Below are 57,671 nucleotides of genomic sequence, written 5' to 3' on the forward strand. Positions count from 1 at the left end.
CTAGATCATCGGGATGAACAATTCTCCTAAAAGCATCCAGATCTGACTTAATTTCTTTCGGTTCATAACCTAACATTCGATTGAAGGAATCTGAATAGATTACCTCATCACTAACGATATCCCAGTCCCAAAAGCCGACACCGACAGTTTCCATTGTTACTTTCCAAGCATTTTCCTTTTGCCGAGTTAATAAATCGAATTTTACCTTTTCAGTTATATCCTGTGCCGTTCCCGAAACTGCGATTGACTTGCCATTGGCATCTAACTCTACTTCGCCGATGCCTAAAATTGTTTTTATGCTACCATCTTTGCAAATAATTCGATGCTGAAATTCAAAGCCAGTTCCTTTTTCAATCGCCAAATTGACGACACGATCCAACTCAATCAGATCTTCTGGATGAATTTTAGATCGATATGCATTGTAAAGTTCTTCCTTCGGAGTTTCTACTAATTCGAAAATACGGTAGTGTTCTAGTGACCAATTCAAATCAAAGTTTTGAAGATTGAAATACCAGCTACCTATCTTCGAGATTCTCTGGGCTGCGTTTAATTTTTTCTCATTCTCTAGGCGATTTTTTTCATACTCCCTGCTTTCTGTGAGATCATGAATGGTTCCTATCATCCGGAGCGGAATTCCATCATCGGAGCGCTCGACTACTTTTCCACGATCCAGGACCCATTTATAAGTTCCATCCTTACACTTAATTCTATGCGTCACAGAGTAGGTGTTTTTGACTCCGTCGAGATGAGACTGCAACTCTCTAAAAACCTGGTCAACATCCTCTGGGTGGATTAAAGATTTCCAATCATTGAATTCCGCCCCAAAATCAAGATTCTCATAACCTAACATAAGCAACCAGCGATCCGAATGAAATACCTTAGAGGACCTGATATCCCAATCCCATAGACCATCTCCAGAATTTTCTATAGCAAACTCCCAACGTTTACCACTGATTCTTTTTTCTTCTTCTTTTCTTAGCTGTTCGGTGACGTCACGATTGATCGCGATAAAATATTCTAGCTTTCCATTGTCATCATATATGGGCGAAATATTGATAGTGGTCCAATATTCCTTTTTCGATTTCGTATAGTTAAGCAATTTTACTTCGATTTCTTTTCTTTCTTGGCATGCCTGTCGGATCAATGAGACCGTCGCCTGGTTCGTCTTTTCTCCTTGGAGGAGAGCACCAGGTTTTTTACCTACTACCTCATGAAAGGTATACTCTGTAATTTTTTCGAATGCTCGATTCACCCAAATGATCTCGCCATGGGTATTTGTGATTACGATGCTATCTGTTGTTTTTGAAATGATTTTGGAAATAAAATCATGTTCCTTTATTTTTGCAATTCCATCTCGGACTTGCTTTTCATCTGTGATTTCCTTGAAAGTACAGGTAACGCCAGTTATTTTCCGATCTAAGGCTGAGAAGAGTGGCACACTATTGATACTAATCCACGTAAGTTGATTGTCTGGCTTATATACTCCCATAATCACATTTGAGTAAGACTTTCCTGTCCTCAATGTTTCCATAGCAGGGTGAGTCTCCCCTGGAAAATCACTTCCATCCTCATGAATGCTTTTCCAAGAGGGATCAATGGATCGTTTGCCGATCATTTGTTCGTAAGTCAGCCCCAATATCTCTTCTGCACTCTGATTGCATTGGATGATCTTACCCGTTATGTCTTGTTCTACAAGACCTTCTTGAAGACCGGAAAAAACAGCTTCCAATCTTGCTTTTTGACCCTCAAGTTCCAGTTTACTTTTACGTAATACAAGTAAGGAAATTACCTGATCCGCTAACAGGCGCAACGAGTCGAGCTGGTCTTCGGTTAGGACTCTTGATTTTTGATCGATGACACAAAGTGTACCCAAACGAAATCCATCTGGGTCCGTCAAGGGAACACCTGCATAGAAGCGAATCGCGAGATTTCCTGTCACAAGTGGGTTTTTCGCAAAGACAGGATCTTCCAGAGCATTGGGAACAACAAAGGGAATCTCATCGAGTATGGCATGTTGGCAGAAAGAGATATCCCGAGAGGTTTCTGCGGTTTCTAGGCCTTCTTTTGATTTGAACCACTGCCGATTTTCGTCGAGTAGACTGATGAGGGCAATCGGAGTGCCACAAATACGAGATGCAAGCCTCGTGATGGCATCATACTCTTCCTCAGATAAGGTATCCATAATGTGGTAACTCTCCAAGGCCTGAAGTCGTTCCTTCTCATTCTGGGGAATCGGAGCATTTCGTTCCATACGGATAGAATCAGACGAGCAAAACGGATCTTACTTGTAAGAAACATCAAAAAATCCATTTTTTTGTCACAATCCTTGGAGCTCGTTGTCAAAATGTGAAATAGGAGATTGAATATGAAATTAGCAGCGTTAATACTTACAGGATTTGTGGCAGTCGAACATGTCCTCATCTTGATCTTGGAAATGTTTCTCTGGCAAACAGAGATGGGAATGCGGGTCTTTAAACTCACCCCTGAGACAGCTGCCATCACTGCGACGCTTGCAAAAAACCAAGGGCTTTATAACGGCTTTCTTGCAGCTGGTCTTTTTTGGGCTCTCTTTTTTATCAAAGATGCTTCTCAGAAATACCAGACCATCTTATTTTTCTTAATTTGCATTGTCATCGCCGCTATCTTTGGTTCGGCGACAGCAAAATTTTCAATTATCTTTACGCAAGGAAGTCCTGCTATCCTCGCACTCCTCATTACGTTAATTGCCAATAAAAAGTAAATGGAAGATCCGCAATTACCTTTACTCGAAGGATGTCTCAAGGGGAATCGAAAGTCTTTCGAGGACTTGGTAACATTTTTCCAGCCAAAGGTTTTTGCTCTCGCATTAAAATTCTTATGGAATCCTGAGGACGCAGAAGATGGCACTCAGGAAATTTTAATTAAGGTCATTTCGAATTTAGGAAGTTTTCGCAAAGAAAGCAAACTCGCGACTTGGGTCTTTCGAATCGCAACGAATCATTTGATCAATACGAAAAAGAGCTCCTCCGAAAAACGAAATGTAAATTTTCGCAAAGTAGAAATTGAATTATCAAAAGCAAATGTAGAAAATACTGACAGTTCAGAAATTACAAAAAATCTCGCCATACACGTGCAGGCTGCCTGTACACATGCCATCTTACTTTGTTTAAAAAGAAGCTATCGAATCGCCTTTATTCTAGGAGAGGTCTTTCATGTTTCTAGTTCAGATGGGGCATGGATTATGGAAATTTCCGAGGCAAACTTTAGAAAAAAACTCTCTCGTGCACGCCTCCAAATGGATGAATTCTTGGGGAATCATTGTGGTATTTCTTCTGCCAAAAATCCTTGCCGATGCAAAAATCGGATCGCCTACTCACAAAAATCAAAACGCATCAATGCTTATCTAGAGCTTTCAGAGAATATGAAAGCGAAAGGAACCTGGAAAATGAAACCGCTTCTTTCTGAATCGAATCAAGTTAGAAAAGCCGCAGAAGTTTACCATTCAGGAGCAGATTTTGAAACTCGACATGATATATTGAAGAAAATAAAACAAAAAATAGAATCGAACCAGTGGAGTCTCCTCAACTAAGTAGTGTTTAACTTACTTTTTTCCATTCCTTTGCTGGTGAGGTACCATAGATTCTTTTATAGGCTTTTGAAAACGCGAATGCAGAAGAATAACCCACTGCTAGTGCCACCTCTTCCAAGGTAGTATTTTCTTTTAAAAACATCTCTCGTGCTTTTTCCATTCGAACTTTTGCCAAATACTCCATCGGTGGAATAAACAATACCTCTTTAAACCTGGCGGCAAGATTGGCACGAGAAATACCTAAATTTTTTGCCAGGCTCTCAATCGTCCAATTCTCTTTCAGATTTCGATGCAGAACCTCTAATGCACGGAGTACGATTGTATCCCGAAAAGCCATAACCCAACCAGGTTCCGAGGCAGGATTTTTTTCGAGCCAGTACCTAATCATATAATACAGCATAATGTCCGTCAGTCTCTGAAGAATCAAATCACTACATAAATCCTGTTCTAATTCTTTGGAGATCATTGTCACAACAGAATGCAAGGAATGGTGCGAAACAATGTCTTCTGCAGGTATAAAAATAAAAGGGGGAAGCTCTGAAAAAAATGGATGCTGTGGACGATTCGGAACTTCGTACCGTACAGAAACAAAAGTGGTAACAGGTGATCCCTCATGAAAGGTCTCATTTTTTTTATCATGGAATCTTTGGATTTCAACAACCTTAGCTTTTTTATCAGACAAAAGTTCATGGGGAATCCCTCGAGTGATAAAAAGTAAATCGCCTCTTTTTAAAAGAAGCTCTTGGTCTAAAAATCTCGCATAACAAGAGCCTTGTGTGATCACATGAAATCCACCACTTCGGACACAGGGAAACCTGTACCCCCAAGATTCAAAAAGCCTATCACGAGCGAGCAAATCGTTTTTCCAGTCCGCGCTTTCCAGTATTTCGGAGAGTAAATCCATTAATAAATCTTACCACTCGATATCCATTTGTCTATTACTTTATACGTTTGGATATTTTTTTAATACTTTTAGCCATAGACAATCCAGATTTCTCGTATAATATAGATTCTATTAGGAGATCGTATGAAAATATTTGTATTTGGGGCAACCGGACTTGTCGGTCAAAATTTAATCAAAGAACTATTGTTATCAGGACACGAAGTTTTCGCAGGTAGCAGACATCCAGAAAAGGGAAAAACTCAAGAGAATCTAAACTGGGTAGCCGCTGATGCCCTGGAGCCAAAACAGGGATTAGAAATTCTCACAAAGGTAGATGCAGCTTTCTTTCTATCACCTCCTGGCTATACCAACCAGTATGAGATCCTCGCACCTTGGATTGAAAAAGCAAAAGAAGTGAAGTTAAAAAAGTTGGTTCTCATGACTGCTATGGGAGTAGAACATGCGCCACCAGAAGCACCCTTCCGCAAAACCGAGCTATTGCTGGAAAGCTCTGGACTCAATTGGAATATCATCCGACCAAATTGGTTCATGCAAAATTTTAATACATTCTGGATCTCTGGGATCTTGAATGATGGCAAAATTTACTTTCCTGGCGGAGATGCCGTAGCAAGTTTCATTGACGGAAGAGACATTGCACGGGTGGCTGCAAAACTTCTAACTACCAACGAATTTAATAACCAGGCTTATGCGCTTACTGGTCCCTCATCGATCAACCATGACGAGGTGGCTAAAATCATTTCGGATACTACGGGTAAATCAATAAGCTATGTAAACATAACTCCTGAAGACTTTAAAAAGGGACTACTCGGTGCTGGTCTTCCCGAAGACTATTCTGATTTTATGAATTACATAGCCTCTGCATTAAAAGATGGTTATGCGGCTCCCGTTACTGATTCCGTGAAAAAGATCACTGGTAAAGCTCCGACGACCTTTGAGGAATACGCAGCAGACCATAAAACTGCCTGGCTAAAATAACCCAATCAATCTGGAGATAGTCGAAGGAATCCGACGGCATCTCCAGGTCCCTCAAAACCATTACGAACTATCACCGAGGAGTAAGGAATCACGAGAGAACCAGCTACATTGACGTTGCCCTTAAAATATTTGGAAGTTGCAATTACCTTCTTTTGTTTGAGAGTGAGGGGATCATATATATGTAGCCCTGAATTGCGAACCCAAACCAATTCATTTTCTTTCCAAAAACCCATTGTGTGCCCATGTGTTCCAAATTTTGCCTTTTGCAATATCTTTCCAGAACTGGAATCCAATACGCGTAATTCTCCCGTCTGACCAGAAGCCAGATAGATTTTTGACCCATCCTTTGAAAACACCGAACCGTAAGATACGACAGGAACCGAAATTTGAAGAAAGGAATTAGTAACTAAATCGAAAATTCTACCTTCAGGTGGAATAGACTCATGAACCTCCGCATAACTTTGGATCAGTATCTTTCCTTTTACAAAATGGGCAATGCTGTTGTATGGAAACCATTTTGATTGGTAGGAATGAACAACTTCTAATTTTCCATCCTGGTATCTAAAAAGTTTGATCGAAACATCATCCGAAGTTTTATCCTTCATATTCTTATCTAAAGCGAAGGTAAAATACGCAGCTTCCTTTTCGTTATCAAACCCTATCGGTAGGACCATCGCATATCCTTCAAAACCTTCCGAAGGATAAGAAGATAATTCCTGAATGAATTCGATTTGATTCTCTTCCATATCCCACACAGCAAAATATGATTTTTTGATAGGCAATTGGTAATTTCGATGCTCGACATAGAATCCCATTTTTTGAATTTTTTCATCATAAAACAAAACATCCGTTATATAAACTGGCAGATGGTCCGATTTGATATCCAATGTTCCTTTAATGAGCAGATCAGGATTTTTGAGGAAATATTCACGGATCGGAGGAGTTAGAAAAATTTGATTTTTAGTTGCTAAATGATAAAAGTATAATCCTTGAACGTCGGCATTCATCGTCATTCCAGTATACAAATGCGCATCTCGATTTACGAGAAAGGGAGAATCGCTTGCGTAAAAGGAAGGGCGTTTGACGAAATCAGTCGTTAAAGAAAAACGATCAAGAACTGATTCTGCGAAAAGAGATTGGATCAGGAAAAAAAACAGGAGAAGAGAATTGATTCTGTTCATAAAGACAGATAGATTAGGTCAAAAAAAAAAATCTGTCTACTTGAAAACTAGGATCTCGGGCAATTATCTTCCATTTTTTTTAGCTCTGCTTTTAGCCAATCCGCGGAAAGAATTTTTTTGCCACTCTTAAAATGAATTTCATAGGGAATGCCGCTGAGAGAAGATTTTGTAGCAAGCTGGTCAATAAATTGAATGGCGGTCCAGTTTTTGCCAGAGGAAAACAAGGATTTTTTTGCATTAGAAAGTTTAAGCCTGAGATGACTTGCCGCCTCAGTTGCGTTATGTTCTTTTTCGTTTCGAATGAATTTACCATCAATCGACGAGACAGCCAAGATCAATCTCTCAATCTTTTGATCTTCAGAAAGTTCTGTTTTGCACTGCGCAGAAATTTCCATAATCTGAACATGCGTCAGAAAGACACAAAGGGCAAGTAGAGACCATTTCCATCGTTTTGTCATAGGGATTAGACGGGTCAGCCTACCTTTCTTCCATCAGATTACGAGATCAAAATTAACAATTAGAACGATTTCTATTTGACTTACGTTCCATTACGATCTAATAATATGACCTATTCGAGTTCAAATGACCCTAAGCAACCGTTTCAAAAATACTGTGGACCCGAGCGTGTTAAAAAATCGAAAAATCGCTTTATACACTCGTTTTTTGGACGACCCTGGGGAAGAAAAACTAGCATACATCATTGGCGCTATACTCGGACACCATCATCAGCTAGAACTCACGGAACTCATTTATACAGCCTGTAAAGAATTCGTTATGAATTCTACCAAGGCAGCCATCAAACGCATCGTTTATGATGAAATGAAACTGGGATCCGATGGCGTAGAGCCAGACCAGGAAGAGTTTATGCGAAATTTTAAGTCTAGTATACTCAGTCAAAAATTTACCTACTTCAAGGAGAAAATGAAGGAGAAAAGGATCCAAACCAAGATCTCTTTTGACTTTAACTCGGATCGTTTGATTGTCAGAGTCTCAAATAATTTTGCTTTGTTGCCAAAAGAAGAATCTCGCATACGTGAAAAATTCCAACTAGCAAGAGGTTACGACAACCTACCTCAATTTTTTTTACATCACGCTGACGAAACCGAAGGCGCAGGCCTCGGAATCACTCTCGTAGGTATTCTCATGTCCCAATATGGTATGGATAGAAGGTTACTCACAATTTACTCAGAACCCAAAACTAATTTTACCGTCGCTCGTTTGGAAATACCATTTGTCGCAAGTTATAAATCAAAACGAGTGTTATTTGAAGAAATTTTAAGTAGGGAAAATCTGACTCGTGAAGATTTGCGTAATAGTTGGAGCTTAGGGGCAGTATAACTTGCCTTAGATTTTCACACCAATCACCAATATATCATCTATCTGATCACATCCGTCCATCCAAGTCCGAATCGTGTCATCCATATGTTTCTTTTGGCTGCTCATAGGCTGATCATGTATTTCAAAAGTTAGGTCTTTAAATCTCTTGGACATAAATTTTTTGTGATCTAGACCACTGAATTGATCCAAGTATCCATCGGTCGTTAAATAAAATGTGGTCGGAACTGAAATATCTAACTCATGTTTCGTGAATATCCTCTGATCTTCTTTTTGACTTCCACCGATTGATCTCCGATCGGCTTTGATTTCAAATTGTTCTTCATTTTGAATGTAATAAAGTGAGTTCATGGCTCCTGCGTATTTTAGGACTTTCCTTTCTAAATGAATCGTACATAAAGAAATGTCCATACCGTCTCGGCTTTCTGTCATTTCCTGGTTTAAAGAATAGCGAACACCTCGATGAAGTAGATTTAGAATTTCATCGGGTTCTGTTACACCTCGAGCATTCACAATATCATTCAATAGGCTGTTACCTATCATAGACATGAATGCGCCAGGTACACCATGACCTGTGCAATCTGCGGCAGCAATGATCACAATCGTCTCTTCTACATTTTCAAAAAGGACAGTTTTGGAGGTGAACCAATAAAAATCTCCACTCACAACATCGCGTGGCTTGAAGAGTATGAAAGAATCTGGTAAAGACCATGATATCAATTCTTGGCTCGGAAGAATGGATTGCTGAATCGTTCGTGCATACCGTATACTTTCCGTTATATGCTGATTCTTTTCCTCTATTTCTTTCTTTTGCTCGGAAATGGCTTTATTGAATTTTTCTAAATCATCATTTTGTTTTTTAATTTCGAGAATGGCTTCAATCAAGTCTTTCGTCTGCTCTTCTACTTGTCGTGTCAGCTCGACTTCCCGCTTTTTTAACGTATCGATCAATTCATTGTTCTGTTCGGCAAGTCTTTCAATGAGAATGCGAATGACTCCTCGCATGAACTCAGAGCTATTACCCATAATTTCATAAAAATCTGCTTGATCGAGACGAAGTAAATGCGTGTCTTCAAGGGCGCTGATGGATGCATTTCTTGGTTCTGAGTTGAGTAGGGAAAATTCACCAAAGGTTTGCCTTGTACCGATCTCTGCCACTTTCTGATCATCAAAGTGAACAAATACTCTTCCAGAGTAAATCACGTACATGCAGGTTCCAGCTTCCCCTTTTTGGATGATACTTTCTCCCGACTTATAATGATCTTCTTTTAGGGATTCTGCGATGGCACGGATAGAATCCTGTGGGATCTCAGCAAAGAGATCCACAGTCCGAAGGATTTCTATCAGTTCCGATATGGGAATCATAGCGATCGTAACTAGTTTGCTATTTACGCTCTTCCTGACTTAAAAAATAATAATGTTTTCTCGCACGCATGATTTGACCGAGGGGTTTATGTTCAACGAGTGCATTCCATGGGTCAAATTTTGCCGCATCGATCTGTAACGCTAGTTTACTTGTGTTTTCCAAATCGACTGTCTGCTTTGGTATGGTGAGTCGACCAACGGTCACAAAAGGACTTTCCGATTCAGGCCATAAAATGCTGGGATTTTCAATGGGAGTCGTTTGGTCATCTACGTAAAATTGCAATTGAAAATCATAAACTAGATCTCCCATGTCAAGATGGCTTTTAAACTCTTCTGCCCAAGGAGACTTTGTTTTGGCTCCCTCAGATTTTTTATGAGGATAAATTCTCACCTTTGCAGCATATTTACCAACGGAAATAGGAGCAGCGGAATGAAAATCTTCCGTCGCAAAACCTGAAAAAGGTTTTCCCATCGTCTTAGCTGTTTCTCCTATTTTTTTCAGACCTCCAAGAAATCCGTACGCATTGACAAGATACATGAGCAGACTGCCCATCCCATTCCCAAGTGCCAAAACCAATTTGATAAACGATTCGAAATCGGGGAGAGAGAAAATGGCATGATTGATGAGAAGGAAGTCTTGGGTCGAAGTTTGGGAACCCAGTGCACCTGCGCCAGTCAAACCTTGGACTTGGATGGCAAAACCTCTGATATCGGGGACAGAATCTGGCTTTTTATCCATTCCCCCATTGGAAAGTCGCACTAATGCATCGTAAACATTTGGTTTGGCGAAAAGACCTACCTTAGTATAGTCGGGAATGTCTTTGAAGATCTCTAATTTTGCGTTCAAACCGAGAAGTTGTTTCCGGTGTAAACCTCTCCCTTTCCCGAAAAGCTGATTCTTTTTCCTTTGTAATTGTTTAAAAGGCTCCATGTATTTCTGGAAGATTTCCTCTTCCTTGGGAGCGATAGTTTCTTTCCAGTCTTTACTAGGTTGTTTCATGTAGGCGTTCTCTCTCGACAATCAATAATGTTATAATTAGGATAGAATTTAGCAGAATTTTTCATCCTTCAATCATTAAATCTATTTCCACTCGATCACTTTCTCAAAAATTCGAGGATTCTCTTTTGCATGGCTGGGTCATTTAACATAACACTATGCTCTTTTTCTGTCCTAATAGTTTCGTAAGTGAGTCCAGGTTGCGGAACGCTGTGTTCCAGTAAGACGCTTCCGTCTCCCTCTTCGCGAGGTACGATATCCATATTCCAACGATTCTCCATTTGCCTGATGGCCTTTCTCGTCGGATTATTTTTCGCATTTAAGAGCATCGTCGGTGGTTGAGCTTTGATCATTTTCGGTGTGATGTCTAAGCTTTCCCTGAAAAGTTTTGCTCGATTTAGTATATTCTGAAATAATAATGGATCTGGAATATCAGACTCTGCACATTTTTGTCCATAAAAACCCAAAAGGTGTTCCTTCCATGAGGACTCTTTAAAAAAATCAACGGACATCTCTACTCCTGATTGGTCCAAAACTAAACCTTGTGAGTCTTTCGTACCAAGCCTTGGGAAAAAACTATACACGCTTTCGTACTTAGCAATCATACAAGGGCCTTGAATTTTTGAATTAAAGCCAGTGGCATTGCCCTGGTATAAATCTTTCATATATCCAATCCCGCCTCGAAATGGCACTCCTACGAGTACGAGCTTGCTTACGATGCTAGGATCCTGATTGACTGTAGAGAAAGAAATCATGCCACCCATAGAATGCCCAATTAACGCTGGTTTAGTTTTATATTTATTAGAAATTTCTTTCAAGAAAGAAACAAGTTGATCTCTGGTATTTAGGTTATCCTTTCTCCAATCATAAGAAAATACATAAAAATCTACTCCCTCTACATCACTCATCTCCTCGAGCCAAGGACCGTATAAATCTACATCAATGAGGCGCGGAATCGCAGTAACTCTTTCGATGGCACCATGCGGAATCAAATCTGCTGACTCACCTGTTAAACGAAGGTCAGAAGTAGAAAATCCAAGGGCTTGCCCAGCTGTGAGCCAACGTGTCGATCCAGTAGTGTCTTTTAAAACAGACCCTTTGATCCCAGGAACAAAAACGACTGGCAAGTGGGACGGATTTAGATCCACTTTTAATTTTCGTTCGAAGAGATGAGAAGGTAGACTCGCATGGCAACTTAACCCAAGCCATACGATAGAAAAAAATGTCGATACTCGAAAAAATCTTCCAATCATCTGTTATGCGATGACCAAGGTGACTTCAATATTATTTCGCGTGGCGTTAGAGTAAGGACAAACTTGGTGCGCTGCTTCGACCAATCCTTGAGCTGCTTCTGTTTCCATACCCGGTAAGGAAACAGTTAAAGTAACTGCCAATCCAAAACCACCACCGCGAATCATCCCGATATCAACGGATGCTGTCACTGATGAATGTTCAATATCTATTTTTTGTTTGGCTGCGACCACCTTCATCGCGCTATGAAAGCATGCCGAATAACCTGCCGCAAATAATAGTTCAGGATTGACACCGTCTCCTCCATCTCCTCTTAATTCCTTGGGCATGGAGAGTGCAAAATCATACTTTCCGTCTGGGGATTTAACGGTTCCTGTCCTTCCCCCACTTGCTGTCATCACTGCGGTATATAGTTTTTTCATAATTTGTATTCCTTAGACGTAAATAGCGAATTGATCTCCTGAGTTAAAGGCATTTGTAAACAGAATGGGCTAGGCGCAAAGTTTTAGGAGGACGGACTCGATAGTCCATTTTATTACAAACATACCCAAAGGAAATTTTTGCTCTCGTATCTGCAAAAGCCAAACATCCGCCCATACCTGGATGACCAAATGTTTCGAAATTAGGCGAGAATAGACCGTCTTCTTCTTTCAAAAATCCTAAACTCCAAGCCATTCTCTTATGAATGACTTCGTCGTATAATAAATCCCTTTTCGCCGTAACGATTTTTAGCATCGAGTTACCAACTAACTTTAATTTCCCTTTTTTTCCACCATGCGCTAGTACATTAAAAAGTGTGGCCAAACTTCGCGCATCCCCAATCCCATTGGCCCAAAGCAATTCTTGTTTGTGTAACAAAGGATCATTAAATGCATTTAGACCTCTTGTTCCCATCGAAGGGTTCAAATATGCTTTGTTCACCTCACTGTTACCAAGGCCAAAAAGGACAGCCCTTCCGGCTCGTCCTTCACTGCCTTCCCCGCGCAGAATCTGCGGCAAAAGTAACATGATTCGTCTGATATTGGAAACTGGATAAATCGTCGCTACCTTCGACTCGAGACCATTTGGTAGACCAAGAAAGAGATTTAATTTTAGTTTCTTTGCCACTTCTCTTTGAAAGAACTTACCCGCGGATTCACCAGCGATCTGCTTAAATAATTCGGCAGCATAAGCTCCCCAGATCTGAGCACCGTATGCTTGTTTTGTGCCGGGTGCCCAGGCTGGTTTTTGATCGATTAAGGCTCCATAAACCTTTGTTGGGTTGTTCCAAAAATCATTGATGGAGAGCGATTTCTTCAAAGCATGAAGTCCAGCGGTATGTTCTAACAACTGTTTTACCGTGATTGATTCTTTTCCATTTTTTCCAAATTCTGGCCAGTAGGTGCTCACTGGATTATCGTATTTTATCTTTTTTCTTTCGGCTAACATTAAGAAGCAGAGGGAAGTGATTCCTTTCGTTACAGAAAAGAAAGGGACGGAAGTATCGGAGTCCCAGACTTCTTTTGCCAGGACATTTTTATAACCTGCCCATAAATCTACTACCTTCACTCCCTTATGAAATATGGAAACGGCTGCGCCGATCTCATCCCCACTCGCAAAGTTTTCAGCAAAAGCATCTTTTACGGGTAAAAATTTTTTATGACAAGATCCGTTAATTTCGACCAAAGAACCACTCCTCTTTTCATAAATCAAGACACAGTCTCATCCAATTCTCAAGTAATGGAAGCTAAAAAAAGTCTAGTCAACTTTTTTGAAGGTATTTGCATTGGTTGCATGTTGCCAGCTCATCCAGTGAAACGAACTCTCTATCGTGCTGTAACTAGCCTACTTTCTACATTTGCTGCGCTACTCCTTAGCATCTACCAATCTACTTTAGAATTCCATGTAGAAGGCGAAAACCACCTAAGAATCCTGCGAACTCTTCAAAAAAATCATATTGTAGCAATCTGGCATACCTTTGTGGATGCAGCTGTATTTTGTTTGCACCATAGAAATTTATGCATCTATTCAGACCATCCTCGCACCCAAGAGTACGAAAATAGCTCCGTTCATTTTTTTCGTGAGATAGGACTCAAAACATTAAAGGCGTTAGGTTTTGATGTTCTTGATGCATCACTTGGAAAACAGTCAGCAGGCATCATCAATTTTATCAAAAAAATTCAAAGTGGCACTCCTGCGCTTGTTGCCCCTGACGGACCTCACGGTCCCATCTACGAAGCAAAACCAGGTGTGATTTATATGGCTGCAAAAGCAAATAGCTGCGTAGTTCCTATTGGAGTTGGATTTTCAAGAAGGATTGTGAGTTCGAATTGGGATGATTTAAGCTTCCCGCTCCCTTTTTCACGAGTGGCACTTGTTGTTGGAGAACCCATTGAACCAAGTGACGATATGAGTGAGGCCTCACTTGCGAGGCAAGCCAAGGCTCTGGAAGAAACGTTGGATCGGCTTTGCTTTCGAGCCAATGAGATTCTTTACGGAAACCATCCCAAAGAAACCACCCTTCCCATCACTAACACCTAGCAACTGATTGTATTTATAAGGGTCTAACCATGAGAAGAGTGACCATGATTAGAGACCCTAAAAATAAAGTTAAGAGAATGGGTATGAATAGTATCCATAGAAACTGTCCGCTGAGGGCGATGGCGGTGATAGCAGCAACTTGACTGAAACAAAACAAAATAGCGAAATATAAATGTATCCTTTTAAAAGGGCGCGGTGGCCTGCCTCGATTGAATAGACCTCTCTTTCCTTGTCGTGAATTGTTTCGGCGATTGGCTGCCTCCACATCCTGAGTCTCATCTGTGAACTCGTCAGGTTGGAGGAAATCAAAGTTAATGTTTCCTTTTCTAAGTGTTTTCTCGATACTCGGAGGAATTTTATCTTCGTTTGGACTATCCATTATTTTTTCCGAAGCGCCTGGGCTAATAAATATTGGTAGTTTTCGATCTCTCCTCTTAGAACTTCAAATCGCATAGAAAGATAACCAGTATAAATACCGACAAGCCAGAAACCGCCTACTTTTAGAATCTCCTTTTGTATGCCCTGGACCTCCATCTCCGGATAGTGCTGAAAGGCCAGAACTCCAATATAGAAAACATTCATTACGATCGTACCAAGGATCGCGATCCGTAACCCGTATCTTAAAGCATTAGAAACAATCACGATATAATTGATCGTGAAAAACATACTCTCATTTCCGCCCGTAGGAATCATGACTAGAGCTACCGCAAAAAAATCGGCGGTCATGGTTAAGTATTTTATAGAAGGACGTATGTGGCCAATTTTTGCGGCATGAAACAGTATGAATGTGACAATCAGATTTACCCCAACCACAAAGCTTGCAACTGTAAGTATATAATACCAATTAAAAATATTTTTTTGCCCAATCTCAACTGATTTTCCCGTATGAAGTAGATAGGAAAGGTAAGGAACGATGATAAAAATGAGCAGCCATCTTACGCCTGCTTTGTTTTTTTCGTTTCGAATTTCCCAGAGAGCTTTTTCTTTATGGTCCATAAAATGTACTACTTAGAAATCCCGAAATCATTGATTCAGTCTACAATTATTTTCATTTTAAAGATATTTACAAAATATGTTAGAGATTTGAAATTATGGATTATGAAAAAATCCCATAAGGTCATACTCTCCCTTCTTCTTGTCCTCCTGATTCTATCTTACATACCTTGGTATTTTTCATCACTGGTTCTCTACCCGTCTGTCAAATGCAACAAAGAACATCACGTATTCTGTGAGACACCCAAGGAGATTGGCCTGGATTTCGAATCAGTAACCATTCGTACGCCTGCGGGTTTGCAACTCGAAAGCTGGTACATGCCAGCCGCAAATTCGAAAAAAGGGATCATCTTTGTTCATGGCCATGGCGGTTCAAAAAATGAAGGGTTACGTTTTGCACCGAGCCTCCACAAGGCCGGATTCAATTTACTTGCGATTTCATTGAGAAGGAACGCAGGCAGTTTTGCGAGTATGGGTTATTATGAGCCAGAAGACGTGTTTGCGAGCATTGATTTTCTGTTAAACGAAAAAAAACTCGAATCAATTGGTCTATTTGGATTTTCGATGGGAGCTGCTACAAGCATCCTGACTATGGAAAAAGACCAAAGAGTAAAAGCAGGATTATTTAGCAGCGGTTATGCCTCTGCCATGGATGTGATGAGCCAATCTGCCAAACGAGATTTTGGTATTCCCTACTATCCTTTAATACCTATCGTTCAGATTGTTTTAAATCTGAGAGGAAATATGAAAATTGAAACAGTGGTACCGGAAGATAAAATTGGCAATATTTCTCCCCGCCCTATTTCGATCTTTCATTGCGATAAGGATGATTATGTTGACGAATCCCACGCAGAGCGCTTGTTTCAAGCGGCCAATGAACCAAAAGAAAAATGGATTCCAGTCTGTAGTCGACATGAACAAATCTGGAACTATAACAAAGAAGAATCAGAAAAGAGGGCGGTATCATTTTTTAAAAAATACCTATAAGATCTGATGAAAACATTTTTACTCAGCCTGTTGCCATGGTCTCGAAAAGAATGGTCAGATTTTTTTGCTGACCTCGCACCCTTGCTTGGCCTCTTTTTTTTTGCAAGTGAACCTCGCAATATCATGCTGCCTTTATACGCTGAAATGTATTTTGTTTTTGGATATGGACTGATACGCCTAACATCAACCGCAATATATGCTTCAATCCAACAAGGCAAAGAAATGGGACTCGGAGATTTGGAGGTTCCCGAACCAATTTTCGGAAAAATATTCTATATCTTTTTTATCGCTCTGTTCGGATCGATTCTAATCCTTTCCATACTTTGTATCATTCTTTTACTGATAGGTTTCAATTTCTTCTTTTACATGCTCATTGAATTATATCTTAGTGTTGCTGTTTCTGGCGGCATGAATGCCAATTTCAGTTTTTTGACAATTTACAATTCCTTAAGTCCGAAAGAGCAATATTACATTTGGGGAATGTTTCTTCTTACCTTGTATCGGTATCTACCGAAGCTCGTTCATTTCTTTCGTGAACGAGAGTTCAAGAATCCAAAAAATTCATGGGCATGGCTTGCACTCGGAACACCGCCCGTACCCGAGCGGAACCAATTTCAATCTATGGTTCAATCGTATCGAAACTGGGTCGGCAGTGAAAGAAACCCATCGGATGAATTTGGATCACTTACGGCTATTTACTTTGGATTTTTATTTGTTTATTTTGGATCCCTGATCCTGATGATCTACCATCCCCTTCTCGGACCTGTTTTCAGTTTAATCCTCAAGGCATTTGCTGAGCTTTACTACTTCCGTCTCTACAAGGAAGTCAAAATTTCGAAGTAGAGTCAAACCTCCCGAACTTCACCTTAGGGTGCTTTTTACCAACCCCCACCACCTCCGCCACCTGAACTGCTAGAACTCGAGGATGAGGATGAAGTACTCGGAGGAGAATATCTTGCAGAGGAAGAAAATGCTTCCATATCTGACCAACTAGCACTCGCTCCACCTCCGCCAAAATTTCCGTTGCTAGAGGAGAAAGAACTGCTTCCCGCATTTGAAACTATAGAAGAAGAAATCCCGGATGAACCTAAAGAACTAAGAGATGTTTGGTTGGGCAGATGCAATTCCATTTGTTTTGAGATATTCTCTGGAAACAAATATTCTGCATCATTTAGATTTAGATTTTCACTTCGATACCTTAGATTAAAAGTCAAATCAAAGGCTGGAATGAAGGGAGCCAATTGAATTGGTATATCGCAAGGTTCGCTAGATGATAGCCTGCTACTTAGAAAATTCTTTAATGAAAGTATTTCCAGTGTCTTTTTAATTTGTTTCGAATGCGAGAGTGGCGACAAACGAATGATATGCTGTGCACTGAGAAAACTGGATGCCAGGAGAATATAAAAATAGATTTCAGATGGTATCTCTAGACTCCAGATATAAAAGGCATTCAAAATGAATAACGGAATTAGAGAGCGAAGGAAACGAGAAACAAAATACCTTTCCCTATATAATTCTACGTCATGGATGCCATAATGAACATCCTCAAAACTTGATACCACAACAGCGGACATGATAGTAAAAGGAATGGATGCGAAAAATCTGCCAAAACCAACGCCTACAGAATTCAAAGGTTCAGAGAGATAAAAATAATAGAATAGGCCAAAAACGATCGCACTCAGTATAAACACAAATGAATTGAAAAACACCTTATCGAAGATAAAGCCAAATGATTTTTCTATCCAGGAGTTTCTGGGTTCAAGGAAAGCTAATCGTTCCATTTCATTCGTATAATGTCGTTCGATATCCGAATTTAAAGAATAGCTCGTTTTTTTGCTTTTATAATACTCTTTGATTTGATTGGAAGAAACCTCCCTGCCCCCATTTACAAAAAGATCTTTCAGAATTTTTTGGTCAGTCTCAGAAAAAGCCTCATCTTCGACCAACTTCCTAAGGATGATATTCGTTTTTTCGGAATAGCTAAGCCGTAACTTACCTTCGTTGGTCAGACGTGTCATCCAAGTTTCTGTCATACCTGATTCAGCTAAGATGGCAACATATTCTGGTTTTGTGTCAGATAGTATCTCATAAAATAATTTCCAAGAATCAATACGGATGGGTTCATCCATAATTCCAATTTTCTTTGCATATATATAGATTAAGAAATTGAGAATACCGAGACCACAGATAATAAGTATCAATTCGATCCCTCTGAAAAAATAGATTCGTAAGGGTGAGGGGCTGAAACTTTTAATCTCAGTGCCCGTGTATCTAAGATCTAATTGAACTATCATTTTTTGGTCAGGACTTAACGGGGAATTCGAAAGAAAGGTAAGTGAATTTTCAAATTTTCCAGGAATTTTCCAATCCTCATGCACTTTAAGATGAATGCTCATCCTGCCAATATCGCCTTTCCGATCACTAAAACCAAAATCATGATCCAAGCGAAATTTATCACCTCCCTCCCTCCTTAAAATATCCATGTATTTCACTTTTATTTTATATACTAATATAGTATTATCAAAAGGCTTATCACTTGGCATTCGAGACCGCCATTTAATTTCATGCCTTAACTGATCATATTGAAATTCATCCGTATAGTATAGAGAACCAGATTTGAGAGAAATCCAAGTTCCGTTCTCCAATTTCCGATCTAAGCTGATAAATTTGATTTTTTCTCCCATTCCCAGATCATACCGGCGATAGGCACCATTCCAATCCCCTGAAAACCGTATCGATTGGGTCTCTGTGATTTCTAGAGAGCCGTCTTTGCCGAGATAGGCATCTACTTCTATTTGCTCCCAGTCTAATGATTTAGTTTGTGACAATAAATAAGAGCAGGGAAAAAGTAAAAATAGTAAATGAAAGACTCTGAGTAAGAGAAAAGTCATGAAAATTTTTTACTCTCCACTTAGCATTCTAGCAATAATTTAATCAGTAATTTTAATAAAAAATGATAAAATCTCTAGCAGTTTTTCAATATGTTGGCAAGGCACTGAGCCTCCTTTGGGCTACCAGCAAGGCTCTTACCATTACACTCTGTTTGGTGACAGTTTCGAATGGGGTGTTTCCGGCAATCATCGCGTACGTGGGAAAGCTAATCGTCGATTTTGTCATATTAGCCTCAAAAACCAGCCTTTCTTCCGATAGAGAGCAGGCCCTATTTTACGTTTTCATAGAAGGCATCGTGATCGTTCTGTTTGCGGCTTCGCAGAAAGTGACCTTTATTTGCCAGTCGTTACTCCGTGTACAACTTGGACAAAAAGTAAACGTAATCATTCTAGAAAAAGCACTTACCTTAGAATTGTACCATTTTGAAGATTCAGAATTTTACGACAAAATGACACAGGCTCGTACGCAAGCTTCTAGTAAACCATTATCACTTGTTATACGTATTTTTACAATTTTACAATCCGCATTAACTCTAATGACATTTACTGGACTTCTCATCCAATTTTCCTTTTGGGCCGTTATCATTCTTGTCGTCGCTACCATACCAGCATTTATCGCGGAGACTCGGTTCTCAGAGCACGCCTTTCGTCTCTTCCGATGGCGCTCTCCCGAAACGAGACAACAAAATTATTTGGAAACGCTGATTGCGCGTGAAGATCATGCAAAGGAGGTAAAGTTATTTCAACTTGGCCCGATGTTGCTTGAAAGGTATAAATCCATCTATAACCGCTTATATACCGAAGATAGAAATCTTACAATTAAAAAGGGTTTTTGGAGTTATCTTTTAGGTTTGATCGGTAGTGCCGCTTTTTATGGAGCTTATGCATGGATGGTTGTGGAGGCAATCGATGGGAGAATTAGCCTCGGCGAGATGACAATGTATCTCATTCTGTTTCGGCAAGGACAAAATACATTTGCGACCGCATTATCTGCCATAGGTGGAATGTACGAAGACAACCTCTACCTAGCTAACCTTTATGAATTTCTTAACATCCAAGTAAAAAGGCATGAAGGAAAAGCAAAGGAAGGGATCAATGCAGAAGGCATTCGCTTTGTCAATGTATACTTTTGTTATCCGGGAAACGACACGCCTGTTCTCAAGAATGTATCCTTTCATATAAAACCAGGAGAAAAGCTTGCTATTGTTGGCGAAAACGGTTCGGGAAAGACGACCTTGATCAAATTGCTCACTCGACTCTATGAACCTACGTCGGGTGATATTTTTCTCGATGGACTCAATTTAAAAGAATGGGAACTCGATACCTTACATAAAAGGATAGGAGTTATCTTTCAAAATTTTGTACAGTACCAATTTACCGTAGGGGAAAATGTTGGAGTCGGAGATGTTGAAAATATACTCGATCAGGTAAAGTGGGATGATGCGTCCGAGAAAGGAATGTCAAAATCTTTCATCAAACAAATGAAAGACGGATTTCAAACCCAGCTTGGAAAATGGTTTAAAGGTGGTCAGGAACTCTCCGGTGGACAATGGCAGAAAATAGCTCTATCGCGAGCATTTATGAGAACAGGAGCCGACATTCTGGTATTAGATGAGCCTACGTCCGCCATGGATGCAGAAGCGGAAATGAATATCTTTAATCACTTCCGAAAATTAACACATAACCAAATGGTGGTTTTGATTTCACACCGTTTTTCGACGGTTAGAATGGCAGATCAGATTATGGTATTATCCAATGGCGAAATTATCGAGCATGGAACTCATGAAGAGCTTTTAACTTTAAATGGAAGGTATGCTCATTTATTTTCATTACAAGCAGAAGGCTATAAATGAAGGAATTTCGCAATCAAGTCATAAGCATCTGCATTGAAAATGAGACCTATGTGAGTTGAATCAATTTCTTGGTTCGTAGCCTTAGGTGAGTAATGGTCAATACATGCTTCCCAACTAACAACATTGTCCTTTTTCGAATAAATTGAAAATACGGGAATCTCAAGCGGAGTCTGAAACCTCTCATCGATTTCCTTTTCTAATTGGTCAATATTGATCCCATGTTGCTTGCTATAGACATCCGCAATCGAAGTATACTTTGGACCTCCGATGATAGGCGAACCTAAGGTAATCACTTTTTCTATGATATCTTGATTGTCTCTGGCACATTCGCGTGCTAGGTATCCTCCCAAACTCCAACCAATCAATATTATTTTTTCTTGTGTTTCTCTGAATATTTCTCTTACTTTTGTATTCATCAAATCAAGTAGGACCGGAACGTCCCCATGGTTGCTTCCTAGACCCCAACCTTCTGGTTTATAGCCGATGTTTTCTAAAAATTTTCGCATCGGAAACGTGAAGATATCGTCCGTCGCAAATCCAGGTAGTACAATGATCCTCTCTCCCTGTCCTTTCTTTGCTTTCATTAAGGAAGGTATCTGCACTAATAAATTGCCTGCTTCAATGATTCCGTAGGCCTCTGCTATCATCTGCCATTTTGTAGGTATATAAAAATTTGATCGATCTATTGAGCTCATGCTTTCCTCATTAGACAGAAATAATTGGCAGATAAAGAAAGCTACATTGAGAAAATGTCCCAAGGATTGAGTTTTAGAAGATGATCAAGGACTTACAGCTCCGAGTGTTACCAGAAGTAGCTGGCCAGGCAGACGAATTGCTCCGCTTCCTTGCAAAATCCTTAAACTTAAATCCTTCTCAAATTCGTCATATCGAGACAGTTCATAGATCTATCGATGCACGTCAAAAAATCATTTATTTTAATCTTACGGTTAGAGTATTTATCGAAGAGGAATTTGTTCCTAGACAAAAGAGAGATTTATCTGCAAGGAACGTAAAAGAAAAAGAAGAAATTCTGATCATTGGTGCTGGTCCCGCAGGTTTGTTTGCGGCAATCGAATTGATAGAGCAAGGTTTTAAACCGATCCTTTTAGAAAGAGGAAAGGATGTTAAGGAAAGAATCCAAGATCTACGTGGGATCAATGTCCACCATATAGTCAATGAAGATTCCAATTACTGCTTTGGTGAAGGTGGTGCAGGCACTTACTCAGATGGGAAATTGTATACACGTTCAAAAAAAAGAGGAAACGTTACCGAAATTCTAGAATTATTGGTAACGTTTGGAGCTTCGGAAGACATTCTAATTGATGCACATCCTCATATTGGTACTAATAAACTTCCCGATATCATTCGTAATATGCGAGAATATATCATTCAATGTGGCGGAGAAGTCAAATTCAACACAAGAGTCACAGATTTATTGTTAAATGGGAATCAGATTTCTGGAATCTTGACGAAAGAAGGCGAAAGGTATCATTGCAACAAAGTAATTCTTGCTACCGGACATTCCGCACGCGATATATTTGAACTTTTAGTATCAAAAAATATAAAAATTGAGCTAAAACCCATTGCCATCGGTGTTCGTGTTGAACACGCTCAAAGTTTAATCGACCGAATCCAATACAAATGTGAGACCAGAGGAAAATTTCTTCCGCCTTCACCCTATAACGTAGTAAAACAAATTGGCGATCGCGGAGTGTATTCGTTTTGCATGTGTCCTGGTGGTGTCATTGCTCCGTGTGCCACAAAGCCTGGCGAAATTGTGACTAATGGTTGGTCTTCCTCTGCAAGGGCAAGACCTACTGCCAATTCAGGAATTGTCGTAGAACTGAAATTAGATGATTTTAAGCCTTTTCAATCCTCAGGTACACTTGCGGCGATGGCATTCCAACAAGCAATTGAAGTGAAGGCTTGGGAAGCCGGTGGGAAAACCCAAACTGCTCCCGCACAACGGTTGCTTGACTTTGTGGAAGGGAAAACTTCACTCGATTTACCAAAAACATCTTATTCGCCAGGGATTGTCTCAGTCAGCTTAAAAGAAATATTGCCGAAATTGATACATGATTCCCTCGTCAAAGGATTCAAAGAATTTAATAAGAACATGAAGGGCTATCTCACCAATGATGCCGTTGTCCATGCACCCGAAACACGTACTTCCTCGCCTGTCAAAATCCCTCGAGATGAAATTACTTTGGAACATGTTCAGATCCGTGGCCTATATCCTAGTGGTGAGGGAGCGGGATATGCTGGTGGAATTATTTCTGCGGCGATGGATGGGATCAAAGTGGCAAGAGCCATCGGCAAAAATTAATATCTCGGCAACTTCTTACACTTCCTTAGACATTTAAAATATGATCTCCTTTTTCCATAAATCATCTCATAAATTTCATAGTATCACCTAACAATAACCCGATCTCTAATCGAAGTTGAATTAAATCATACCGGTTCTGAATCGCGTTTCGGTTTACATCGCGTTGTCTTCTATCAACTGTTTGCAATTCGATGACGGAAGCCGAACCGGTCTTATAAGCTTTCTCCATGATGGAGAAGTTTTCCTCAGCTGTTTTTCTACTTTCTATGGAAATATTGTAAAGCTCGACTAAGTTGTTATGTTGTTGGATTAATTCAAAGAGATATAAAGCAGTATTTTCTTTTAAAAACTCAGATTGTGATTTTGCTAATTTTACATCTATCTTTGACTTATCTAATTCATTTTTTGATAACCATCGATTGAACAATGGGATTCTAAACCCAAAATTGGCCCCTTGTGAGCTAAATGGATCTGGATTATTTGCGTACAAGGAATAGTCGCCGCGCGAAAAATCATACAAATAATTTGGCTGCGAAGTACTTCCGTTGATGCCATATATAGTTTGACGGCTATTATTATTGTATATGTTTACGAAGAAATCTGGCACCCACAATTCATTAAACCTAACCTGTTTTTCTACTTCGAGTATCTTTACCTGATTGATAGATAGAACAATATCAAAATTAAGAGAGCTTAGATTTTTTTCATATGCTGCCATGGTTTCTTCCAAGGGGAGCATATTAAATTCACGTTCAGGGATATCTTTTAAAGAAACATCACGTAATAAAAATTTTCGTCTAAATCGAGACTGGCTTTTTTGTTGGTCTAACTTTGATTTGATAACATTATATCGATAAAACAAAAAGTCAACTTTCGAGTTTTGAGTGACGAGGTAGGATTCGATCCCTTGTTTATATAATTTTTGAATCGTTTGTAGTTGTTTTTCCGCATCGAGATCATTTGAGAAATCATAATCATAAAACGCCAATAACTTCAGAGTCTCAGAATATTGAAACGCTTGGTCAAAAAGTTCTTTTTGAAAGAGTGCCCGATATTCCAGGAGCAATCTTTCATACTCCAATTCCATAATTAGATTTGTTAAAAAAACATTACCTTGTTCTTGAAAATTCCAATTTAAATTTAATGAGGATTGAAATCCTTTTCTATCGAAACCGTCAGATGGTACTTTTTCAAAAAAAGGAGCGTGTTCAAAATTTAACGTCGGCAGGTAACGGATATTACGTGTATCCATATCAACTTTCTTTTTTTGAATTTCAATCTCCTTTAGTTTTAGTTCATAAGATTTTTCACCAACGATTTTCGGTAGCTCAAAAAAATCGACGACGTCTGCCGGAAAAATCGCATCAATCCTAAAAAAAACAACAACGAGAGTAAATATAAAATAATTCCACTTCACCTACTCTATTATCGGATCGCCTCCTGTTTAGAATGAAGTAAATGATAAATTCCTTGCTTACGGACGAGTTCCCTATGGGTTCCGGATTCCTCGAGTTGCCCACTTTCGATTACAAAAATCTTATCGTAATGTCGTATCGTTTCTAATCGATGTGCCACCACAACAATCGTCTTGTCTGCGAAAATGCGGTGCAGGTTGGCTAATATTTTATCTTCACTTTCTCTGTCCATGGAGGCAGTGGGTTCATCTAAAACGAGAAGGCTAGGTTTTTGGAGGAACAATCTTGCGAAAGCAAGCTTTTGTTTCTGTCCGCCTGAGAGCGTGGCACCCTTTTCGCTCAATTCCGTATCGTAACCAAGGGGCAGGTTCAAAATCTGCTCATGTAATAGTGCCAACTTGGCTGCCTCCACAATTTCAGACAGCGTCGAGTCAGGTTTGGATAGGGCAATGTTCTCTCTAACCGTACCAAGCAAAATAGGATTTTCTTGGTAAACAACTCCGATTCTAGACCGATAGGAAGGCATCCAAATTTCATCGAGAAGTATACCATCGACACTGATCTCGCCCTCTGACCTAGCATATAGACCTAAGATGAGTTTTAAGATAGTTGACTTTCCACTTCCACTCCTACCAACAAACGCATATTTTTTTTCTGGCTCCAATTCAAAAGTAAGGTTTTGTAAATGAAACTCTCGTTTACCGATTCTATACTCGAATGATACATTCTTAAATAATAAAGAGCCTTGGATATCTGGTATTTCTACTTGTCGTATGCGTGAGTCAGGCCCAGATTCTGATTCTACATTTTCCCAATCGGAGAGACGTTTCCATGCAATCTTTGCTTTCTGGAACAGAACAGCATCTCTCACAATTGAAACCATGGGCGATCTCACATACCCAATTAAACCTATGATTGCAAATAATGTTCCCAGAGTAATCTGATCGGAAAATATTTGGTACGTACCTAAGAACAGTACAAAAACGTTCGTTAGCATACGAAACGTTAAGGAACTCGACTCGAGAATATTCGTATAGAACATACGATGGCTCTCCGCATTCAATTGAGAAGTTAATCGTTTCTCAAAATCCCACCTTTGTACAGAAACCGCGCCTAAATTTTTTACGGTTTCGTTTCCGTTGATTGTTTCTATAAAATAACTTAGCGTGTCAGCGGTTCGTAGTGACTCCTTTTTAGTTTCACGTTCGATGAGCGGACTAATTTTTGCAATGATCGCAAGTTCTGGTAAAATAAAAAGTAGGATAACAAGAAGTAGAGTGGGAGATAAAAATAAAAAAAGTGTGAAGACCGCCAAACCAAAGAACCAATCTAAGAATCTGATCGTTCCATGTTCCGAAAAAAATTGTGTCACACTCTCAATTTCTTCCCATCGCTGCAGAATCTCTCCTTTCTTATGATTTTCAAAAAAGGAAATGGGTAAGGACAAAAGCTTTTCAAGGAAACGCACGATGATTGTCTGGTTCACTTTGCTCGTGGTAAAAAATAAAACATTATTCCTTAAATAGGAAAATATAATCTGGGAAATACTAAGAACGGCAACTCCAACTAACACGGGAATCATAAATTCTTTACTCTCTCTGAGTAAGACATTATCAATCAAATATAGGTTAATTAGAGGTAAGGAGATTTCCAATACTTTGATCAGAAACGTCGCAAGAATTCCAGAAACTAAAAATGAAAAATTGGGCCGGAAATATTGAAACAAACCTGGGAAATATGAAAATTGGGGAAGGAATGTTGTTTTCGGCTTTAATTTTGGTATAAAAACGATCGCATGCTTTCCCGATTTTGCATCCCATTCATTTTGGCTGATGGATCGAATTCCAAATGCAGGATCGATAATTTTGATCTGACTTTCATCACAAGATAAAACAATAATAAATTTGTTCGTTTCCCATCTTACAATAAATATATGACTCAACAACTCCTTTCGGTATCTGATCTTATCTAAAACGAAAGTTTGACCGATATCTGAAAATGTTTCTTTCCAGGATTTCATCGTCACATCAGCGTCTGAATTTTGAAATTGGCTATCACCAGAATTCAATTTGCTCTCATAGCCCCAATATTTGAGTAACATATTCCTACAGGCCCATGCGGTCTCATCAGCTGATTCTTCCAGGATGATAGGGAAGGAAGAAAACCATCTCTTTTTGGGTTGAAAGGCAATGTTAGGCAAAAAGTGAACGGAATCTTCAAACAAATCATCTTCCGAATGGATCAGGAATTCGTCTTCCTCCGTTTCGATCTGATTTAATTTTCGCGTTTCCAAAACCGATTTTAAGGTCGAATATAAGCTCTCGGATTTTTTAAAGAATGTCTCAGCATCCTTTGCAGATAACTCGAAGACGATGCTATCCTGAATCGCAGTCACGGTCGCATTCCTCACCTTCTTTTCTAAAACGCCCATCTCGCCGAGCACAGATCCCGATTCAACAAACGATGAATAGTCGGAAGCCCAAGCAGACTTCGAAATTTTAAATTTACCTGATTGTATAAAGAATAATGATGAGGATTTTGACCCTTCTTTAATCAATACCCTGCCTTTGGGAATTCTTTCCTTACGAAGCAATTGAGAAAGTTCAATGATCTCTTGTTTACCTAGCTTCCGGAAATAAGGGTGAACACGTAATTCATCTCGAAGGGATATTTCTTGACAAAATTTTTCCCATATTAGAAAGCGCTTCGGATTTTCGGTAAAGAAATCCAAAAATGTTGTTTGTTCTAAAAAGTAAATGCTAGAATTCTCATCAGTCACATAGGAATTTTTGCTTAAAACCTGCAAAGCTAGTTCAGACAATCCATAAAAGTTCCCTTCCGTAAGTGACCTTACGAGAAGATCCGTATCTCCCACTTTTATTTTAACTTGGATTCTCCCATTGCTAACATAAATTAATGGAACCTGACCCTTTGTGTATTCAATGATTGATTGATTGGCAGGAATCGCTCTATTTGTCCAAAGTTTTAAGAATAGTTTCTTATCTGCATCCGTTAAATTACGAATCGGATCGACTTTTAGAATATCCTCGAGTTTGATCTGATCCTGCAACATGAAGTATTTAATTCAGCTCCTGATTTTTCTTAAACAATACTTCAAATAGTCGATTGCGACTTGTTATGATATCAGCTTCTACTTTTAAACCAGGTAAAAGAGAAAACTCTTTCTCATCTTTCGTTAATGTTTGTTTTTTAATCGATAACACGACAGAAAATGTGTCCTTCTCTTTCACATTAGGAACAATTTGTTCTACGACAGCATCAATCACGCCAAAGTCATTTTGATGGAAAGCCCGGATCTTTATGATGGCACTCATTCCAATCGTGATGCCGCCGATATCTTTATTCTTAATTTCCACGAAAGCTTCTAGTGGCTGATGTTCTTCAACGAGTTCTGCGACCGTTTGCCCGCGTGTAATATTTTGACCAATGTTATTGACCATCAGTGCTCCCACATAACCGGAAAAAGGCATTCGCAATATAGCATTGTCCACTCTTTCTTTTTTGAGGCGAGTATCTCCGCGTAAACTTGAAATTATATTCTGTTCTTTTTGTATTTCATCTTTAAGATTTGCATATTCTTCATTAAATTCGAGCAAGCTCTGATCATACAAAAATTTCGCTCCAATCCCATTCTTGAAATCAATGTAAGCTTTCTTTAAAGATACAAACTTATTGAGTAAGGATCCCGATAGCTCCGAACCCGGATTGTTTTCTAAATTTGGCTCTAAGCTTTTTAATATTTTTTCAGCTTCTCTTCGGTTTCCAATCAATCGTTGTAATCTTTTTTCTTCATATTGTAGAGTATTTGAATCTTTCGATAATTCTATCTGTTGTTCTGAAAACTCTAATTCGACTAATGGCTCTCCCTTTTTAAGAAAATCTCCGGGTTTAGCATAGATATTTGTAACAATCCCTGTTTCTAATGCTTCCGTTACAAAATAATTACCCTTTGGCCGGAGGATTCCATTAGCAGGTATGATAACATCTACCTTACCAAAAAAAAGATAAATCAACATACACAGAAAAAAGAAAGTTAAAAGAAATATTCCTTTTTTGTCCCAGTTAGGCGCTGGATGTTTTAACAATTCATCATAGAAGGATGAGGAGTGCATCGACTCCCAATTTGAATCCGATTCTTTAAGTGCCTTAAATTTACGCAGATTCATTGCTGCTTTCCTCGCTAGATGGAAATAAATGATAATAAAATCCTTTTGCATTAATCAATTCAGAATGTGTACCCATTTCCACGATGATTCCCTTATCCATAACTATAATTCTATCGGCACTTACTGTGGAATGCAATCTATGCGATATTTGTATGACTGTCCTATCGACAAACATACTTTCCCATTGGCTTTGGACGTAGGCTTCTGATTCCGCGTCCAGTGCAGATGTCGGTTCATCTAAAAACAAAATACTCGGATTTGTAACAAGCGCACGAGCAATCGCAACCCTTTGTTTTTGGCCACCTGATAGACCTACTCCACCTTCTCCCAATTTCGTTTCATATCCAAAAGGAAAACGGTCTACAAAGCGATCCACTGCTGCAAGCTTTGCACCAGCATACATCGCATCACGAGTCAGAGATGGATTTTTTTTACACAAATTCTCCGCGATGCTTCCTGAAAATAAAACTGGTTGCTGTTCCACGGTTCCAAACTGAATTCTTACTTCCTCAGGATCTAACGTTGATAAATCAAAAGAATCAAACAATACTCGGCCCTCAGTAGGAGAAAGGGTCCCCATGATCAGACGTAAAAGGGTGGATTTTCCACTTCCGCTTCGACCAACAATCGCAACCTTTTCACCTGCCAATATATCTAGATCAATATTTGAAACAATGTTGGGACTGTCTGCGGAATATTTAAAAGATAGATTTTCAATTTTGATTTTACCAGTTAACCTTGGTAACTCTCCGAAAGGTCTTTGGCTACGAATCTCGCCTGGAAGGGAATATATTTCCATCAGTCGTTTTCTGGATTCACCCATTTGCAAAACGTCTTCATAAATTCGACAAATCCTGATGATCGGCTCGATCAGCAAGCTGAATAAAACCTGGAATCCCAGAAAGGTACCTAATGTTATTTTCTCTTCTAACACAGAATTGATTCCAAATCCGATGACAACCAACATGCCCATTTGCTCAAAGAACTTGCCCATAAATTCTAGGAAATTCGTTCTCTTCGCCACACGCAAATCCGTAAGAATGGTTCGGGATATTTCATTCATTCCCTTCTGCAAATAATTCCCTTCCTGTGAGGAGGCTTTGATGATGGAAATGCCACTAACAAGGGATAGGATAAAAGAGACAGTTTTACGTTTTGATTCAAACGTATGTTCCGATAATCTCCTTATCTTTGCAGAGACCCTCACAACAATCAAAGCGTATAATACTAAAAATGTTAAACCTAACAAAGTAAGCTCAAAATCAGCCAACAAGAGTACCGTCAAAAAAATAGGGAGAACGAGCAAGTCTAGAAATAAGGCTACACCAGAACGAGATGCTATTTCTAAAATTTTCTGATTCTCTTTTAATCTCTGAGTATAATCACTTGGTTCAAATCTTCGAAATTCAGGAAGAGATAAACGAAGCACATGTTGAAAGAATCGAACTAAAAAAGTATATTCAAGATTCTGCATCACACCCATCATCAATAGATTCCGGAAAAGCGTGAAAACTCCTTGAAAAACAATCGAAATCCCAACTCCAGCAAATAAGGTGAGGAGAAAGTTACGATCAGAGAAAACGAGTACGCGATCGACAACTTCCCGTAAAAAATAGGGAAAGGATAAAGCCAGAAACGAAGAAAGTAAGGTGGTAGCAACAATCCACCTGATCTCTGATTTGTGAGGGCTGAAAAGTGCTCTAATCTCTTTAACAAAACTAAACAAACCGGAGTCGGCAGTCATTGCAGGAGGAGCTGGCACAAAATTCAAAATCATTCCATCCCAAGAGTGTAAAAAGGCCTTAAGGTCAAGTTCCCTCACACCCTTAATCGGATGTGAAATCAGAACCCCTCTAGTCAATTGGTCAATGGCATAAACAGCACAGGGAATATTTTCCTCATCCGTTACAAAAAATGGAAACGTTACATCTTCTAATTGGCTTGGTTTGATGCGGATTTGTTTTGTTAAAAAACCCATCTTTTCAAGTTCAATTGCTAACTCGAATATTCCCGGAATACGATTTCGACTGAGCTCATTTTTTATTCGAATCTTCCAATTCTTCGGTAGAGGCATTTCATACTTTCGCAAAGCAATTTCTGTACAAACTAATCCTACCAATACGATTTGCTCGGTCGTGACTTGATCAATGGAAATGAGAGAGAGCCCTTGTCTCATTTCATAACGTTTTGATTCAAAGGATTTGACTGCCTCTTCTTCCTTCTCTTTTGTTTTATAGGTTGAGTATCTTAGCAGTCGCGATTGTACAATTTCTTCTAATTTTCCACCTTTATCCTCGCCGATGATTGAGCGCAATGCATCTCCGGGAATTTTATAAACTATCGATGGTTCTGCGGCAAAAGCGCTAGCCAAACGTTTTTGTTTTTTAAAGATAGCAATCTCACCTAAAATTTCTCCTGATTTAAGAATCGAGATTATCTTTTTCGGATTTTCTGTGCGAATATGAATCCGTCCTGATTTTATAATGTAAGCCGCATTACCTTCTTCACCTTCGTGAAACAAATAGTCGTCGCTTTCCACTTCGACCGTTTCAATGCTCTTAAGTAGAGTCCTTACTTCGAGCGGATTCAATTCGGAAAAGAAGCTAAGTTTTCTGACAGAATGAAACTTTTCTTGCTCCGCGTCTCGATGTTTTGCTTTTTCTTCAATATAAGGAAATTTATTGATTATTTTTTTAAAAGAAGCTACAGGAAGTAAGATGATAATTAAGGGTTCTAAGGCATAGTAATCACTGCTCGAAGTCAATCCTGAAAGTGACATCCGCTCACCTATGGATTCCCCTTTTTCTAAGTAACCTATCTGTTCCTGTTTATTATTTTTTCCGTTAATTCCGATACCAATTCTGCCACTCAGTACAAAGTGTACAAATTTTGTCCCCTGGCCTGCTTTGATGATCGTCTGGCCAGTACGATAAAACTTTATATCGAGATCAGGGTATAAATCTTCTAACTCTCCTGGTTGCAAATCAGCAAATAGATAGTTATTTTGAAATACCTTACGAATGTTCTCAGCGTGTCTCGAAATCTCTGGGTTCAACCCTGTTTTACCCCTACCAAAAGCATATTAGTCACCGGAAACGGTATACTAATAAGATCGGCAGATAGGGTTGGAGTATTTGCATCTGAGGAATAAATTTCTGCTTTCGAGACATATCTCTTATTAATAATCCATGGATTGGCATAGGCATGGCTGCCAGACATAATCTGAAAACCAGTCTGTTTCATTATATCTTTCCATTCGGAGAAGGAAAAAAAACAGAAAGACTCGTGCATTTCACTATCCCAGTTGTCCGTATAGTCTTTCTTGGAGAGAAATTCACATGCATCTTTCAAAGTTAGATGTAAATAGTTTCTGCCCTCTATCGAAACAATGGAGTAGTTCAATTGATAGGACTGGTCCTTTCGAAACTCTCTTTGAAATACAAAAAAACGACCATACGTCGAAAGTGAGTCCAGATACTTCTTTTTATCTGCTTTTTGTGCAAACAACTTCGGTTCCAAATCATTTTGACCATCACTATCGTTTAACCAAAGATAGACCATTTGGTCTTTATTCTCAGGACCGACAACATCTCGATTGATCCAAACACCACCAACGACAAGCTCTTCATATCGATTTCTCAAAAATGAAAGCAGACTTTCTCTATCTCCATACGATTCAATCTCGTGCGTTAAAGAAGAAGTATGGATGGTTTTCATTGAGGACTGTGGAAAAACCAAACCTGTTACCGCATTTTTCCGCAAAAAAAATACATTCGTATTCTGAAAATCACCATTCTCTTTTCTTTGGCCGCAGATATCATATAACTTTCGTGCGATCTCAACTCCGTAAAAATCGCTTTCAAATAACGCTGGTTCACTGGTTGCTAGTTTGATCCAAGAACCAACAGCACAACCTATATCTCCAATTCTTCCAGGACGAATGAACTCTTTTGACTCGTTAAATTTTAATTCTGCAATCTCATCCATCTCGCGAACATAGGTATTATAATCTCTCGATTCAGTCAAATCTCCATCATCACCTATCAATTTGTCATTAAAGAGCATTCTAACGCGTGAGAGGATTCCGTATTCCTGCCATAACCGTTTCGATGCTGGATGCACATAATTGGCATAATCATCCATCTCGTTAAACGGTAGATTCGATTTTGCAATGGTTTCTAAAACTTGCCATGGTTGTTTCGTAACAAATTTTTCATTTTCACCCGGCAATCGTTCTATGGGTAATATTCTGTAACCAAGCTCTTGGTAGAGTTTTAATACAGGCGAGGAACATACAATCAGTGTATTTTCAGGTGTTAGTTTTAAACGTCCATCGGATTCCGCTTCGATCTTTTTAATGGTATACTCAGCAAAATTCTCTGAATGACCAATGTCCTCAATGGGAATTACATTCGAAGGAAAGGGAAAGTCGGATGAGAAATCCTGGATCATCATCGCTCGGTGGTAAAGCGGAAGTGGGTTTCTGCGCGTTTGGTGATGATTAGCGGAGGTGACTGCAAAGACAAGGCACTTAATTGATTTTTGAATTTCGAGTGCCTTGCCATTGACATCCATGGCTCCCCAGAGACCCTCACTTCCTAACATACTCAGATATTCATGCTGAAACCGAGTTAGGAGGTGATGCCTTCCGGGAAAAAGTAGATACATATTTTAAGCTTTTGGATTTTCTAGAACGATCGCGATCCCTTGTCCACCACCGATACAAAGTGAGGCGACGCCATATTTGACACCTCTTCTTCTCATTTCATTTGCAAGGGTCAATGTCACACGATTCCCCGAAGCTCCGAGTGGATGACCTATGGCAATCGCTCCACCATTTACATTGGTGATCTCTGGATTTAAGCCTAATTCCTTTTGTACGGCTAGATACTGAGCAGCAAATGCCTCGTTTACTTCAAATAGTCCGATATCCTTAAGTGACAAGCCTGCTTGCTTCAAAGCAATAGGAATGGCGATGGCAGGACCTATCCCCATTTTAGCAGGATCACAACCAGCATGGCCCCACCCTTTAACAATCGCTAAAGGCTCCTTGCCTAATTTTTTCGCCTGACTTTCAGAAGCTACAATCAGCGCAGAGGCGCCATCATTGATTCCTGAAGCATTTCCTGCGGTTACAGTCCCATCTTTCTTGAACGCGGGTTTTAGACCAGCTAACTTAGCAGCACTTGCCTTTCCTTTGATGAATTCGTCTTTATCAAAGACTACTGGTGTTTTTCCTCCGATCGTGATCGGATGAATTTCTTCTTTTAAATTTCCATTCGCAGTCGCTACTTCTGCCCTCTCTTGGGAGATAGCTGCCCATGCATCTTGTTCTTCTCTTGCAATTTTATATTGGTCAGATAAATTTTCCGCGGTCATTCCCATGGGTAATTCTACATAAATATCAGTGAGGCCCTGTGCCAAAGAATCTTCAAATTCCGAATTTCCGTATTTGACTCCGAATCTCGCATTTCGCACGACATAAGGTGCATTGCTCATGGACTCAACCCCGCCAGCAAGAACTGTATGAGATTCTCCTAACATGATTTTTTTTGCGGCCTGGATGACCGATTCCATTCCAGATCCGCATAGTCTATTTAATGTTAGCGCAGGAGATGCTACGGGAAGTCCTGCTTTCAAACCTATGTGTCTTGCTAAATAGATTCCGTCTTTTCCCGTCGGGATGACATTGCCAAAAATGGACTCTTCAAGGATGCTTGGGTCAATACCGACTTTTGCCATAGCGGCTTTCGACACTTCCACACCTAAATCCACGGCACTAAAATCTTTAAGTGAACCACCAAAACTACCAAAAGCGGATCTGAGGCCGCCTAAAATAAATACTTGTTCCATGAAACCAGGAAGGCAGAAATTTGCCCATCTGTCAGCTAAGAATTCAAATTTAACTTGAAACCAGGTGCGTCATCACATACTCTTTTGGGATGAATCGAGCACCCCTTTTTGGCCTAAATGCAGGCTTTCTTTCAAAGCAATCCGCTAATTTCACTCGCCTCTTTTTACAAAAAAAATATAACATTCTACCAGAGAATCCTGTCTCTCTTGGATCGGTCGCCTCTCCACTCTATCCAGGTCTTGGCTTGATTAAAAATGACCTATCCACTCCTGTAGGCAAGGGACTCATCGTGGGTTCCATCAGAATGGGATATGGGCACCATCGAATGGCTCTTTCCGTCTATTCCCATTCCCTCAGCAAACGCATTCCGACCTATTTGCATGACCTCCTCGCGATTGAATCTAATGAATCCAAAGCGATTCAAGACATTGACCAAGGCTACAGTTACTTGAGCCGGCTATCGGCAGAAATGGGTGGGCCCGTAGAATGGGCATGGGGACAACTCATGTCCCAGGGAAACCTAACATCTCTTGAACTCTCCTGTCAATTGGCAGAGTTATATAAAAATCTGATGATTTCTCTTCCGAAAGAAAATCCAGTGATCACGACGTATCCTCTGAATGGACAGATTGCTGTAGCCGCAAATTTCAATCATGTCGTCCACCTAATATGTGATAATTATCCGCAGTATTACTTACTGGTACCAGGTGCCATGAATTTAGTACAAAGTCCTTCTTCTTATACCAAGTTTGTAGAGATGGGTGTCCCAAAGGAAAATTTAGCAGTAGCAGGTCATTGGGTTTCTGAAGATATCGTCAAACACGCAGGTGGTGATAGTGAAAATAGGATCCGACGCTTGGACGAAAGAAAAAAACGTCGTTTTTTAATTCCTATTGGTGGTGCCGGTGCACAACGAAGTTTTGTACAAGATCTCATGTTGCTGGCAAAAAAAGCACTCCTGGATCGAGATTATCATTTTTGGATCAATACCGGCGATCATACAAAAGTATTAAATGGATTCGAAGAATTTTTAAACAAAGAGAAAATTCCTTATAAAACTTTACTCACTTGGGATGAACTGTTAGATTTTTTAGCCGACCATCCACTGAAGGAAGATGAGAGAGATAAGACACCTTCTGTGGTCTTATTTAATTTTCCTTCGCATACTGAAGCATTTTCAGCTACGGATAAATTGATCCGCATCGCTGATATTTTGGTGACCAAGCCTTCCGAACTTGCCTTCTTTCCGATACCGAAATTATTTATCAGAAGAGTGGGAGATCATGAAGCAGCATCCGTGACCAGATCACTTGAACTCGGTGAAGGAACAGTAGAATGCCGTGAAATCAAACATGCTTTTGAATTGGTAGAAATCTTTGGCTACTCTACCGATTTACTTCATCGAATGAACGAACGGGTGATCAAAAATGCGAGCGATGGCATCTATAGCGGAAGTAAGTTTGCTGTGGAGATGGTTGAAAGCCTTGTAAAAAACTAAAAGTGGGCAGTTACATTGATCCTCGTGAAAGCGATTTTTGCCAATCTTAAACCATTCATATTATCACTTCTCTTTCTCTTACACTGCCATGAATATGGCAGCATCGATCATACAGATCCTGGCTTCTCTATTTCGAGAGGACTCATGCTTTATCATGGATCTCCATTCACGGGTAAAATGATTCAAAAGAATCCAACTCTGGATGAAACCTTTATCACAACCTATCGGAATGGATTGGAAGACGGTGAGTATACGGCGAGAAAGGGAAAGGGACAACTATTGGAACAGCGATTTTACCTGGCTGGTGAGAAACATGGCATCCACCGGACTTGGTATGAGAATGGAAATAATCGAAGTTATGCTGAATTTATGAAAGGTAAATACATCAATGAAAGTTGGAGTTGGTATGAGAATGGAAAACCTGCAAAATTGGATAAATATAATGAAAAGGGAGACATTCTTGCGACAAAGGTTTGGAACAGGTTAGGCATTATTTATATGAACCTCTCCTTCAATCCAGATGGCAGTTCTGCTGGACTTCCTGGCAGCAAAATCTGTGAGCCTATCAAAAGTAAAAGGCATTAGTATGTATTTAAAAAGACTCACTTTCTCTCTCATTTTGATAATCCCATTTTTTTGTTCTGAACAAAAACCAAACTTTGATGCCGGTTTAACATTTGCTTCGACGCCCATTGCCGGTGTTCTGCCTTATTATAAAGGAGAAATCATGGATCCTTTTTGGTCGCCAGAGGGTCAAAAGCCAGCCGATCTCAAAAAGATTCCAGAGATAAGTCTAACTTCTCATCTAAATGCACCATTTAACAGAAACATGTTTTTAGGTAAATATTCCCTTGTTACTTTTTTTTATGCTAAATGCACAGGGATCTGTCCATTGATCACAAGAAATATAAAAAACTTTTTTCCTAGTATCAAAAATCAGCCTTTGGTGCAGGTTCTTTCCATTTCAGTGAATCCCGAGGTAGACACAGTTGAAGAACTATTAAAATTTAGAAAGGTTTATAAAATTGAACAAAAGAACTGGTTACATCTTACGGGATCCAAGGCTCTTATCTATGATCTTGCACGGAATCAATTCAATGCTGATGTCCAAGTGATCAAAGGCATAGCGAATTTGAATGATTTTGTTCATACAGAAAATATATATCTGATTGATCCAAATGGTTACTTGCGGGGAGTGTATCGAGCCAAGGGAACGGGAGACCTGGATCGTTTGTTGGCAGAAATGGAAACGCTAAGAAATGAGGAAGGGACAAAAGAACACGTCAAATAAGACTTGGTCCTATACGATAAATCGTGATCGGATTTTTGATTCCCTTTAAAGAAACATCCTCCTCCTTTAGGTTTTTGTTTTGAAATATTTCCTTCACTCCTGGATAATCATAAATTTCTTTAGTAAAACAAATTTCTTCACCTTCCGCAATCCCTTGGACTCTCGCTGCAATGTTGATGATCTGACCAAAATAATCCAAACGTTCATTTAACATGACTGCTATCGATGCACCAGCGTGAATGCCAATTTTTAAAATGATTTCTTTCTCTAACTGCCTTGCATTAAATTTATGGATGACATCTAACATTTCATTTGCGGCTAGAATGGCATCAAGTGGGGTCAAAAAAGTAGCCATAATGGCATCGCCAATGGTTTTAATTAATGCACCTTTGTGTTTTCCAATCACTTGTCCAACTTCGTCAAAATGCTGTTGAACCAATGAAAATGCTTTTAAATCCCCAATCCTTTCGTATAGGTTTGTCGATCCCTTTAAATCTGTAAATAATACCGTAACGTCTTTAATCGAAAGTCCCGTCGAACCAACTATATCCTCGCCTTTAAAAAGGGAACGAAATGCACGATGATTTAACAATACTTTGGCTGAAAGAAATTTGTCAAAATCCAAATTGAATTCTGACGTCATGAAATCACCATCAAGTTGGTAGATAGAGAGCGGAATCTTTTTATCAGATTTATTTATAATTTCAAAACGATGCTTTCCAACTTTAATTTGAGTCGGTATAGAGGTCACATTTTCATTTTCAAAAGTTATCAATATTTTTTCAGGAGTCGTTTGTGCATCCTGAGTCACTTCGATTAGAAAATCTGTATGGTGTAAAAAATCATTCCCTTCCAGATATCCTTCCTCAGCAACGATCTCTCTGAGGATCTGCTCTCCTGGCTCTAAAAAGCCAAGAAATCTCTCACGTAACTTAAAAAAATTTGTGATCGTTTCCTGTGTTCCAGGAATTTTTCCCTCTCTCGAAAAGTGATATTTATATTGGTATTCACTTATTGTTAAGGAAGTCGGATTATGAAATCGAATCTTCCGAATGTCTGGATGGATGGTAAAACAAACAAGGATGGAATCATCTAGATTGGTTTCATAATCTCTCCGGCAAAATTCGCAATGATAGCGATTGTGCACATGCATGAGTTTTTTAAAATTATTTACGGGATCACCACATCGTGGACAGATGAGTAACCATTCCATAACAAGCAGTCCACTTTTGGACGCATGTAGGAATAATTCTAATACCTCCTCTTCATCAAACGAACCTGCTGCTGCAAAAGTATAGGGATTGATTCTAAAGAGAGTATAGTCGTCTTCATTTTCGATGATGCTTTCGAGTCGTTCCACCACGCCTGGGGACCATGAACGAAAAGCTCGGATCGAATCGAATAGAACGGCAGGAGAATTCTGATTCATACGTGTTAATCTTAGACTAAACGAATTAACTTCCGAACCTTGCTTCTAATTCCTTTTTTGTCTCAGCCCATATAGGCGAGATCTCTCCACAGAGCTCGATCGCTCCTTCTAGGTCTCCGTTTTTAACTTTTGTTTCAGCCTCGATGACTACCTTTGAGAGGGAACTGAGTCCGAAATTGGCTGCGACGCCTTTGATCTGGTGCAGTTCAGATTGTAGGTCTTTCTGCTCTCTAGTCTGCATAAACTGAGTCAAGTTTTGACTGCGAACCGTCATGTTTTCAAGAAGAGAAATGATCATGTCTTTCAACCATGCCAAGTCTTCAGGATCATTAATATCTACGAGCGATTCTATTCTGGACCAATCAATGTTCAATTTTAGCTCCAAGTTTCTTATATCGTTGGAAATAATTAATCATGTAAATTACTTTTTAAAAAATGAATTGAAGGCGATGGAAATACAGTTTTTTTGATACTAACATGAAGATTCATCCCACCTCAATCATAGATCCCAAGGCAGAGCTCCATGAGTCTGTAGAAATCGGACCATTTTGCATCATCGAAAAAGATGTCATCATCGGAGAAGGTACAAAAATCGACTCCCATTGCCGAATCCTCTCTGGTTCTCGGATTGGAAAATTTAACAACTTTGCCTCAGGAGTGACTTTTAGTGGAGTCCCTCAAGATATTGGCTTCAAGGCATCAACTCCTACATATTTTGAACTCGGCGATCATAATACCCTGAAAGAGAACTGTATTTTTCATCGGGCCACAAAAGAAGGCCAAGCAACGAAAATCGGTAATCATAATTATTTTATGGGCAACATCCACATTGCACACGATTGCATTGTCGGTGACCATAACATTATGGTACAAAACAGTATGATTGCAGGCCACGTAGTCATGGGAAATAAAATATTCGTTTCTGGACTAACAGGCATTCACCAATTTGTTAGAGTCGGAGATTATGCAATGGTTGCTGGCGTAGCAAAAATCGTAAAAGATATTCCTCCTTATAGCACTGTCGATGGAAATCCAGCGACCGTCATTGGTCTCAACTCGGTAGGCTTAAAACGAAATGGATTTAACGGTGACACGCGAACAGCGATTAAACGTGCTTATAAAGTAATCTACCATAGCGGATTTAATACTTCTCAAGCGTTAGCTGAACTTGAAAAGGATACCAACATTATCGCTGAAGTTAGATTCCTTATGGACTTTTTTAAAAATAGCAAACGCGGAGTCACAGACCATCGAGCCATTGGTCGTGGCGATGACGAATGAGAATTCTTGTAACAGGTGGCTCTGGATATATAGGGAGCCACATCGTTCTCGAACTCATGGAGCTTGGACATGAGATCGTCATTATTGATGATATGGAAAAGGGAAACGAGTCAAACTTGTTTCCAGGAAATGAATTCATCAAAGGCCAGGTTCAGGATAAAGAAATTTTAAAGAAAGTATTCTCCAAACACGTCGATGCCGTATTTCACTTTGCGGCATGGAAAGCAGCAGGGGAATCCATGACCGATCCCTTCAAATATACATTGAACAATCTCAGCGGAACCTACACTCTGCTAGCTGCCATGAACGAGTATGGTTGCAAAAATATCGTTTTTTCTTCTTCTGCTGCAGTTTATGGTGCACCTAAATATCTGCCTATTGATGAAAATCATCCGACAAATCCAGAGAATTACTATGGTTATACAAAGCTAAACATAGAAGAAAACTTACAATGGTTTGATAAGCTGAAAGGAATCAAATCCGCCTGCCTACGCTATTTTAATGCAGCTGGATACGATCCGAAAGGCCGAATCAAAGGAATCGAAAAAACACCAGCCAATTTATTGCCCATCATCATGGAAGTGGCATCTGGCATGAGAGCAAGCTTCGATATTTTTGGGGAGGACTATGACACTCCTGATGGAACTTGTATCCGTGACTATATCCATGTAACCGATTTAGCAAAAGCACATATTTTATCTTTAAACAAAATCATCGAGACAAACGAAAGTTTAACGGTAAATTTAGGTTCTGAAAATGGATACTCTGTTAAAGAAATGACAACCTTAGCAGAAAAAATTGTCGGGAAGTCTATCCCCCATAAAATTGTTGGAAGAAGAGCTGGTGATCCAGCAAAATTACTTGCCTCGTCTACAAAAGCGAAAGCAATTCTCGGCTGGAAACCGGTACACAGCGATGCGAATTCACTCATCGCTAGTATGTGGGAACTATATAAAAAACTCTAACGAGTAAATCCTCCGGCGATTTTGGCACAATCGCTATTGGTAGATTCAACATAAGTTAGGGCTTTCTCTCCTAAAATTTCAGAACCTAGAAAACTTCCTTCCATTTGAATTTTCTTTTCTTTGAATGCAGAAACCCATTCACTTTGAAGGCGTTTGGAAACGGGTGCATAAGACCAATGCCATTTTTCTTCTTGGTAGCCTTTTCCATTGCGTTTCGCTAATTCATTGTAAGGTTGGCAAAAACCAAAACTTCCGGCATTGGTTACTAGCCAATCATAGAGAATTTTTCCCTTTCCATCTCCCTCAAAGTAACCATTTTCGAGAGCATTTAGGTCAAAATCTGTGCCCCAGTGGTGTCGAGAAGTTCCCGGCGCACTTGAAAATTCCAAAATCAAAGAGATGATCTGATCGGGCGTCTTGCCAGCGATAGGTTCTCTCATCACTTTTTTGCCCGTATATTTTGATTCCCAGATGGACTTCTGTTGGTTAAAACTTCGAAAGGAAGAAACTAAAAAAATATGCTGTTTGTATGTGGCAGGTTTGGATTCTTCAAAAGCATTGATCATTTTTAATAAGGCTACTTTCACATCTGGACGAAGGTAATGATCCTTGGCACTTTCCTCCAATTTTACTTCTGAAAGTACATCGAGTGAATTATACCTTCCTGTTAGATAGGCGTCCTTGTTCAGTCCCAAGTAGAGATTTTCGATTTTCTGTGCCTGGGTGTCTGCTGGCGGATTTCCACAGACAAGTAAGAATAGAATAATGCTAAACGCTAAGATTGATTTCATAAGGCTGTAAGGAAAAAATCTTTGCGTACGGCAAAGAAGTCAATTCGCAAATAAAAATTTACCTTCATTGAATCTCGCAGATATTTCCATTTTTTCGATTTCATCGCCTGTCGAATACTTAAGTGCATCTTCTTTTGCTTCCTCCAGCAATTGTCTATCAGATACTAAATCCGCAATTTTAAATTCTGGAAGTCCACTTTGTTTCACACCGAGTAATTCGCCTGGTCCGCGAATGGCTAAATCTTTTTCAGATAGTTCATATCCATCATTTGATTTAGTGAGCGCATCTAATCTTTCTCGAGCATCATCACTTACAAAATCACTGGTCATTAAGATGCAATAACTAGCGATATCACTCCTGCCAACCCTACCGCGTAACTGATGCAACTGGGATATCCCGAATCTGTCCGCATGTTCTACCATTAATATTGTTGCATTCGGAACATCGACTCCGACTTCTACTACCGTTGTAGTTACCAATATTTGAACTTTATTTTGTTTAAAAGCAGACATTACCGATTCTTTTTCGGGGCCCTTCATTTTTCCATGTAACAATCCTACGGAAAATTCTGGAAAGATTTCCTTACTTAAGGTTTCGTGAGCATTTGTACAAGACTCTAAATCAACCTTTTCCGAATCCTCAACCAATGGGTAAACAATGTAACATTGTCTGCCTTCCTTAATATACTTACGAATAGAATTATAAACACCTGTTCGCCGATCTTCCTTATACCACCTCGTATCTATCGGCTTGCGACCTTCAGGCTTTGTTTTTATATTTATTAAATCTAGATCTCCATACAAGGTGAGGCACAGAGTTCTTGGAATCGGAGTCGCAGTCATAGCCAGAATATCTGGATTTTTACCCTTACTTCTAATATTTTCTCGCTGATCCACGCCAAATTTATGTTGTTCATCAATAATCACAAGACCCAAATCAGAAAATAGAACATCGTCTTGAAAAAGGGAATGTGTTCCAACAACGAACGAGGATTCTCCATTTTTAATTCGGGATAATTTTTCAGCCCGCGCCTTTTTGTTTTCTCCGCCTAACAATAGCTCAATTCCCAAAAATGGCATATTCCCCATGAACTTGTATACGGTTTCATAATGTTGTCTAGCTAGAATTTCTGTCGGAGCGAGCATAACTACTTGTATATGATTATCTATGTAATGTAGTGCAATAAGTAATGCGGTAATCGTTTTTCCAGAACCAACATCACCTTGGAGTAGAGCTGCTAAGGGAACGTCTTTCTTTGCCAGATCTAGAATTCTTTCAACTGCTTTCAATTGATCTACTGTCAGTTGGAAAGGTAAACTTTTAAGTAGGGTAGCCGCACTCTGTGAATATGGCAGAGGCCAAAGAAGACGTTTAATTTTTTCTCTCTCTTTTTGCTTGTAAAGAAGTAAAAGCTGAAAATAGTATAACTCTTCGTAGGCGAACCTTCTTCTTGATAATTCGATTTCCTCAAAATTCTCTGGAAAATGAATTTTGCGAAACGCTAAGTCTCTTATCATCAAATTTCTAAGTTTTATGATTTTTTTAGGCAGGTTTTCTACAACTTGCGTTTTCTCCAAGATTTCATATATCAATTTACGAAATCCCCTTGAATCTAATCCCTCCTCTTTCAAACTTTCTGTTGAGGGATAGAGAGGTATGATGCGACCAGCATGTAAAAAATTTCCCTCTTCTTCTTTTTCGTCCGTCAAAAATTCATATTCTGGATGTACTATCTGATAACCCTTAAAATATTCGAGTTTCCCGGAAATAACTAACTTACGTTCTACTTTAAATAACTTATGAAAGAAATTGACACCGCGAAAGAAAACCAAATTTATCCTTTCATTATTTAATGTTCTAAATCCGACAATCAATCGACTTTTTTTACCATGAACAATATAACTATCTACTATAGATCCGAGTAAGGTGACAATGTCTCCTTGCTTAAGAATGATATCTTTTGTAAAATTTCTGTCTAGATATCTACGTGGATAAGTTGTTAATAAATCTAAGTAGGTGAAAATTCCATTTGCCTGCAAGACTTCAAGTTTTTTAGGACCTACTCCTTTTATGGAATTGATAGATTCAAGAAGTTGTGTTTCTGACATCAAAGATCAAGTTCCTGTTCTTGTTCTTTCGAAAGATCGTTAAATCCACGCTCAACGATAAGATAACAATATTTACATCCGTAAATTTGTGCCTGTTTTTTTCCTTCGTAATTGACATGTGCAGATATCGCTGCATATAGAAATTCATCTTTTCGTAACATCGCCCCGCACATAGGACAGATCCGAGGTCGAGGGATATTTGGATTCCATTCCTTTGAGTATACCTTACGTGGGTCACCAGTCCTCTGTTTATCTTCTCTATCACTACGAGATTTTTCTTTTTTATCGATGGATTGATTGTCTACAGCAGATAACGCATATAGAAAGAATGCTGCTGTTAAAAGAACCCCAGCAATAGTAACAAAGGTTACCATACTTAATTTCCGCGAATAAAATCTTCTGAGCTAACTTTCGATGTTGAATCTTGTCTGATTAATTTCAAAACATTTGATGAACAATCTACTTCGATCAAACGAGTCCATTCTTCATCTCTCAATTGGCATAAATTTGATTGCACGACTGTTTTATCCTCAAGGAAAATTTCTGCGAAATAACCACCTTCCTGGAATCCATAGACTGACTCAACAGCACCAAAGTTAGATGGATTGATAAATACTGTGCCTCGTTTTTTGATGATCCCTTGGTCTTCATGTACGTGGCCGGAGACGACTAGAGAAGGAGACTCATCATCCAAGTATCTTCGTATACCTTGGCTACCTACATTGCCCACACCTGGAACTTTATCAAAAAATCCATAGGATGGATTATGTATGACACAAATATCTGGGAGCTCTTGTCTGAAAAAATCTTCAGGCTCGCTATAGTTTTTGCCTTGTTTGGTGTATTCATGAAATACGACTGTTAATTTTTCAGGAATGCCTGATGTCCAAATAGGTGCACCGCCGTAACCTGAAAATTTCAGATTTTGAAATTCAAAACTCTTTCTATGTATTTCTCTCTGATAGAGTTCTGTGTATTGAAGATCTAGGTCATAATTTCCAGGAAGACAATAAACGGGAGATTTAGCATATCGTTGAATCAATTTCTCTATGATCTCATATTTATCTTTCATCGTTTTAGCTGCGATTTTATAAAGATCACGATATGTATGAGATTTTTCGACTACGCTAGCTGGAAATTTTTCTGGAAAACGAATCGCTTTCGTAGTGAAGTCAAAAGGAGTTGATGCATTTTTATTTTCGTTTAATAGATAATATAATTCTTCCTGAACACCACAAAATTCAATGATACGATCATACGAAAAAAATGCTTTATAAATGATGTCGCCAGAAAATAAGTATAAGTCAGCTTCAGTAGTTTGTAATATCTTTTTTAAACCATGCAATCCATCATGAATATCCGTTAGATACACAATTTTCATTTTTTGCTGATATCCCAAAGCATAAGTTGTATATCTTTATCTTCTTCCATGAAATCGATTCTTACAAATTCTGGTCCAAAAAAATCTACAAGCGGCTTCAAAATGGTTCCTGAGCGCACAAAGATATTTACTTCTCCATTATCGGCTAATAGATATTGAATTTCAATTTTTCCGGCAATAGAAGGAACCAAATCTAGAAAATAATTTAGATTTAATTGAACTTCCCATTGCAATCCTGTCATGGATAAAAGTTTCGGTTCAGTTTTTAAGATAGAATCTAGGACTTTCGCCTTGTGGAACGGATCAATTTTAACAAACCACCTAACAAAATCAAATCGTCTGGGTTTTGTATCCCAAACACGATAGCCGACAATTTTGAAGTGTACCTTATTGTCCTTAACAGAAACTGGTTTTAATCGAACCCTATAATGTATTGCATGAACTCCTATGAATTTTAAGATCCATAGCCAATCCATAAGATAAACACCGGTCAAATGGATTTCTCCCTTAACGGATGTTATTTCCAGAGTTTCTAAGTCTGGGTCTTTATCGATAATTTCAGTCCGAATGACACTTCTTAAATTCCGAAGCAATATGGTTACCTTGTAATTACTCTTCGGTACCACTCTCTGTGGAAGAAAAAGGTTCAATGGATTGAAACGGAAGAGATCCGTTAAAAGCATAAATTAAAATTAATTTCTATTGCGTTTTTGAAAAGCCAATTTAAAGTACAGAACTCATGAAGATCGGAGTAATTGGCGCAGGAAGTTTTGGCACCGCACTAGGTAGCATTTTGGCGGATAAGGGCTATGATGTGGTTTTGTGGACGCGGAGTCCCGACCAGATGAAATCCATCAATGAAAAGCATATCAATAACAAGCATATGCCAGATTTGGTCCTCCCCGACAAGCTACGTGCTAGTATGGATTTGATCGAGGTAGTCAAAGAAAAGGACATGATCGTCTCTGCTCCGCCCTCCCATGCTCTGAGTGGTATTTTAAAGGAAATCAGAGACCACTTGCCTACAAAAATCCCGATCGTTTCTGCTTCCAAGGGCATCGAAAACGATACTTTGCGCCTTGTTTCCGAAATTTTTGAAACGGAGCTACCAGGATCCTTTCACTCTCAGCTTTCCTACCTTTCGGGTCCAAGTTTTGCCAAAGAAATGGTGCGCAAGGTTCCGACGATCGTTTCCATTGCATCGAAAAACGAGGCAACGGCAAAACGGGTACAAGAGATTTTTAGTTTCACTTATTTTAGAACCTATTGGACTCCTGATGTGGTCGGCGTCGAAGTTGGGGGAGCTCTTAAAAACGTGATCGCCATTGCAGCTGGCGTTGCAGATGGACTTGGCTTTGGCCAAAACACTCGGGCAGCGATCATCACACGCGGACTCAATGAGATCACCCGTATGGGTCTCAAGATGGGAGCTGATCCCATGACCTTTCTCGGTCCGTCCGGCATGGGAGATTTGGTTCTCACTTGTTGCGGGGAAGCTTCTAGAAATCGAACCGTAGGCTTTCGTCTTGGCAAGGGTGAAAAATTAAAAGATATATTAGCATCTATGAATGAAGTTGCCGAAGGCGTAAAGACCACACTTTCTAGTAAAAACTTAGCCGACAAATACGGGGTAGAAATGGCGATTACCAGCGAAGTTTACAAGATGTTGTATGAGGACAAGGATCCGAAAGAAGTGGTAAAAGCCTTGATGGGAAGGGATTTAAAAAGAGAGGGTGTTTAGGAAAATTAGACTACTTGATTTTTGCCACCTCTCTAACAAAAGTTAGCAAGGCGGCAAACACTATCTTTTTGGCTACAAAAGCTTCGTAATCAAATAAACAAAACAGGCAAGCTGCGTCACGTAAAAAGTAAATCGGATGTTTACTGCAATGACAGAAGTAGAAATTAAGTGAGTGATCGTTTGAGCAATCCTTGCACCCACCACCAGATAACATGCATTAATGAACAGGGTATCTATGTATCCCGCTACATTTCCAATAAGAACAAGAGTTGCAAAAATAGGCAAATTTTCAATCGCATTTGATTGGGCTCTTGTCAATTGCCAATACCTTTCCGTGCCATGTTTGATCCCTGGTGTGAAATCGTTCGATTTCTTTTTGCCAATCAGAACCTGGACAGATCGATATCCAATCACAAGAAAGATTAAAAATACTGTCCAGCAAGCAAACAACAAGAGAGCGAAGAGTGATTGGTTCATTTATATCTCCTTAACTTTTAAACCGGCAATCAAAGCATCAAAACTTTCCACTTCACGATCGAATGTTGATTCTAACGTGAAAGCAATAAACTGAATCGAACCAAATTTACCGCTAGAAAGAAAGTTATAGAAGATAAAATTCAAACCTTTGGATGATGCTCTGTATTTAACGATCTTTCCAGGTAGTCCATTTACCGTCACCTCTTCGACATCAATGATGTAAGCATTTGCATCCACATCCTTGGCATTGGCGAGTACGATTTCAGGAAAACTATCCATAGGAATTTCAATCCCCTCGTAGATTACCATCGAATAACATGTCTTTTTACTATTTTCAAACCCGAACTCTGCAGAATCATTGGAAGCTTTTACACTCTCCCAATTTTTGGGATTATAGGAGATGTCATACTTGTCGTATTTACTTTTTAAGATCCCTGTTTGGTCGGCAGTTTGCTTCAGATTCCGCAGGTTTGAATTGGAAGTATTGGATTTTCCCACTTCTGCATACTTCCAGGTAAAATTTTCATGCAAGATTACTTTTTTACCAGACTTCGTGGTCGCTTCTTCTCCGAGGAGAGACAAAGAGAGGAGCGGGATTAGAATGAGAGTTTTGTACTTCATAAAGAACCTAATTTGAGACGATTATAAAGGAGAAACTTAGAATTACAAGATTAAGTAAAGATTTCTGACTTAATTTTTTGCCAGACTGAGAGCCAGGAAGATGTAAAAAAATGATCTTTTGCTGATTCGATTTCACTGATTTTAATCCCTGCCTGCTTTCCTATGGCAATGGTCCTATCTCTGGGAAACCATTTATCTTCCTTGGGTAAAAATATTTCCATTGGTGATTTATTATTTAATATTTGTTCTGTGATATCAAAACCAGGAATAAATAGGTTTCTTAAAAAGGTGGCAAGGTCTGCTAAATGAATTCGATGATTCTTAACGGTAAAATTTAAATCTCTCAAATTCGCAGTGTACAACCAAGAAGGATCCGCTAATCGGGAATAGATGACCTCTCGCTGTTTACTATTTTCTGTCTCGTTGTTTTTGGAATCAGAAATTATTAATTTTAAAAATTCGTCAATGTTTCGATTTTCATATAAATATTCTAGACTGAGGCGACTGTTTAGAATGGGTGATAATAGATACTTCTTTAGAAATTTCAATTGGTTCCCTAGCATAACGAGTGCTGCTCCACCACCACTATGACCAATACCAACCAAGGGAATTTCTAAAAGGTGATTTAATCTTAGAAAATGCATCAGCTGGTCAATGGAATCACTGGGATTGTAATTGCCGAAACTATTTCCGTGGGAAGTAGGATTGTAACGAATCAACATAATTTTCTGAGAAATTAATTCTGATTCTTTGATACGAAAGGATCTGGCATTCCCTCCCGTTGATGGCCAGATGAGCAGTAACAAACGAGGACGAGGCAAACCAATAAATGAATCTCGATACTGATTTGAAAGGTAACCATTCACAATCAGCTCAAAATCATTCATACAAATCTACCTTGTGGCTACGATTGCCTGACCATCCATCACTATAACTGTATGTTCACACTGTGCCACATAACTTCTGTCTAATGTAGAAAGGGTCCATCCATCTGATAATTCAACTGCCATCTCTGATCTTGTCGAAACAAAACTTTCAATTGCTAAAACTAAACCTGAAGTTAACGTTCTTTTGTCTCTTTTGTTTTCATAGACTAATACTTCTGGCTCTTCATGAAGTTTTCGTCCAGTGCCGTGACCTGCTAAATTCTTGATCACCTTAAATCCATTTCTGTTCGCCGTTTGTTGGATTTCACGACCGAGGTGTCTTAACAAATTGCCGGTGTGTGCCACGTTAATCGCAGCTTCGGTTCCTAGTTTTGCCACCTCACAAAGGTGTCGTAACTCTTGGCTTGAAGAATCTCCAACGACAAAAGAAATGCCCGTATCTGCATAGAAATCATCTAACCTGGCGGAAACGTCGATATTCACGAGATCGCCATCTTTTAATATCCGATCGCGAGAAGGAATGCCATGCGCGATTTCATGATTTACACTTATACAGGTATAACCTGGAAATTTATAGTCGTGTTTCGGTGCGGACAAAGCACCTGCCTTTTCGAAAACTACTTTTGCCATCTGGTCTAATGCAAAGGTAGAAATGCCTTCCTTACTTTTTTCCATCAAAAAATCTCTGAGTCTTCCTACAAATTTACCGACTCTTAAAATTCCCTTTAACTCTTTTTCGTTTTGTATAGACATGCTGTTTCCTTTTTATCAATTCTTTCTAACTAAATTTTAATTACAATTTTACCGAAATGAGATCCTGTTCTTAAGTATTCAATGGCCTCTCGGGTTTCTTCTATGGGAAAAATTTTATCTATCACTGGCTTCATTTTGGAGGCTTCCATCGCTAGGTTCATTTGGATGAATGCTTTCCTTCCTCCGACAACAATGCCTTGGACCTTGATATTATTCATAACGACTGGAAGTAAATTCAGCTCGCCCGACCGACCAGCCAGAATTCCTATCAGGTGGATCACACCAAAGGGTTTACATGCTATGATGGACTGCTCTAGAGTACCAGCCCCTCCGACCTCGACAACGTGATCGGCTCCGACTTTATTCGTTATCCGCCTAACTTCCGTTCCCCATGCTTCCACTTCTTTATAATTGATCAGATGATCAGCTCCAAGTCCCTTTGCCTTTTCTAATTTTTCGGCAGAAGACGAAGTTAGGATGGTGACGGCTCCGGCTAACTTGGCAAATTGTAGGGCAAAAATCGACACTCCTCCCGTTCCTTGGATCACCACTGTATGTCCCGGCAAGAGATGACTGAACGTATGAAAGCTAGACCAAGCCGTAAGCGCGGCACAAGGGAGAGTCGATGCTTCCTCAAAGGAAAGGTGAGCAGGAATCTTTACAAGACCCGTATCTGGAAAAATGGCAAACTCTCGTAATGTGCCAGGCAATGGTCCACCGATGGTGTTTCTCAGTTCAGCATGAGTCGCCTCCTGGGCAATCCAATTTGGCGCAAATGTGGCAAGCACCCTGTCACCTAACTTAAATTCTGAAACTTCTTCACCAATCTCCACCACCTCACCTGCTCCATCACTACAAGGAACCAAAGGTAACGGAAACTTAGGATTGTATTTACCCGTGACGACTAAATGATCGCGAAAGTTGAGAGAGGCCGCTCGCATACGTATTAAGACTTGGTTCGCTTTAGGTTTAATTGGCTCTGGAGCATCGATCAACTTAAGATTTTCAAGGCCGAATGCTAAGATTTCAATTTGTTTCATTGGATTCCTATAACTCTTATTTTTCCACGATTGCTTTTTTTAAAGGGAACATCACTGACATCACTGCGTGTTAAATGTTTTTTTTAAAAGTATTACTCACAGTTGACTTACTCAAGGCCTTGAACAAAATTATTTCCAACTTTATTTTTTCCTCTTCTCATCGAAGGTATACTAATTTTCTGATTGCCTCGACCAAATCTTTTGAGCTTATCTCTTTACCATTACTCTTTCTTAATTTAGAATCTTTTGGTGAGGAAATCACATCTCTCCTTTAGGAGTTTCATATTGTCAATTTTAAGTGGAAATTTTGCATTTTCAAGGGCAATTAAGATTCTACCTGAGCGATCGACTTTTCAAATCAACCTTCGATGCAAACTCTTAATTTGTTTTAGTTTAATCTGGTAACACGACTTCACCTTTTTCGTTCAATGGAAAGAAAGGATTATAGGCAACTTCGAATAGGTGACCATCTGGATCCGCGAAGTAGCTGCTGTATCCTCCCCAAAAAACATGTTGAGGTTCTTTCAATATCTTTGCACCAAGCATTCGAACTTTTGAGATGACTTCTCTTACTTCCTCTTCGCTCTCAGCATTGTAGGCAAGAGTCAACGCAGAAAACCCTGTCTCTTGGTCAGGAACATTTGCATCTAGAGCGAGCGCTCCACGATTGAATAAGGAAAGAATCATACCATTTAACTGAAAAAAGGCGACCGAATCTTGACTCATATTAGATTTTTTCCATCCGAGTCCTTTCTCATAAAAATCCAAAGAACGGGTAAGATCTCTAACGCCTAACGTGATTAAATTCAATTTTTGTTTCATAAACTTTCCCTCCAAAGTGGTCAAAATACGAACTAAATGCGATAAAAAAGCAGAAAATTAAAGAAGGGTTTTACACTTTCGAAAGAATTTGATAAACGGATGCTATTGGGTGGCGGGTCTAGTACCCCACCCATTGATCAGGGCGGGGAACTATATCCTCAAATACCGGTCCTATTTTGCTCCCAATCCCGTAGTCTTGGCACCAACTAAGATAGACATATTTCCCGCAGGGTGTTTATTCTCTCTCATAAGCTGGTGGCATTCACCTGTTTCGTTAAAGGCAAATGTCCTTGCAAGAACTGGATCTACTTTCTTATCGATCACAAGCTGATTCAAATCCTGACAATTCTCATCATTTGCAAAATGTGAACCTTGTAGACGCTTTTGTCGCATCCACAAATAACGCAAGTCAGCTGTTGCATTAAAGCCAGAGGTTCCAGCACAAATAACTACCATTCCTCCTGTTTCACAGACAAAAACCGAAGTCGGCAATGTACTCTCACCTGGATGTTCAAATACGATTTGAGGATTTTTACCTTTTCCAGCTATATCCCAAATTGCTTTTCCAAACTCTCGCGCATCTTTTGTCCATTTACCGAATTCTTCTGGTTTGTTGATATCACTGGTGATGGCACCCCAATGCTTGAAATGATTTCGGTTGATGACCCCTGCCGCCCCTAAATTTTTGCAAAATTCAAATTTATCATCAGACGAAACAACCGCAATCGGAATCCCACCAGCTGCCTTTACAATTTGAATCGCCATGGCACCAAGCCCACCAGCACCACCCCAAATCAGAACCACATCACCAGGTTTTACATCGTTTGGCTTCCAATGATGTAACATGCGATAAGCGGTAGCAGCAACTAACATATAAGCGGCAGATGCCTCCCATGTCAAATGTTTTGGTCGGGGAAGGCATTGATGATCTTGCACTTTGCAGAACTGTGCGAAAGAACCCCAATTCGATTCATATCCCCAAATGATTTGACTTGGAGCATACATTGGATCTTTTCCTGCGAGGACCCAAGGATCTTTAGGATCCCACATGGCACAATGTACAACAACTTCATCGCCGATTTTTACATTTTTAACTTCGGAACCGACCTTGTATACAATACCTGATGCATCCGATCCACCAATGTGAAACTTTTCAGGCTCGCCTTTTTTATTGCGTGCTGCGATGACATCCACTGGATAACCAAGAGCAGCCCAAACATTATTATAATTTACGCCTGCTGACATGACTGCCACCAGCACTTCGTTTGGTGCAATCTCTGGTACATCTATAACTTCTGATTGAAAAGATTTTGTCGGTTCCCCGTAACGCTCTGGTCGAATGACTTGGGCGTGCATTTTTTTTGGTACAACTCCTACCGGAGGAAGTTCGCCTACTGGAACGATTTCAACATTGCTCATATATTTACCTTTTTTATAAAATTCGAGTATAATCTAGATTTCCTTGCAGGATAGAAATCCATTCCCTCCTGTCAATCGCTTCCCCACTCCATGGAAAAGGCAAAAGTCCAAGCTGCCTGATAGAGCCGGAAGTCCCGATCCCTCTGCAGAGGGTAGCGATAAGCAAGACTCAAGTTGTATTTTTCTGAGAAATTCCATGAAAAACCAGCGGAACCTTCCGTAAAAAACGATGGATTCACCTTGTCCTTGCTAGACGAATATTCGACACCGTTATAAGGGTTGCGATACAATATCCCTGAAAAGAGAGAAATTTGTGGCAGTAAGTAATAAGTCAAATAGGCAGAAGCGATTCCTGTTTTTTTGTATTGGTAGGTTGGTTCTGGAGCTGCGGCGGAGGCCAATCTAAAATAATAAGGAACTCCGTCGTTGTCCTGAAGATTATTTGGCTGGGGACTCGTTAAAGGCTGGATCCCGCCCAGTTTCGTTACGAAGGACCATTTGTCATAAAGATAACCTAACTTGATAAAACCAGTTCCCGAATAATAATTTCCACCTGTAAATTTATCAGTGTCTGGACCAGATGGAAATCCGACCGACCCCTCAATGACAAAAAAATAAGGTTTATCTAAATCGAAAAATGGTTGGTATTTGAAACCAAGATATGTTTTCCCAACTCGTGCCGCATCTTCCCGATTTCGCTGTTGATAATAATTCCAAGGCACGGCAGCATTTAAGGAAAACCTGCCACCGTAAAAATTCATTTCCGCGAAGGCTGTCGTTGTAAATAAATGACTATTTTCCCTCGTCGATTGGTAATAGTCCTGAGTTAACACCAGGTAGTTTGTAGGTTTCTCTCTTTTTCCAGTAAATGGATCTACAAATCTAGCAGTTGCCGTTGGAGCATCCGAAGAACCAGTGTGATGTGCTAAAAGCGCCTCGGAAAAAAAACATAGGACAAAAATGGAACAAATCAGCGAGTAAATTTTATTGATATTAAATTTCATCTTTCTACTCCCGGAGTACAGCTAGGGAAACTAAAAACGAGATCTTCTGTTTTCATATTTTTAGAAAGATTGATTAATAGATCCGTATTCGAGATCGAAGCGATAATAAATTCTGATCCTGATTTTATAAATAAATTTTGTAAAAAGCTTACAGATGTGCCATTCTCCGCATAATCTCGAAATAAATTTGAATACTGTATCCCAATATTAATTGGCTTAGTTCGGGATGTATCAACTTTCAATTTACACTTTGGTTTCAGACTTATCGAGTCACGACTCATCAAAATTTTAACAGACTTTGTAATCCCACTTCGCGTGATATCGACATTTAGATAAATGGCTTCCCATCCGATAGTTGCCAATGATATGACACCCGTTGGTGAATCAGGTATTCGTTTTGTAAAGGAAGATGTAAACGAAGCCCCCGTTTCATTCGTAGAATTATATTTTGTAATGTTTGTTTCCGTCCCAGAATTCAGAAAAACATAGTTCCTTCCGTAAATATCGGTCGCTGGCAAGTCAAGGGGTACTGTAAAGGGAGTATGTGTTCGCGTTCCAGCACCGTCTTCATTCAATGCGTTTAAGTTGTCGTTCGACTTTACATCAAAGACACCGAATACTTTTTCAGTCGGGTTGATTCTATAATATCCAGAGTCCCATTGGATATAACTATCGCTAGCAACTGAGATAGAATATGTATTTCCTGCTGAAGTAAATTCAATCCTGGAAATATCATCGTCACCTTGGTTATCGAAAACTTGAAGAGAGGTATTTAGACCTGTCGTAATTCCATCTCTCAAAATTAAAAGATTTTGGAGTGTTTTTAATTGTTCTTCATTGCTATTACCGACCGAACCGAATGTACATTTCATCAAAAAAATCTGACAAAAAAGACAATATATAACTTTTATGATTTTATTTTTTGACATTATCGAAACGGATCAGCTTGGGCAGAGTTGTTAATAAAATCCGAGTCGGTTAAGCTCAGAAGAAATGCAATCAAGTCGGTACGCTCTTGAGCGGTTAGGGTGAATGGCCTTATTAAAGTTGAATCTTTTGCTGGATGAGACTTTCCACCACTTTCATAATGTGCGACAACCTTTGAGAGCGCATTGACTGCACACTCACGAATCGATTTGCCTGGTGTAATACTAGGGTTTTCAGAATCATCACACATGAAAGAACCGTCATGCATATAGGGGAAAGTAAGTTCGATATTTCGCAAGGAAGGTGCTCTAAACTTTCCCTGATCATTAGTATTTAAAGTTACTTCATATAATCCTTGCTTAACGGCAGGCAAAACATCATATTCCGCTTTGGATTTGATTCCGTTATTGTGATAAAAAATGTCTTCTGAGGTAGAGCGATTATGAAAACTCGTATCAGTATAATTAAATCCACCATGACAATGAAAACATTCTGCTGTTTCACCATTGAAAACACGAAAGCCACGTATTTGAGATGCGTTTAATGCACTCGAATCCCCCTGTAAGGCGTATTTATCAGCGGGCGCATTTCCTGTGAGTAAGGATCTTTGAAAACTCGCAAGCGCGAACCGAACATTTTGTTCAGTAGCTGTAGTATTACCGAATGCAGCTGAAAATAAATTTTGGTAGGTCGCATTCGAATTAAGACGATCTATATAATCATAATTTGAAAGTCCAAGCTCTATCGGGTTATCACCAAACATAGGGGCTCGTGCTTGTAATTCCAATGTCTTAAGTCTAGGATTTGCCCAAGTGAGTGCCGTGTGGTAAGCCGCATTGCCTAGGTTCTGTGCATTTCGGGGGTGAGCTTGCCCTGTAATACCGATCCCAAAAGACCTTCCGTCAGTAAAAGCTAATTCTTGTTTGTGGCAACCTGCACAAGCAAGCGTTCGATCTTGAGAGAGTGTTTTATCATAAAATAGCCTTCTTCCTAAATCAACTTTTGCTTGTGACATGGGATTTTCGGAAGGAACGGAGGGCGTTGGAAATCCAGTTGGAAGTGACCAAGTATATTGAGAATTAGATAATAAACCAAGTGCGAGAAAAATTTCTGACTGCTTGTCTTTTTTTTGAGGCAGTATGACAGAACAACTTTCAAAAATGAGAATTAATAGCGCTGGAATGAGAAGTTTCATAATTTTGCTCCGAATGGAGAGCGACCGCCCTCCATTCTGTTAGATTACCAGTTTACGGTTTTAAATAGAAAGCTGATTGGGTTGTTAAAGTTTTACCATCAGCCTCATTGACCCCAACGTTATTCAATAGTTTCTTACAAGCAGCCGTCGCATTTCCTGACATACAAGTTAAGGAAGCACCGCCTGCAGCAACGTTAGTATTGGTTCCATTTACCAATGCCTTAACATCTAGATAAACTGGCTTTGCCGTCGGAGACCAAGTTACAGCGCCAGTTGTTGTCACACGAACTGTTGGAATGTTCGGTAAGGAGCAACTTAGATTCGAAGTCACACCACTACCCGTACAAGTAACGCCACCAAGGTGAAATGTTCCTGTCGCTCCCACTCCGTCCGTAGTTTTCCATTCTAACTTTAGAAATTTATACCCTGATGTCCAAGACCAATACATCGCCGTACTATTGAGTGGCGCCGATGCTGACGTTGCAGTCAAATTGTTCAATGCCGTTGGCACACCGACTTTAAACTCAACGCCAATGTAGTTGCCGGCAGTTCCAAAACCTTTCAAGGAAGTATTTGTCGCAGTCGTTCCTCCTACACAATCACCAGTAGCATTCTCAAAATCAAGAAGTGCGACGGTTCCGTTTTGCCAAACTCCATCATTAGAAAGTGTAAAATCCGTAGTTGTGCCATCTGCTTTGACCAATTTTACATCATGAACATACAATCTGGCATCCTTTAGGTAAAAATTTGAACTTTCGGAGATGTGTTTTTCGGAATGTCCGGCAACTAATTTATTACACTCGTATGAAGTTTCGGAACCAACGACAAGCTGAAAGGGAATTTCCGTTACTGCACTACCACTCCCTGCTACAATTGCAAGGATGCTTAGAGATGAATTGTTATCTTCTTTCTTATTTGTCAATGGATTGCAAGCAGAAACGAAGAAGATTGATGAAGTTAGAATTAATAATATATTTTTCATACTATACCTATATAGTTAATGTTAGTTGGAATTTTCTTCCAAGTTTTAGATTTAAATAAATCGAAAGAAAGGTGTTAGGTAAAGCGAGGCGGTTTAAGCAGTTTCCTACCCCATTCGTCCTGGATGCAAATCATGGATGATGGAATCGAAAATTGAAAAGATAGAATGAAAGCAAAAGTACTTTGTGAAAAATTCGAAATCCAAGCTTGGTAATAGATGGAAAGTCTTGCCAAAGAAGATTTTTTCTTTTTGCAGGAGCATGTATGGGCAACATTAGGCTCTGCCGAATGGCAATTTTCTTTCAATAGACTTTGATCAGAAGCTAGCGACATTGTTTTTTTGATTTTTTGATGGGTTTTAAAAAGCCCATCTTCCGTGTTCGCATGGATTTCTTTTTTTGATCCGTGATTGCAATGACAGATCTTTGATGCAGCCTCTGCACAAGCCCCTAGCAAA

The 57,671-nt window shown here is 39.5% G+C and carries 54 protein-coding genes (2 of these 54 cut by a window edge); 16 read left to right on the plus strand and 38 right to left on the minus strand.

All coding sequences use genetic code 11. The features are described from left to right. Positions 1-2,251, minus strand: partial view of a PAS domain-containing protein gene (locus EHQ58_RS06445; RefSeq protein ID WP_135623063.1) — the 5' portion only. 1,793 nt of this gene lie to the left of the window's left edge; 2,251 of the gene's 4,044 nt are visible here — the first part of the coding sequence; the start codon lies at positions 2,249-2,251; its stop codon lies beyond the left edge, outside the window. Positions 2,252-2,365: 114 nt separating this feature from the next. Between EHQ58_RS06445 and EHQ58_RS06450 the strand changes: the two genes are divergently transcribed. Both EHQ58_RS06450 and EHQ58_RS06455 read left to right on the plus strand, forming a co-directional pair. Then, on the plus strand, positions 2,366-2,740 hold the full coding sequence (locus EHQ58_RS06450) for a DUF1304 domain-containing protein (protein ID WP_135623064.1): 375 nt from the start codon (positions 2,366-2,368) through the stop codon (positions 2,738-2,740). Further along, a complete protein-coding gene (locus EHQ58_RS06455; RefSeq protein ID WP_135623065.1) occupies positions 2,741-3,568 on the plus strand; it encodes an RNA polymerase sigma factor in 828 nt (275 codons plus the stop codon). Positions 3,569-3,575: 7 nt separating this feature from the next. On the opposite strand, the gene EHQ58_RS06460 is transcribed toward EHQ58_RS06455, so the two are convergent. Further along, positions 3,576-4,472, minus strand: coding sequence for an AraC family transcriptional regulator (locus EHQ58_RS06460; protein ID WP_135623066.1), 897 nt, complete (start codon positions 4,470-4,472; stop codon positions 3,576-3,578). A gap of 123 nt (positions 4,473-4,595) precedes the next feature. Here EHQ58_RS06460 and EHQ58_RS06465 point away from each other — a divergent pair, with 123 nt between their 5' ends. Beyond that, positions 4,596-5,447: an SDR family oxidoreductase gene (locus EHQ58_RS06465; protein ID WP_135623067.1), complete on the plus strand. Its 852-nt coding sequence runs from the start codon at positions 4,596-4,598 to the stop codon at positions 5,445-5,447. A gap of 5 nt (positions 5,448-5,452) precedes the next feature. Here the strand turns inward: EHQ58_RS06465 and EHQ58_RS06470 are convergent, their stop codons facing one another. Continuing rightward, entirely contained in the window at positions 5,453-6,628 is a 1,176-nt protein-coding gene (locus EHQ58_RS06470; protein WP_135623068.1) for a YncE family protein, read from the minus strand. A gap of 47 nt (positions 6,629-6,675) precedes the next feature. After that, positions 6,676-7,086: a DUF5329 family protein gene (locus tag EHQ58_RS06475; protein WP_135623069.1), complete on the minus strand. Its 411-nt coding sequence runs from the start codon at positions 7,084-7,086 to the stop codon at positions 6,676-6,678. 124 nt (positions 7,087-7,210) lie between these two features. Between EHQ58_RS06475 and EHQ58_RS06480 the strand changes: the two genes are divergently transcribed. Beyond that, positions 7,211-7,966, plus strand: a complete 756-nt coding sequence (locus tag EHQ58_RS06480) for a hypothetical protein (RefSeq protein WP_135623070.1) — start codon at positions 7,211-7,213, stop codon at positions 7,964-7,966. A 6-nt stretch (positions 7,967-7,972) separates the two neighbouring features. On the opposite strand, the gene EHQ58_RS06485 is transcribed toward EHQ58_RS06480, so the two are convergent. The 5 genes from EHQ58_RS06485 to EHQ58_RS06505 form a co-directional block, all read right to left on the minus strand. Then, positions 7,973-9,328, minus strand: a complete 1,356-nt coding sequence (locus EHQ58_RS06485; RefSeq protein ID WP_135623071.1) for a PP2C family protein-serine/threonine phosphatase — start codon at positions 9,326-9,328, stop codon at positions 7,973-7,975. Positions 9,329-9,347: 19 nt separating this feature from the next. Next, positions 9,348-10,328 (minus strand): catalase family protein, encoded by a 981-nt coding sequence (locus tag EHQ58_RS06490; protein ID WP_135623072.1) that lies wholly within the window; start codon positions 10,326-10,328, stop codon positions 9,348-9,350. Positions 10,329-10,423: 95 nt separating this feature from the next. Then, the gene (locus EHQ58_RS06495) at positions 10,424-11,578 is read right to left on the minus strand and encodes an alpha/beta fold hydrolase (RefSeq protein ID WP_135623073.1); all 1,155 of its coding nucleotides are present in this window, start codon (positions 11,576-11,578) and stop codon (positions 10,424-10,426) included. 3 nt (positions 11,579-11,581) lie between these two features. After that, positions 11,582-11,998: an organic hydroperoxide resistance protein gene (locus EHQ58_RS06500; protein WP_135623074.1), complete on the minus strand. Its 417-nt coding sequence runs from the start codon at positions 11,996-11,998 to the stop codon at positions 11,582-11,584. A 43-nt stretch (positions 11,999-12,041) separates the two neighbouring features. Further along, positions 12,042-13,241, minus strand: coding sequence for a serine hydrolase domain-containing protein (locus tag EHQ58_RS06505; RefSeq protein ID WP_167883552.1), 1,200 nt, complete (start codon positions 13,239-13,241; stop codon positions 12,042-12,044). A gap of 54 nt (positions 13,242-13,295) precedes the next feature. On the opposite strand from EHQ58_RS06505, the gene EHQ58_RS06510 reads away from it, so the two are divergent. Then, positions 13,296-14,096, plus strand: coding sequence for a lysophospholipid acyltransferase family protein (locus EHQ58_RS06510; RefSeq protein ID WP_135623076.1), 801 nt, complete (start codon positions 13,296-13,298; stop codon positions 14,094-14,096). Between the two features lie 13 nt (positions 14,097-14,109). On the opposite strand, the gene EHQ58_RS06515 is transcribed toward EHQ58_RS06510, so the two are convergent. Further along, positions 14,110-14,475, minus strand: coding sequence for a hypothetical protein (locus EHQ58_RS06515; protein WP_135623077.1), 366 nt, complete (start codon positions 14,473-14,475; stop codon positions 14,110-14,112). Beyond that, positions 14,475-15,092 (minus strand): hypothetical protein, encoded by a 618-nt coding sequence (locus EHQ58_RS06520; protein ID WP_135623078.1) that lies wholly within the window; start codon positions 15,090-15,092, stop codon positions 14,475-14,477. Before EHQ58_RS06520 ends, EHQ58_RS06515 begins: the two co-directional genes overlap by 1 nt. Before the next feature lie 102 nt (positions 15,093-15,194). Between EHQ58_RS06520 and EHQ58_RS06525 the strand changes: the two genes are divergently transcribed. Together EHQ58_RS06525 and EHQ58_RS06530 are read left to right on the plus strand one after the other, a co-directional pair. Then, entirely contained in the window at positions 15,195-16,076 is an 882-nt protein-coding gene (locus EHQ58_RS06525) for an alpha/beta hydrolase (protein WP_135623316.1), read from the plus strand. Positions 16,077-16,082: 6 nt separating this feature from the next. Next, entirely contained in the window at positions 16,083-16,919 is an 837-nt protein-coding gene (locus EHQ58_RS06530) for a hypothetical protein (RefSeq protein WP_135623079.1), read from the plus strand. 35 nt (positions 16,920-16,954) lie between these two features. On the opposite strand, the gene EHQ58_RS06535 is transcribed toward EHQ58_RS06530, so the two are convergent. Further along, positions 16,955-18,967 (minus strand): DUF2207 domain-containing protein, encoded by a 2,013-nt coding sequence (locus EHQ58_RS06535; RefSeq protein WP_135623080.1) that lies wholly within the window; start codon positions 18,965-18,967, stop codon positions 16,955-16,957. Between the two features lie 62 nt (positions 18,968-19,029). Between EHQ58_RS06535 and EHQ58_RS06540 the strand changes: the two genes are divergently transcribed. Next, a complete protein-coding gene (locus tag EHQ58_RS06540; protein ID WP_135623081.1) occupies positions 19,030-20,820 on the plus strand; it encodes an ABC transporter ATP-binding protein in 1,791 nt (596 codons plus the stop codon). Here the strand turns inward: EHQ58_RS06540 and EHQ58_RS06545 are convergent. After that, positions 20,811-21,515 (minus strand): lipase family protein, encoded by a 705-nt coding sequence (locus tag EHQ58_RS06545; RefSeq protein WP_135623082.1) that lies wholly within the window; start codon positions 21,513-21,515, stop codon positions 20,811-20,813. The two genes, EHQ58_RS06540 and EHQ58_RS06545, sit on opposite strands and share 10 nt — an antisense overlap. Positions 21,516-21,595: 80 nt before the next feature. Here EHQ58_RS06545 and EHQ58_RS06550 point away from each other — a divergent pair, with 80 nt between their 5' ends. Continuing rightward, complete coding sequence (locus EHQ58_RS06550) at positions 21,596-23,146, plus strand: NAD(P)/FAD-dependent oxidoreductase (RefSeq protein ID WP_135623083.1); 1,551 nt, start codon at positions 21,596-21,598, stop codon at positions 23,144-23,146. A gap of 61 nt (positions 23,147-23,207) precedes the next feature. Here the strand turns inward: EHQ58_RS06550 and EHQ58_RS06555 are convergent, their stop codons facing one another. From EHQ58_RS06555 to EHQ58_RS06580, 6 genes are read right to left on the minus strand one after another with little or no spacing between them, the layout of a single operon-like run. Next, positions 23,208-24,545 carry a TolC family protein gene (locus tag EHQ58_RS06555; protein ID WP_425460476.1) on the minus strand — a complete coding sequence of 446 codons (1,338 nt, stop codon included), beginning with the start codon at positions 24,543-24,545 and terminating at the stop codon, positions 23,208-23,210. Positions 24,546-24,571: 26 nt separating this feature from the next. Continuing rightward, positions 24,572-27,634, minus strand: a complete 3,063-nt coding sequence (locus EHQ58_RS06560; protein ID WP_135623085.1) for an ABC transporter transmembrane domain-containing protein — start codon at positions 27,632-27,634, stop codon at positions 24,572-24,574. A 7-nt stretch (positions 27,635-27,641) separates the two neighbouring features. Next, positions 27,642-28,748: a beta-barrel domain-containing protein gene (locus tag EHQ58_RS06565; RefSeq protein ID WP_135623086.1), complete on the minus strand. Its 1,107-nt coding sequence runs from the start codon at positions 28,746-28,748 to the stop codon at positions 27,642-27,644. Then, positions 28,735-31,803, minus strand: coding sequence for a peptidase domain-containing ABC transporter (locus EHQ58_RS06570; protein WP_135623087.1), 3,069 nt, complete (start codon positions 31,801-31,803; stop codon positions 28,735-28,737). Before EHQ58_RS06570 ends, EHQ58_RS06565 begins: the two co-directional genes overlap by 14 nt. Next, positions 31,800-33,416 carry a class I SAM-dependent methyltransferase gene (locus tag EHQ58_RS06575; RefSeq protein ID WP_135623088.1) on the minus strand — a complete coding sequence of 539 codons (1,617 nt, stop codon included), beginning with the start codon at positions 33,414-33,416 and terminating at the stop codon, positions 31,800-31,802. The genes EHQ58_RS06570 and EHQ58_RS06575 overlap by 4 nt, the downstream gene beginning before the upstream one ends. A 3-nt stretch (positions 33,417-33,419) precedes the next feature. Then, the gene (locus EHQ58_RS06580; RefSeq protein WP_135623089.1) at positions 33,420-34,601 is read right to left on the minus strand and encodes an acetyl-CoA C-acetyltransferase; all 1,182 of its coding nucleotides are present in this window, start codon (positions 34,599-34,601) and stop codon (positions 33,420-33,422) included. Between the two features lie 89 nt (positions 34,602-34,690). On the opposite strand from EHQ58_RS06580, the gene EHQ58_RS06585 reads away from it, so the two are divergent. The 3 genes from EHQ58_RS06585 to EHQ58_RS06595 are packed head-to-tail and all read left to right on the plus strand — an operon-like array spanning position 34,691 to position 37,391. After that, a complete protein-coding gene (locus EHQ58_RS06585; protein WP_135623090.1) occupies positions 34,691-36,100 on the plus strand; it encodes a DUF6938 domain-containing protein in 1,410 nt (469 codons plus the stop codon). A gap of 24 nt (positions 36,101-36,124) precedes the next feature. Beyond that, positions 36,125-36,685, plus strand: coding sequence for a toxin-antitoxin system YwqK family antitoxin (locus EHQ58_RS06590; RefSeq protein WP_135623091.1), 561 nt, complete (start codon positions 36,125-36,127; stop codon positions 36,683-36,685). A gap of 1 nt (position 36,686) precedes the next feature. Further along, complete coding sequence (locus tag EHQ58_RS06595; protein WP_135623317.1) at positions 36,687-37,391, plus strand: SCO family protein; 705 nt, start codon at positions 36,687-36,689, stop codon at positions 37,389-37,391. Here EHQ58_RS06595 and EHQ58_RS06600 read toward each other — a convergent pair. After that, the gene (locus EHQ58_RS06600; RefSeq protein ID WP_135623092.1) at positions 37,384-38,820 is read right to left on the minus strand and encodes an adenylate/guanylate cyclase domain-containing protein; all 1,437 of its coding nucleotides are present in this window, start codon (positions 38,818-38,820) and stop codon (positions 37,384-37,386) included. The genes EHQ58_RS06595 and EHQ58_RS06600 overlap by 8 nt on opposite strands. 25 nt (positions 38,821-38,845) lie before the next feature. Further along, the gene (locus EHQ58_RS06605; RefSeq protein WP_246047197.1) at positions 38,846-39,193 is read right to left on the minus strand and encodes an Hpt domain-containing protein; all 348 of its coding nucleotides are present in this window, start codon (positions 39,191-39,193) and stop codon (positions 38,846-38,848) included. Positions 39,194-39,297: 104 nt separating this feature from the next. Here EHQ58_RS06605 and lpxA point away from each other — a divergent pair, with 104 nt between their 5' ends. Both lpxA and galE read left to right on the plus strand, forming a co-directional pair. After that, on the plus strand, positions 39,298-40,101 hold the full coding sequence (lpxA, locus tag EHQ58_RS06610; protein ID WP_135623093.1) for an acyl-ACP--UDP-N-acetylglucosamine O-acyltransferase: 804 nt from the start codon (positions 39,298-39,300) through the stop codon (positions 40,099-40,101). Continuing rightward, on the plus strand, positions 40,098-41,066 hold the full coding sequence (gene galE / locus EHQ58_RS06615) for a UDP-glucose 4-epimerase GalE (RefSeq protein WP_135623094.1): 969 nt from the start codon (positions 40,098-40,100) through the stop codon (positions 41,064-41,066). The genes lpxA and galE overlap by 4 nt, the downstream gene beginning before the upstream one ends. Here the strand turns inward: galE and EHQ58_RS06620 are convergent. From EHQ58_RS06620 to EHQ58_RS06640, 5 genes are read right to left on the minus strand one after another with little or no spacing between them, the layout of a single operon-like run. Then, positions 41,063-41,857, minus strand: a complete 795-nt coding sequence (locus EHQ58_RS06620) for a M15 family metallopeptidase (RefSeq protein WP_135623095.1) — start codon at positions 41,855-41,857, stop codon at positions 41,063-41,065. The two genes, galE and EHQ58_RS06620, sit on opposite strands and share 4 nt — an antisense overlap. Before the next feature lie 39 nt (positions 41,858-41,896). Next, a complete protein-coding gene (gene recG / locus EHQ58_RS06625; protein WP_135623096.1) occupies positions 41,897-43,966 on the minus strand; it encodes an ATP-dependent DNA helicase RecG in 2,070 nt (689 codons plus the stop codon). After that, a complete protein-coding gene (locus EHQ58_RS06630) occupies positions 43,966-44,340 on the minus strand; it encodes a hypothetical protein (protein ID WP_135623097.1) in 375 nt (124 codons plus the stop codon). The genes recG and EHQ58_RS06630 overlap by 1 nt, the downstream gene beginning before the upstream one ends. A gap of 2 nt (positions 44,341-44,342) precedes the next feature. Then, the gene (locus EHQ58_RS06635) at positions 44,343-45,347 is read right to left on the minus strand and encodes a metallophosphoesterase family protein (protein WP_135623098.1); all 1,005 of its coding nucleotides are present in this window, start codon (positions 45,345-45,347) and stop codon (positions 44,343-44,345) included. Beyond that, positions 45,344-45,940: a hypothetical protein gene (locus EHQ58_RS06640; RefSeq protein ID WP_246047199.1), complete on the minus strand. Its 597-nt coding sequence runs from the start codon at positions 45,938-45,940 to the stop codon at positions 45,344-45,346. Before EHQ58_RS06640 ends, EHQ58_RS06635 begins: the two co-directional genes overlap by 4 nt. A gap of 146 nt (positions 45,941-46,086) precedes the next feature. Here EHQ58_RS06640 and EHQ58_RS06645 point away from each other — a divergent pair, with 146 nt between their 5' ends. After that, positions 46,087-47,088, plus strand: coding sequence for an NAD(P)H-dependent glycerol-3-phosphate dehydrogenase (locus tag EHQ58_RS06645; RefSeq protein ID WP_135623100.1), 1,002 nt, complete (start codon positions 46,087-46,089; stop codon positions 47,086-47,088). A 72-nt stretch (positions 47,089-47,160) separates the two neighbouring features. Here EHQ58_RS06645 and EHQ58_RS06650 read toward each other — a convergent pair whose 3' ends face one another. The 5 genes from EHQ58_RS06650 to EHQ58_RS06670 are packed head-to-tail and all read right to left on the minus strand — an operon-like array spanning position 47,161 to position 50,866. Beyond that, positions 47,161-47,565 (minus strand): MAPEG family protein, encoded by a 405-nt coding sequence (locus EHQ58_RS06650; protein WP_135623101.1) that lies wholly within the window; start codon positions 47,563-47,565, stop codon positions 47,161-47,163. Further along, the gene (locus tag EHQ58_RS06655) at positions 47,566-48,186 is read right to left on the minus strand and encodes a hypothetical protein (protein ID WP_135623102.1); all 621 of its coding nucleotides are present in this window, start codon (positions 48,184-48,186) and stop codon (positions 47,566-47,568) included. It lies immediately after the preceding gene. A 50-nt stretch (positions 48,187-48,236) separates the two neighbouring features. After that, a complete protein-coding gene (locus EHQ58_RS06660) occupies positions 48,237-49,073 on the minus strand; it encodes an alpha/beta hydrolase (RefSeq protein ID WP_246047201.1) in 837 nt (278 codons plus the stop codon). Positions 49,074-49,079: 6 nt separating this feature from the next. Further along, positions 49,080-49,826, minus strand: a complete 747-nt coding sequence (gene map / locus EHQ58_RS06665) for a type I methionyl aminopeptidase (protein WP_135623103.1) — start codon at positions 49,824-49,826, stop codon at positions 49,080-49,082. Between the two features lie 29 nt (positions 49,827-49,855). After that, entirely contained in the window at positions 49,856-50,866 is a 1,011-nt protein-coding gene (locus tag EHQ58_RS06670) for a zinc-dependent alcohol dehydrogenase family protein (protein WP_135623104.1), read from the minus strand. A gap of 74 nt (positions 50,867-50,940) precedes the next feature. Here EHQ58_RS06670 and EHQ58_RS06675 point away from each other — a divergent pair, with 74 nt between their 5' ends. Then, positions 50,941-51,141, plus strand: coding sequence for a hypothetical protein (locus EHQ58_RS06675; protein WP_135623105.1), 201 nt, complete (start codon positions 50,941-50,943; stop codon positions 51,139-51,141). Positions 51,142-51,259: 118 nt separating this feature from the next. Here EHQ58_RS06675 and EHQ58_RS06680 read toward each other — a convergent pair whose 3' ends face one another. The 7 genes from EHQ58_RS06680 to EHQ58_RS06710 all read right to left on the minus strand — a co-directional run. Then, entirely contained in the window at positions 51,260-51,688 is a 429-nt protein-coding gene (locus EHQ58_RS06680; protein WP_135623106.1) for a VOC family protein, read from the minus strand. Between the two features lie 171 nt (positions 51,689-51,859). Beyond that, positions 51,860-53,107, minus strand: a complete 1,248-nt coding sequence (ccrA, locus tag EHQ58_RS06685) for a crotonyl-CoA carboxylase/reductase (protein WP_135623107.1) — start codon at positions 53,105-53,107, stop codon at positions 51,860-51,862. Between the two features lie 71 nt (positions 53,108-53,178). Beyond that, a complete protein-coding gene (locus EHQ58_RS06690) occupies positions 53,179-54,111 on the minus strand; it encodes an LIC11086 family outer membrane transporter (RefSeq protein ID WP_135623108.1) in 933 nt (310 codons plus the stop codon). Then, complete coding sequence (locus tag EHQ58_RS06695; protein WP_135623109.1) at positions 54,108-54,983, minus strand: hypothetical protein; 876 nt, start codon at positions 54,981-54,983, stop codon at positions 54,108-54,110. Before EHQ58_RS06695 ends, EHQ58_RS06690 begins: the two co-directional genes overlap by 4 nt. 56 nt (positions 54,984-55,039) lie before the next feature. Next, positions 55,040-56,233, minus strand: coding sequence for an MbnH family di-heme enzyme (locus EHQ58_RS06700; protein WP_135623110.1), 1,194 nt, complete (start codon positions 56,231-56,233; stop codon positions 55,040-55,042). Positions 56,234-56,285: 52 nt separating this feature from the next. Then, the gene (locus tag EHQ58_RS06705) at positions 56,286-57,215 is read right to left on the minus strand and encodes an MbnP family copper-binding protein (RefSeq protein ID WP_135623111.1); all 930 of its coding nucleotides are present in this window, start codon (positions 57,213-57,215) and stop codon (positions 56,286-56,288) included. A gap of 74 nt (positions 57,216-57,289) precedes the next feature. Continuing rightward, on the minus strand, positions 57,290-57,671 hold the 3' portion of the coding sequence (locus EHQ58_RS06710; protein ID WP_210412786.1) for an LIC_11090 family protein. The gene runs 74 nt beyond the window's last position; 382 of the gene's 456 nt are visible here — the last part of the coding sequence; the start codon falls outside the window, past its right edge — the gene reads right to left on this strand; it ends in the stop codon at positions 57,290-57,292.

The organism is Leptospira ognonensis (assembly GCF_004770745.1).
Lineage (GTDB): Bacteria > Spirochaetota > Leptospiria > Leptospirales > Leptospiraceae > Leptospira_A > Leptospira_A ognonensis.

Bases quoted from the DNA above. Each gene is read 5' to 3' on its own strand.
- galE (WP_135623094.1), top strand. From the start codon at position 40,098: ATGAGAATTCTTGTAACAGGTGGCTCTGGATATATAGGGAGCCACATC.
- EHQ58_RS06500 (WP_135623074.1), bottom strand. From the start codon at position 11,998: ATGAAAAAACTATATACCGCAGTGATGACAGCAAGTGGGGGAAGGACA.
- EHQ58_RS06470 (WP_135623068.1), bottom strand. From the start codon at position 6,628: ATGAACAGAATCAATTCTCTTCTCCTGTTTTTTTTCCTGATCCAATCT.
- EHQ58_RS06490 (WP_135623072.1), bottom strand. From the start codon at position 10,328: ATGAAACAACCTAGTAAAGACTGGAAAGAAACTATCGCTCCCAAGGAA.
- lpxA (WP_135623093.1), top strand. From the start codon at position 39,298: ATGAAGATTCATCCCACCTCAATCATAGATCCCAAGGCAGAGCTCCAT.
- EHQ58_RS06545 (WP_135623082.1), bottom strand. From the start codon at position 21,515: ATGAGCTCAATAGATCGATCAAATTTTTATATACCTACAAAATGGCAG.
- EHQ58_RS06690 (WP_135623108.1), bottom strand. From the start codon at position 54,111: ATGAAATTTAATATCAATAAAATTTACTCGCTGATTTGTTCCATTTTT.
- EHQ58_RS06670 (WP_135623104.1), bottom strand. From the start codon at position 50,866: ATGAAACAAATTGAAATCTTAGCATTCGGCCTTGAAAATCTTAAGTTG.
- EHQ58_RS06515 (WP_135623077.1), bottom strand. From the start codon at position 14,475: ATGGATAGTCCAAACGAAGATAAAATTCCTCCGAGTATCGAGAAAACA.
- EHQ58_RS06475 (WP_135623069.1), bottom strand. From the start codon at position 7,086: ATGACAAAACGATGGAAATGGTCTCTACTTGCCCTTTGTGTCTTTCTG.
- EHQ58_RS06465 (WP_135623067.1), top strand. From the start codon at position 4,596: ATGAAAATATTTGTATTTGGGGCAACCGGACTTGTCGGTCAAAATTTA.
- EHQ58_RS06565 (WP_135623086.1), bottom strand. From the start codon at position 28,748: ATGAATCTGCGTAAATTTAAGGCACTTAAAGAATCGGATTCAAATTGG.
- EHQ58_RS06700 (WP_135623110.1), bottom strand. From the start codon at position 56,233: ATGAAACTTCTCATTCCAGCGCTATTAATTCTCATTTTTGAAAGTTGT.
- EHQ58_RS06650 (WP_135623101.1), bottom strand. From the start codon at position 47,565: ATGAACCAATCACTCTTCGCTCTCTTGTTGTTTGCTTGCTGGACAGTA.
- EHQ58_RS06540 (WP_135623081.1), top strand. From the start codon at position 19,030: ATGATAAAATCTCTAGCAGTTTTTCAATATGTTGGCAAGGCACTGAGC.
- EHQ58_RS06520 (WP_135623078.1), bottom strand. From the start codon at position 15,092: ATGGACCATAAAGAAAAAGCTCTCTGGGAAATTCGAAACGAAAAAAAC.
- EHQ58_RS06705 (WP_135623111.1), bottom strand. From the start codon at position 57,215: ATGAAAAATATATTATTAATTCTAACTTCATCAATCTTCTTCGTTTCT.
- recG (WP_135623096.1), bottom strand. From the start codon at position 43,966: ATGTCAGAAACACAACTTCTTGAATCTATCAATTCCATAAAAGGAGTA.
- ccrA (WP_135623107.1), bottom strand. From the start codon at position 53,107: ATGAGCAATGTTGAAATCGTTCCAGTAGGCGAACTTCCTCCGGTAGGA.
- EHQ58_RS06675 (WP_135623105.1), top strand. From the start codon at position 50,941: ATGTTTTTTTTAAAAGTATTACTCACAGTTGACTTACTCAAGGCCTTG.
- EHQ58_RS06580 (WP_135623089.1), bottom strand. From the start codon at position 34,601: ATGGAACAAGTATTTATTTTAGGCGGCCTCAGATCCGCTTTTGGTAGT.
- EHQ58_RS06535 (WP_135623080.1), bottom strand. From the start codon at position 18,967: ATGACTTTTCTCTTACTCAGAGTCTTTCATTTACTATTTTTACTTTTT.
- EHQ58_RS06620 (WP_135623095.1), bottom strand. From the start codon at position 41,857: ATGAAATCAATCTTAGCGTTTAGCATTATTCTATTCTTACTTGTCTGT.
- EHQ58_RS06455 (WP_135623065.1), top strand. From the start codon at position 2,741: ATGGAAGATCCGCAATTACCTTTACTCGAAGGATGTCTCAAGGGGAAT.
- EHQ58_RS06510 (WP_135623076.1), top strand. From the start codon at position 13,296: ATGGAAGCTAAAAAAAGTCTAGTCAACTTTTTTGAAGGTATTTGCATT.
- EHQ58_RS06660 (WP_246047201.1), bottom strand. From the start codon at position 49,073: ATGAATGATTTTGAGCTGATTGTGAATGGTTACCTTTCAAATCAGTAT.
- EHQ58_RS06480 (WP_135623070.1), top strand. From the start codon at position 7,211: ATGACCCTAAGCAACCGTTTCAAAAATACTGTGGACCCGAGCGTGTTA.
- EHQ58_RS06695 (WP_135623109.1), bottom strand. From the start codon at position 54,983: ATGAAATGTACATTCGGTTCGGTCGGTAATAGCAATGAAGAACAATTA.
- EHQ58_RS06525 (WP_135623316.1), top strand. From the start codon at position 15,195: ATGAAAAAATCCCATAAGGTCATACTCTCCCTTCTTCTTGTCCTCCTG.
- EHQ58_RS06450 (WP_135623064.1), top strand. From the start codon at position 2,366: ATGAAATTAGCAGCGTTAATACTTACAGGATTTGTGGCAGTCGAACAT.
- EHQ58_RS06680 (WP_135623106.1), bottom strand. From the start codon at position 51,688: ATGAAACAAAAATTGAATTTAATCACGTTAGGCGTTAGAGATCTTACC.
- EHQ58_RS06530 (WP_135623079.1), top strand. From the start codon at position 16,083: ATGAAAACATTTTTACTCAGCCTGTTGCCATGGTCTCGAAAAGAATGG.
- EHQ58_RS06630 (WP_135623097.1), bottom strand. From the start codon at position 44,340: ATGGTAACCTTTGTTACTATTGCTGGGGTTCTTTTAACAGCAGCATTC.
- EHQ58_RS06595 (WP_135623317.1), top strand. From the start codon at position 36,687: ATGTATTTAAAAAGACTCACTTTCTCTCTCATTTTGATAATCCCATTT.
- EHQ58_RS06495 (WP_135623073.1), bottom strand. From the start codon at position 11,578: ATGATTGGAAGATTTTTTCGAGTATCGACATTTTTTTCTATCGTATGG.
- EHQ58_RS06645 (WP_135623100.1), top strand. From the start codon at position 46,087: ATGAAGATCGGAGTAATTGGCGCAGGAAGTTTTGGCACCGCACTAGGT.
- EHQ58_RS06560 (WP_135623085.1), bottom strand. From the start codon at position 27,634: ATGTTGCAGGATCAGATCAAACTCGAGGATATTCTAAAAGTCGATCCG.
- EHQ58_RS06550 (WP_135623083.1), top strand. From the start codon at position 21,596: ATGATCAAGGACTTACAGCTCCGAGTGTTACCAGAAGTAGCTGGCCAG.
- EHQ58_RS06600 (WP_135623092.1), bottom strand. From the start codon at position 38,820: ATGAATCAGAATTCTCCTGCCGTTCTATTCGATTCGATCCGAGCTTTT.
- EHQ58_RS06635 (WP_135623098.1), bottom strand. From the start codon at position 45,347: ATGAAAATTGTGTATCTAACGGATATTCATGATGGATTGCATGGTTTA.
- EHQ58_RS06485 (WP_135623071.1), bottom strand. From the start codon at position 9,328: ATGATTCCCATATCGGAACTGATAGAAATCCTTCGGACTGTGGATCTC.
- EHQ58_RS06655 (WP_135623102.1), bottom strand. From the start codon at position 48,186: ATGAAGTACAAAACTCTCATTCTAATCCCGCTCCTCTCTTTGTCTCTC.
- EHQ58_RS06460 (WP_135623066.1), bottom strand. From the start codon at position 4,472: ATGGATTTACTCTCCGAAATACTGGAAAGCGCGGACTGGAAAAACGAT.
- EHQ58_RS06585 (WP_135623090.1), top strand. From the start codon at position 34,691: ATGAATCGAGCACCCCTTTTTGGCCTAAATGCAGGCTTTCTTTCAAAG.
- EHQ58_RS06575 (WP_135623088.1), bottom strand. From the start codon at position 33,416: ATGTATCTACTTTTTCCCGGAAGGCATCACCTCCTAACTCGGTTTCAG.
- map (WP_135623103.1), bottom strand. From the start codon at position 49,826: ATGTCTATACAAAACGAAAAAGAGTTAAAGGGAATTTTAAGAGTCGGT.